The sequence below is a fragment of the Mesorhizobium sp. WSM4842 genome, from assembly GCF_055901575.1.
Genome location: NZ_CM148372.1, coordinates 1885001 through 1941778, shown reverse-complemented (window position 1 = coordinate 1941778; position 56778 = coordinate 1885001). Strand labels below are relative to the sequence as shown.

Annotated in this window: 51 protein-coding genes, 1 tRNA gene, 2 rRNA genes and 1 pseudogene (2 of these 55 only partly in view); 32 read left to right on the top strand and 23 right to left on the bottom strand. The window is 62.6% G+C overall.

Translation table 11 applies throughout. The features are described 5' to 3' along the window. The 8 genes and pseudogenes from phnK to phnE (AC0NIE_RS09275) form a co-directional block, all read left to right on the top strand. Positions 1 to 478, top strand: partial view of a phosphonate C-P lyase system protein PhnK gene (gene phnK, locus AC0NIE_RS09310; RefSeq protein WP_065009749.1) — the 3' portion only. Its footprint begins 299 nt before the window's first position; the window shows 478 of its 777 coding nt (coding positions 300–777); its start codon lies beyond the left edge, outside the window; the stop codon is at positions 476 to 478. 212 nt (positions 479 to 690) lie between these two features. Beyond that, entirely contained in the window at positions 691 to 1398 is a 708-nt protein-coding gene (gene phnL / locus AC0NIE_RS09305; protein WP_473487834.1) for a phosphonate C-P lyase system protein PhnL, read from the top strand. Beyond that, positions 1395 to 2012 carry a DapH/DapD/GlmU-related protein gene (locus AC0NIE_RS09300; protein ID WP_473487833.1) on the top strand — a complete coding sequence of 206 codons (618 nt, stop codon included), beginning with the start codon at positions 1395 to 1397 and terminating at the stop codon, positions 2010 to 2012. Before phnL ends, AC0NIE_RS09300 begins: the two co-directional genes overlap by 4 nt. A 79-nt stretch (positions 2013 to 2091) precedes the next feature. Continuing rightward, positions 2092 to 2532, top strand: coding sequence for a hypothetical protein (locus AC0NIE_RS09295; RefSeq protein ID WP_473487832.1), 441 nt, complete (start codon positions 2092 to 2094; stop codon positions 2530 to 2532). 352 nt (positions 2533 to 2884) lie between these two features. Continuing rightward, positions 2885 to 3742: a phosphonate ABC transporter ATP-binding protein gene (gene phnC / locus AC0NIE_RS09290; RefSeq protein ID WP_473487831.1), complete on the top strand. Its 858-nt coding sequence runs from the start codon at positions 2885 to 2887 to the stop codon at positions 3740 to 3742. Between the two features lie 143 nt (positions 3743 to 3885). Beyond that, positions 3886 to 4794, top strand: a complete 909-nt coding sequence (gene phnD, locus AC0NIE_RS09285) for a phosphonate ABC transporter substrate-binding protein (protein ID WP_473487830.1) — start codon at positions 3886 to 3888, stop codon at positions 4792 to 4794. A gap of 74 nt (positions 4795 to 4868) precedes the next feature. Then, positions 4869 to 5843 carry a phosphonate ABC transporter, permease protein PhnE gene (gene phnE, locus AC0NIE_RS09280; protein WP_473487829.1) on the top strand — a complete coding sequence of 325 codons (975 nt, stop codon included), beginning with the start codon at positions 4869 to 4871 and terminating at the stop codon, positions 5841 to 5843. Positions 5844 to 5847: 4 nt separating this feature from the next. Further along, positions 5848 to 7396 (top strand): annotated as a pseudogene (phnE, locus tag AC0NIE_RS09275) (phosphonate ABC transporter, permease protein PhnE). 15 nt (positions 7397 to 7411) lie between these two features. Here phnE (AC0NIE_RS09275) and AC0NIE_RS09270 read toward each other — a convergent pair. The 3 genes from AC0NIE_RS09270 to AC0NIE_RS09260 all read right to left on the bottom strand — a co-directional run bounded on the left by AC0NIE_RS09270 (position 7412) and on the right by AC0NIE_RS09260 (position 10894). Next, positions 7412 to 8266, bottom strand: a complete 855-nt coding sequence (locus AC0NIE_RS09270) for a sugar phosphate isomerase/epimerase family protein (RefSeq protein ID WP_473487828.1) — start codon at positions 8264 to 8266, stop codon at positions 7412 to 7414. A 228-nt stretch (positions 8267 to 8494) separates the two neighbouring features. After that, a complete protein-coding gene (locus AC0NIE_RS09265) occupies positions 8495 to 9682 on the bottom strand; it encodes a Gfo/Idh/MocA family protein (protein WP_473487827.1) in 1188 nt (395 codons plus the stop codon). 156 nt (positions 9683 to 9838) lie between these two features. Next, positions 9839 to 10894 carry a sugar phosphate isomerase/epimerase family protein gene (locus AC0NIE_RS09260; protein ID WP_473487826.1) on the bottom strand — a complete coding sequence of 352 codons (1056 nt, stop codon included), beginning with the start codon at positions 10892 to 10894 and terminating at the stop codon, positions 9839 to 9841. A 399-nt stretch (positions 10895 to 11293) separates the two neighbouring features. On the opposite strand from AC0NIE_RS09260, the gene AC0NIE_RS09255 reads away from it, so the two are divergent. The 5 genes from AC0NIE_RS09255 to AC0NIE_RS09235 all read left to right on the top strand — a co-directional run bounded on the left by AC0NIE_RS09255 (position 11294) and on the right by AC0NIE_RS09235 (position 15539). Further along, positions 11294 to 12181, top strand: coding sequence for a sugar phosphate isomerase/epimerase family protein (locus tag AC0NIE_RS09255; protein ID WP_473487825.1), 888 nt, complete (start codon positions 11294 to 11296; stop codon positions 12179 to 12181). Positions 12182 to 12248: 67 nt separating this feature from the next. Further along, positions 12249 to 13418, top strand: coding sequence for a mandelate racemase/muconate lactonizing enzyme family protein (locus AC0NIE_RS09250; RefSeq protein WP_473487824.1), 1170 nt, complete (start codon positions 12249 to 12251; stop codon positions 13416 to 13418). A 2-nt stretch (positions 13419 to 13420) separates the two neighbouring features. Continuing rightward, complete coding sequence (locus tag AC0NIE_RS09245) at positions 13421 to 14137, top strand: FadR/GntR family transcriptional regulator (protein ID WP_123151663.1); 717 nt, start codon at positions 13421 to 13423, stop codon at positions 14135 to 14137. Position 14138: 1 nt separating this feature from the next. Beyond that, positions 14139 to 15119 carry an NAD(P)-dependent oxidoreductase gene (locus tag AC0NIE_RS09240; protein ID WP_473487823.1) on the top strand — a complete coding sequence of 327 codons (981 nt, stop codon included), beginning with the start codon at positions 14139 to 14141 and terminating at the stop codon, positions 15117 to 15119. 42 nt (positions 15120 to 15161) lie between these two features. Then, positions 15162 to 15539 carry a hypothetical protein gene (locus AC0NIE_RS09235; RefSeq protein WP_473487822.1) on the top strand — a complete coding sequence of 126 codons (378 nt, stop codon included), beginning with the start codon at positions 15162 to 15164 and terminating at the stop codon, positions 15537 to 15539. 8 nt (positions 15540 to 15547) lie between these two features. On the opposite strand, the gene AC0NIE_RS09230 is transcribed toward AC0NIE_RS09235, so the two are convergent. Then, positions 15548 to 16846, bottom strand: coding sequence for an amidase (locus tag AC0NIE_RS09230; RefSeq protein WP_473487821.1), 1299 nt, complete (start codon positions 16844 to 16846; stop codon positions 15548 to 15550). Positions 16847 to 16967: 121 nt separating this feature from the next. Between AC0NIE_RS09230 and AC0NIE_RS09225 the strand changes: the two genes are divergently transcribed. Beyond that, a complete protein-coding gene (locus AC0NIE_RS09225) occupies positions 16968 to 17315 on the top strand; it encodes a GFA family protein (RefSeq protein WP_473487820.1) in 348 nt (115 codons plus the stop codon). A gap of 37 nt (positions 17316 to 17352) precedes the next feature. On the opposite strand, the gene AC0NIE_RS09220 is transcribed toward AC0NIE_RS09225, so the two are convergent. Beyond that, positions 17353 to 18261: an SDR family oxidoreductase gene (locus tag AC0NIE_RS09220; protein ID WP_473487819.1), complete on the bottom strand. Its 909-nt coding sequence runs from the start codon at positions 18259 to 18261 to the stop codon at positions 17353 to 17355. 105 nt (positions 18262 to 18366) lie between these two features. Here AC0NIE_RS09220 and AC0NIE_RS09215 point away from each other — a divergent pair, with 105 nt between their 5' ends. Next, the gene (locus tag AC0NIE_RS09215) at positions 18367 to 18939 is read left to right on the top strand and encodes a TetR/AcrR family transcriptional regulator (RefSeq protein WP_473487818.1); all 573 of its coding nucleotides are present in this window, start codon (positions 18367 to 18369) and stop codon (positions 18937 to 18939) included. 64 nt (positions 18940 to 19003) lie between these two features. Here the strand turns inward: AC0NIE_RS09215 and AC0NIE_RS09210 are convergent, their stop codons facing one another. Further along, positions 19004 to 20215 (bottom strand): MFS transporter, encoded by a 1212-nt coding sequence (locus AC0NIE_RS09210; RefSeq protein ID WP_473487817.1) that lies wholly within the window; start codon positions 20213 to 20215, stop codon positions 19004 to 19006. A 92-nt stretch (positions 20216 to 20307) separates the two neighbouring features. On the opposite strand from AC0NIE_RS09210, the gene AC0NIE_RS09205 reads away from it, so the two are divergent. Continuing rightward, positions 20308 to 21279 carry an AraC family transcriptional regulator gene (locus AC0NIE_RS09205; protein WP_473487816.1) on the top strand — a complete coding sequence of 324 codons (972 nt, stop codon included), beginning with the start codon at positions 20308 to 20310 and terminating at the stop codon, positions 21277 to 21279. A 301-nt stretch (positions 21280 to 21580) separates the two neighbouring features. Here the strand turns inward: AC0NIE_RS09205 and AC0NIE_RS09200 are convergent, their stop codons facing one another. The 7 genes from AC0NIE_RS09200 to AC0NIE_RS09170 form a co-directional block, all read right to left on the bottom strand. Then, positions 21581 to 22666: an ABC transporter ATP-binding protein gene (locus tag AC0NIE_RS09200; protein ID WP_473487815.1), complete on the bottom strand. Its 1086-nt coding sequence runs from the start codon at positions 22664 to 22666 to the stop codon at positions 21581 to 21583. Further along, positions 22666 to 23775 carry an ABC transporter ATP-binding protein gene (locus AC0NIE_RS09195; protein WP_473487814.1) on the bottom strand — a complete coding sequence of 370 codons (1110 nt, stop codon included), beginning with the start codon at positions 23773 to 23775 and terminating at the stop codon, positions 22666 to 22668. Before AC0NIE_RS09195 ends, AC0NIE_RS09200 begins: the two co-directional genes overlap by 1 nt. Beyond that, a complete protein-coding gene (locus AC0NIE_RS09190) occupies positions 23772 to 23981 on the bottom strand; it encodes a hypothetical protein (RefSeq protein WP_192355369.1) in 210 nt (69 codons plus the stop codon). The genes AC0NIE_RS09195 and AC0NIE_RS09190 overlap by 4 nt, the downstream gene beginning before the upstream one ends. Then, entirely contained in the window at positions 23978 to 24937 is a 960-nt protein-coding gene (locus tag AC0NIE_RS09185; protein ID WP_292192860.1) for a carbohydrate ABC transporter permease, read from the bottom strand. Before AC0NIE_RS09185 ends, AC0NIE_RS09190 begins: the two co-directional genes overlap by 4 nt. A 1-nt stretch (position 24938) precedes the next feature. Beyond that, the gene (locus AC0NIE_RS09180) at positions 24939 to 25844 is read right to left on the bottom strand and encodes a carbohydrate ABC transporter permease (protein WP_029348308.1); all 906 of its coding nucleotides are present in this window, start codon (positions 25842 to 25844) and stop codon (positions 24939 to 24941) included. A 73-nt stretch (positions 25845 to 25917) separates the two neighbouring features. Further along, complete coding sequence (locus tag AC0NIE_RS09175) at positions 25918 to 27234, bottom strand: ABC transporter substrate-binding protein (protein ID WP_473487813.1); 1317 nt, start codon at positions 27232 to 27234, stop codon at positions 25918 to 25920. 359 nt (positions 27235 to 27593) lie between these two features. Next, on the bottom strand, positions 27594 to 28277 hold the full coding sequence (locus tag AC0NIE_RS09170; protein WP_473487812.1) for a TetR/AcrR family transcriptional regulator: 684 nt from the start codon (positions 28275 to 28277) through the stop codon (positions 27594 to 27596). A 112-nt stretch (positions 28278 to 28389) separates the two neighbouring features. Here AC0NIE_RS09170 and AC0NIE_RS09165 point away from each other — a divergent pair, with 112 nt between their 5' ends. From AC0NIE_RS09165 to AC0NIE_RS09155, 3 genes are read left to right on the top strand one after another with little or no spacing between them, the layout of a single operon-like run. Next, positions 28390 to 29586, top strand: a complete 1197-nt coding sequence (locus tag AC0NIE_RS09165; protein WP_473487811.1) for a Tm-1-like ATP-binding domain-containing protein — start codon at positions 28390 to 28392, stop codon at positions 29584 to 29586. A gap of 11 nt (positions 29587 to 29597) precedes the next feature. Continuing rightward, positions 29598 to 30527, top strand: a complete 930-nt coding sequence (locus tag AC0NIE_RS09160) for a phosphoenolpyruvate hydrolase family protein (RefSeq protein WP_473487810.1) — start codon at positions 29598 to 29600, stop codon at positions 30525 to 30527. Between the two features lie 4 nt (positions 30528 to 30531). Continuing rightward, positions 30532 to 30951, top strand: a complete 420-nt coding sequence (locus tag AC0NIE_RS09155; protein ID WP_473487809.1) for a cupin domain-containing protein — start codon at positions 30532 to 30534, stop codon at positions 30949 to 30951. A 231-nt stretch (positions 30952 to 31182) separates the two neighbouring features. On the opposite strand, the gene AC0NIE_RS09150 is transcribed toward AC0NIE_RS09155, so the two are convergent. Then, positions 31183 to 32370, bottom strand: a complete 1188-nt coding sequence (locus AC0NIE_RS09150) for a M24 family metallopeptidase (protein ID WP_473487808.1) — start codon at positions 32368 to 32370, stop codon at positions 31183 to 31185. A 278-nt stretch (positions 32371 to 32648) separates the two neighbouring features. On the opposite strand from AC0NIE_RS09150, the gene AC0NIE_RS09145 reads away from it, so the two are divergent. From AC0NIE_RS09145 to AC0NIE_RS09125, 5 genes are all read left to right on the top strand, one after another. Continuing rightward, positions 32649 to 34259, top strand: coding sequence for an ABC transporter substrate-binding protein (locus AC0NIE_RS09145; RefSeq protein WP_473487807.1), 1611 nt, complete (start codon positions 32649 to 32651; stop codon positions 34257 to 34259). A gap of 90 nt (positions 34260 to 34349) precedes the next feature. Continuing rightward, complete coding sequence (locus AC0NIE_RS09140) at positions 34350 to 35336, top strand: ABC transporter permease (RefSeq protein ID WP_473487806.1); 987 nt, start codon at positions 34350 to 34352, stop codon at positions 35334 to 35336. After that, positions 35333 to 36163, top strand: coding sequence for an ABC transporter permease (locus AC0NIE_RS09135; protein ID WP_473487805.1), 831 nt, complete (start codon positions 35333 to 35335; stop codon positions 36161 to 36163). The genes AC0NIE_RS09140 and AC0NIE_RS09135 overlap by 4 nt, the downstream gene beginning before the upstream one ends. Continuing rightward, on the top strand, positions 36160 to 36987 hold the full coding sequence (locus AC0NIE_RS09130; protein ID WP_473487804.1) for an ABC transporter ATP-binding protein: 828 nt from the start codon (positions 36160 to 36162) through the stop codon (positions 36985 to 36987). The genes AC0NIE_RS09135 and AC0NIE_RS09130 overlap by 4 nt, the downstream gene beginning before the upstream one ends. Further along, entirely contained in the window at positions 36984 to 37787 is an 804-nt protein-coding gene (locus AC0NIE_RS09125; protein ID WP_473487803.1) for an ABC transporter ATP-binding protein, read from the top strand. The genes AC0NIE_RS09130 and AC0NIE_RS09125 overlap by 4 nt, the downstream gene beginning before the upstream one ends. Here AC0NIE_RS09125 and ggt read toward each other — a convergent pair. The 4 genes from ggt to AC0NIE_RS09105 form a co-directional block, all read right to left on the bottom strand. Next, the gene (ggt, locus tag AC0NIE_RS09120; RefSeq protein ID WP_473487802.1) at positions 37781 to 39367 is read right to left on the bottom strand and encodes a gamma-glutamyltransferase; all 1587 of its coding nucleotides are present in this window, start codon (positions 39365 to 39367) and stop codon (positions 37781 to 37783) included. The genes AC0NIE_RS09125 and ggt overlap by 7 nt on opposite strands. A 128-nt stretch (positions 39368 to 39495) precedes the next feature. Continuing rightward, entirely contained in the window at positions 39496 to 40350 is an 855-nt protein-coding gene (locus AC0NIE_RS09115) for a TIGR01459 family HAD-type hydrolase (RefSeq protein WP_473487801.1), read from the bottom strand. After that, entirely contained in the window at positions 40347 to 41633 is a 1287-nt protein-coding gene (locus tag AC0NIE_RS09110) for an FGGY-family carbohydrate kinase (RefSeq protein ID WP_473487800.1), read from the bottom strand. The genes AC0NIE_RS09115 and AC0NIE_RS09110 overlap by 4 nt, the downstream gene beginning before the upstream one ends. A gap of 1 nt (position 41634) precedes the next feature. Further along, a complete protein-coding gene (locus AC0NIE_RS09105) occupies positions 41635 to 42678 on the bottom strand; it encodes a class II aldolase/adducin family protein (RefSeq protein ID WP_473487799.1) in 1044 nt (347 codons plus the stop codon). Positions 42679 to 42879: 201 nt separating this feature from the next. Between AC0NIE_RS09105 and AC0NIE_RS09100 the strand changes: the two genes are divergently transcribed. The 6 genes from AC0NIE_RS09100 (at position 42880) to AC0NIE_RS09075 (ending at position 49612) form a co-directional block, all read left to right on the top strand. Continuing rightward, complete coding sequence (locus AC0NIE_RS09100) at positions 42880 to 43662, top strand: DeoR/GlpR family DNA-binding transcription regulator (protein ID WP_473487798.1); 783 nt, start codon at positions 42880 to 42882, stop codon at positions 43660 to 43662. Further along, on the top strand, positions 43659 to 45038 hold the full coding sequence (locus AC0NIE_RS09095) for an FGGY-family carbohydrate kinase (RefSeq protein WP_473487797.1): 1380 nt from the start codon (positions 43659 to 43661) through the stop codon (positions 45036 to 45038). Before AC0NIE_RS09100 ends, AC0NIE_RS09095 begins: the two co-directional genes overlap by 4 nt. Next, complete coding sequence (locus AC0NIE_RS09090; protein ID WP_473487796.1) at positions 45035 to 46579, top strand: sugar ABC transporter ATP-binding protein; 1545 nt, start codon at positions 45035 to 45037, stop codon at positions 46577 to 46579. The genes AC0NIE_RS09095 and AC0NIE_RS09090 overlap by 4 nt, the downstream gene beginning before the upstream one ends. Then, positions 46576 to 47574, top strand: a complete 999-nt coding sequence (locus AC0NIE_RS09085) for an ABC transporter permease subunit (protein ID WP_095493261.1) — start codon at positions 46576 to 46578, stop codon at positions 47572 to 47574. Before AC0NIE_RS09090 ends, AC0NIE_RS09085 begins: the two co-directional genes overlap by 4 nt. A gap of 78 nt (positions 47575 to 47652) precedes the next feature. Beyond that, a complete protein-coding gene (locus tag AC0NIE_RS09080; protein WP_123151633.1) occupies positions 47653 to 48591 on the top strand; it encodes an ABC transporter substrate-binding protein in 939 nt (312 codons plus the stop codon). 127 nt (positions 48592 to 48718) lie between these two features. Further along, positions 48719 to 49612 (top strand): sugar phosphate isomerase/epimerase family protein, encoded by an 894-nt coding sequence (locus AC0NIE_RS09075; protein WP_473487795.1) that lies wholly within the window; start codon positions 48719 to 48721, stop codon positions 49610 to 49612. A 43-nt stretch (positions 49613 to 49655) separates the two neighbouring features. Here the strand turns inward: AC0NIE_RS09075 and uxuA are convergent, their stop codons facing one another. Beyond that, positions 49656 to 50840 (bottom strand): mannonate dehydratase, encoded by a 1185-nt coding sequence (gene uxuA / locus AC0NIE_RS09070; protein ID WP_473487794.1) that lies wholly within the window; start codon positions 50838 to 50840, stop codon positions 49656 to 49658. A 76-nt stretch (positions 50841 to 50916) separates the two neighbouring features. On the opposite strand from uxuA, the gene AC0NIE_RS09065 reads away from it, so the two are divergent. Together AC0NIE_RS09065 and ftsZ are read left to right on the top strand one after the other, a co-directional pair. Continuing rightward, entirely contained in the window at positions 50917 to 51702 is a 786-nt protein-coding gene (locus AC0NIE_RS09065; RefSeq protein WP_473487793.1) for an SDR family NAD(P)-dependent oxidoreductase, read from the top strand. A 263-nt stretch (positions 51703 to 51965) separates the two neighbouring features. Then, positions 51966 to 52973: a cell division protein FtsZ gene (ftsZ, locus tag AC0NIE_RS09060; RefSeq protein WP_123151630.1), complete on the top strand. Its 1008-nt coding sequence runs from the start codon at positions 51966 to 51968 to the stop codon at positions 52971 to 52973. Positions 52974 to 53156: 183 nt separating this feature from the next. On the opposite strand, the gene AC0NIE_RS09055 is transcribed toward ftsZ, so the two are convergent. From AC0NIE_RS09055 to AC0NIE_RS09040, 4 genes are all read right to left on the bottom strand, one after another. Further along, entirely contained in the window at positions 53157 to 53390 is a 234-nt protein-coding gene (locus AC0NIE_RS09055) for a DUF6429 family protein (RefSeq protein WP_473487792.1), read from the bottom strand. 135 nt (positions 53391 to 53525) lie between these two features. After that, a tRNA-Met gene (locus AC0NIE_RS09050) sits at positions 53526 to 53602 on the bottom strand. Between the two features lie 243 nt (positions 53603 to 53845). Then, positions 53846 to 53960: ribosomal RNA gene (gene rrf / locus AC0NIE_RS09045) — 5S ribosomal RNA — on the bottom strand. Between the two features lie 295 nt (positions 53961 to 54255). Next, positions 54256 to 56778: ribosomal RNA gene (locus tag AC0NIE_RS09040) — 23S ribosomal RNA — on the bottom strand; it runs 297 nt beyond the window's last position.

Below are 56778 nucleotides of genomic sequence, written 5' to 3'. Positions count from 1 at the left end.
CGGACTGCGCATGACGGTGTCGGCCGGCGCCAATGTCGGCGAGCGGCTGATGGCGGTGGGTGACCGCCACTATGGAAAAATCCGCGCTACCGCCGTCGACTGGCTATCGCGCGTCGAGATCGACGAGGACCGCATCGACGACGAACCACGCGCCTTTTCCGGCGGCATGCGCCAGCGCCTGCAGATCGCCCGCAACCTCGTCACCGGGCCGCGGCTGGTGTTCATGGACGAGCCGACCGGCGGCCTCGACGTCTCCGTGCAGGCGCGCCTGCTCGATTTGTTGCGCGGCCTGGTCACCGATCTCGGCCTGGCGGCGATCGTCGTCACCCACGATCTTGCGGTGGCGCGTCTGCTGTCGCAACGCATGATGGTGATGAAGGACGGCCGCGTCGTCGAAAGCGGCCTCACCGACCGCGTGCTTGACGATCCACGCGCGCCCTACACCCAACTCCTTGTTTCTTCGATATTGCAGGTGTGAAGATGATTGCTCCGGCGTACCCCCCTCTGGCCTGCCGGCCATCTCCCCCTCAAGGGGGGAGATCGGCTGTCTCTCCGTCTCGCTTGTTCTGCAACCTTGAAGAGTGGCGAAACCGTGCGCGACATCCAATCTCCCCCCCTTGAGGGGGAGATGGCCGGCAGGCCAGAGGGGGATGTTGGCCCGCAAACGAATGGCGAATGGAGCACCTTCTGATGGCAACCCCGCTCGTCGTCTCCGATGTCGCCAAGAGCTTCACCATGCATCTACGCGACGGCATCAAACTGCCTGTCGTCGCCGGCGTGTCGTTCTCGATCAGGAGCGGCGAATGTGCCGTGCTCGGCGGCCCGTCCGGTGCCGGCAAGAGCTCGATCCTGAAGATGCTCTACGGCAACTACGCCGTCGACGTAGGCCAGATCATCGTCCAGCACGAGGACGGGCTCATCGATCTCGCGACGGCCAGCCCGCGCACCGTGCTTGCCGTGCGCCGGCTCACGATCGGCTATGTCAGCCAGTTCCTGCGCACCGTGCCGCGCGTCTCCGCCCTCGACGTCGTTGCCGAACCGCTGGTCGAACGCGGCGAGGACCGTGAGGTCGCGCGCGGCAAGGCGTGCGCCTTGCTGGCGCAGCTCAACCTGCCGGAGAAACTCTGGGCGCTGCCCCCGGCGACCTTTTCCGGCGGCGAGCAGCAGCGCGTCAACATCGCGCGCGGCTTCATCACCGAGCACCCGATCCTGCTGCTCGACGAGCCGACCGCTTCGCTCGATGCCAGGAACCGCGACGTGGTGATTGCGCTGATCGCCGCCAAGAAGGCGGCCGGCGTCGCCCTGCTCGGCATCTTCCACGACCACGACGTGCGCGAGGCAGTGGCCGACCGCGTCATCGACGTGACCGCTTTTGCCGCCGGAAAAATCGCCGCGTGACCCGAAAACTGTCGGAAACGCCGCTGGTCCACGAAACGGCGGAAGTCGAGAACTCGACGCTCGGTCGCTGGACCGAGATCGCCGAACGCTGCCGGGTTTCGGAGAGCACGATCGGCGACTATTCCTACATGATGCAGGACTGCAGCGCCTGGTGCGCGACGATCGGCAAATTCGCCAACATCGCCGCCAGCGTGCGCATCAACGCCACCAACCATCCGACCTGGCGGCCAACGCTGCACCATTTCACCTATCGTGCCTCGGACTATTGGGACGACGCCGAGCACGAGAGCAAATTCTTTGCCCAGCGCCGTGCCAGGCGCGTCACCATCGGCCACGACACCTGGCTTGGCCACGGCTCGACCATCCTGCCCAGCGTCACCATAGGCGATGGCGCGGCGGTCGGCGCCGGCGCCGTGGTGTCGAAGGACGTCGCGCCCTACACCATCGTCGGCGGCGTGCCGGCCAAACCGATCCGCGAACGTTTCGACCGCCGCACGGTGGAACGCTATCAGGCACTCGCCTGGTGGGATTGGGACCACGCCCAACTACGCGCCGCGCTCGACGATTTCCGCGCGCTTGCGGCGGAAGCGTTTCTGGAAAAATATGGCGGCTAACGTCCCTTGCTCAACGCTGTCGCCTTTTAATTGACGATTGCCGGGCAAAAAGTCGTAAGAAAAAAACGTAAGGATTGGCATGATCAGACGATGGGTAGGATTTTGCCTGGTTGCGCTGGTGACTCTCTTGCCTCAACAAGCGCCTGCCAACCAGGTGCCGAAGATGGATCCTCGCGGCGCGGTCCTTTGCATCTGGATGATCTATGCATCAATCCACGCGATCGGTGAAAACTGCGCTCCGAAGCAAGATCGTGATTTTCTCGACTTCCTTCAGTCAGGGATCGACCGCATGAACGCCTTCATCATCAGGAACTCGGACACCACGCAAGCTGCGCTGGACGAACGGCAGAACCAGATCCGTGCGCGCCAAGCTCAACGCGGCACCGCCTCTTGTGAGCTGGAGGGCGAGAGCATGGCACTCTACAATTCGCTCAAGTCTGTCGATCCCAGCCAGAGCACCGCCAACATGGACAAGTTGCTCGAAGTCGATCGCGAGCCCTTGTTAAACCCCTGTCTTTGAAGGTTCCTTTCATATGCATGACACATGACTCGGACAGGAGGCGGTCTTCCCTGGAGATCGCCATGCTTCACTCCGTGAAACCTTCGCTAGCCGGATTTTTGCCGGCTCTAACCCGAACCCTCCCGTGCATCTCGGCAAGCGCTCCAACAGCGCATACAATTTGCTCGTCGAGCCCGGCAAACTGTCGTCTGCCATACATTCTCGAGGACCCCCTGGTCCTGGGTTGACAGCGCGTCGCCTCTGCACCTGTGGACGGTAACAAAACTGACATCAATCCGACACCGCGGTTTCATGCGGCTGCGCTAGCGAAGGTTAACGGACCTTCGAAACGCGACTGGACTGGAACTTGCCTATGTCAGCAACCTCAGCCACGCTCGAGATCCGCGGTGTCACCCGCCGGTTTGGCAGGAACACCGCCGTCAGCAATGTCGACATCTTGATCCCGCACGGGCAGATGGTCGGCATCATCGGCCGCTCGGGCGCCGGCAAGTCGACGCTTTTGCGGATGATCAACCGCCTTATCGATCCGAGCCAGGGCTCGATTTTCTTTGACGGCGCCGAAGTTTCCAACCTGCGCGGTTCGCTGCTCAGGCGGTGGCAGCGCGATTGCGCCATGATCTTTCAGCAATTCAACCTGGTGCCGCGTCTCGACGTGCTGACCAATGTCCTGCTCGGCCGGCTCAATCACCGCTCGACCCTTGTCAATCTGCTCGGTGTCTTCTCCCGCGAGGAACGGGCCGAGGCGATCGCGGCGCTCGAGCGTCTCGACATCGCCCGCACGGCGCTGCAACCGGCCGGCACGTTGTCCGGCGGCCAGCAGCAGCGCGTTGCGATTGCCCGCGCCATGATGCAGCAGCCGAAAGTCATCCTCGCCGACGAGCCGATCGCCTCGCTCGACCCGCTCAACGCCAAAGTGGTGATGGATTCGCTGCAGGACATCAATCTGCGCGAGGGCCTCACCGTCGTCACCAATCTGCACACGCTGGATACCGCGCGCACCTATTGCAACCGCATCATCGGCATGGCCGCCGGCAAGGTCGTGTTCGACGGCCCACCCGAAGAGCTCAACCGCGAGGCTGTGCGCATGGTCTACGGCGCCGACAGCAATGGCGGCGAAATCTCCGAGGCCATCACCTCGACCAGCGTCACCATCAAGCAAAAAATCGCCGCATCCACCGGACCGCTCGAGCCCGCATTTCCAGGCTACTAGTTCCATGATCCCGGAAAGTGGATACCGGTATACGAAAGGTCATGGACAACCGAAGAGCACCTGGATCGCCAGCCCGCGTCAAGGGCGCTGTCAAAATTCGAACGCTGCCGGCGCGATGCCGGAACCAACAGGAGAGACGCGAAATGTTTAGAAAGATAATCTTCGGTGCCGTTTCCATCCTCGCCATGGCGGTGGGCACGGTCCAGGCACAGGACCTGAAGGAGTTCCGCGTCGGCATTCTGGGCGGCGAGAACGAAGCCGACCGTCTGCGCAATTACCAGTGCTTCGCCGACCACATCAAAGAAGTCCTCGGCGTCGAGAAAGTTTCGCTGTTCCCGGCCGCCGATTACGACGGCGTCATCCAGGGCCTGCTCGGCGGCACGCTTGACTTTGCCGAACTGGGCGCTTCCGGCTACGCCAAGATCTATCTCGAAAACAAGGACGCGGTTCAGCCGATCCTGACGACGGTCCAGACCGACGGTTCGACCGGCTACCATTCGGTCATGGTTGCCCGTGCTGATTCCGGCATCAAGACGCTCGCCGACATGAAGGGCAAGAAACTCGGTTTCGCCGATCCCGATTCGACTTCTGGTTACCTGATCCCGGTCACTTCACTGCCCAAGGACATCGGCATGGACGTGAAGAGCTATTTCGCGTCGACCGGTTTCGGCGGCGGCCATGAACAGCTTGTCCTTGAAGTCCTGAAGGGTACGTTCGATGCCGGCACCACCTGGGCCTCCGGCGTCGGCGACTTCAAGGACGGCTACAGCTCGGGCAATCTGCGCAAGATGGTAGACAAGGGCGTCCTCAAGATGGATGACCTCGTCGAATTGTGGCAGTCGCCGCTGATCCCGAACGGCCCGCTGGTATTGCGCACGTCGATCGACGCCGGCGCCAAGCAGAAGATCACCGACTTCCTGACCAAGCTTCCGGAAACCGATCCGGCCTGTTTCTCGGCGATACAAGGCGGCGATTACAAGGGCTATTCGCCGGTTACCCCGGAATTCTATCAGGCAATCATCGACGCCCGTAAGGCGAAGATCGGCTCGTAAAGCAAGCTGCCAAAACGCCGCCGGGGCCATGAGCCGCCGGCGGCGTTGCCGCATCAGGGGCCGGGGATCTATCGATGAGTGCGACCGACGTTTACCGCGCGCCTGCCCTTTCCCCGGAGGGAGCCACCGTCGAGCGGCACTGGCGCGACCTCGCCGCTCGCCGGCGCCTTTACACGATCGGAGGCCTGGTTTTCCTATTTCTTGCACTCTCTGGCTCGCTCTGGTTCGCCAACGAAACCAACGCCGGAAAGTTCTTCGACCGCCTTCCCTACGTCGCCGACTTTTTCGCCGAGTTGAAGCCACGCGACTGGTTCGACCCGGTGCGCGCGCTGTTCGACCTGCCGTCCCCCTATGACGATGGCAGCCTCAAGTTCGACTACCCAGAAGGCCGGGTCTATCTGACCCAAAGCATCTACATTCCGGAGTATTTCCACCGGATGATCGAGACGCTGAACATCGCCCTGTTTTCGACGCTCGTAGGCGCCACATTCGGTTTCCTGCTCTGCTTCCTAGCTGCAGGCAATATCACGGCCAGCCGCTGGCTCCGTTTCGCCACGCGCCGCTTCCTTGAAATTGTCCGCGCCTTTCCGGAAATTGTCATTGCCGGTTTTTTTCTGGCGATCTTCTCGCTAGGACCCATTCCGGCGATCATTGCGGTCAGCATCCATACCGTCGGCGCGCTCGGAAAAATGTTCTTCGAAGTGGTCGAGAATGCCGACATGAAGCCTGAAGAAGGTCTGCGCGCCGTTGGCGCCAACTGGGTGGAGCGGGTGTGGTTCGGCATCGTGCCCCAGGTCCTGCCCAATCTCATGAGCTATTTCCTGCTCCGCTTCGAGATCAATGTGCGCGCTTCGACCATTCTCGGCGCCGTCGGCGCCGGCGGCATCGGTGAATCGCTGCGTCTTTCGATCGGCCGAGGCCATGAGGCCAAGACCATCGCCATCGTCTTCCTGCTGTTCTGCACGATTGTCGCCGTCGACCAGTTTTCGGCATGGCTGAGACATCGTCTTGTCGGCCGGCAGGCGTTCGCATACGGGCGCGGAGAGTAAGCGAATGAACGCCGATGCCATCAACGACATCGCCATTCGCCATCCGGATGCGTTCCGGCGCTCCCTATGGAAGCGCTACGCCGCCCCGATCGGCATCCTTCTTTGCATTCTCTACACCTTCTATTGCGCGTGGTTCTTCTCGATCGCCAGCGTTCTTGAAAAGGCGAACTGGAACCTTGCCGGCGCGTATCTCGCCGACTGGGTGTCTTACGAAATCCGGCCCGACATCGAATTCAAGGACAATTATCTGACGATCGATTACTCCCGCTTTTCCAAACTGGGATCCAATCCAGATCCCGACTGGGTGGCCAAGCAGATGGGTGTGATCGAGCGCCGGGTCGACGCAGCACCAGCACCGGCAATCGCGACCAACAAGTCGTCGCAGGATTCGTTTATGGCGCCTGGCGCGCCAACCGCCGAGAGCCCAACCGCCCCGTCAAACCAACCCGCTCCGGCTGTGCCTGAAACGGTGCGCGAAAACGCCGTCGTGGCGGCGACCGTCGTTCTTGGCAATGGCCGGATCGCCATCACGCCAAACCTCGTCACAGTGACGCGCGGCGCCGAAAGCGTCATCTTCGACATCGCCAAGGACAGTTCCGTCACGCCGCGCACACCGCTGCCTGACTGGATCGAGCAACGCAGGCCAGGCTCGACAGCCTATGTCTCGTTCGGATTTCTCGGCCGCGCTGAGGTGCAAAGTGACGAAGTGGTCGCCTGGAGACGTTTCTTCGGCTGGGCCAATTTCGTGTTCGACACGAATTCGCCATTCTGGGGAAAGCCGTTCGGCGAGGTCGCTTCACTGGTCGTTTCCGGGGCACGCATCGACCCGTCGCGGTCAAACGCAGCGCTCGCCTGGGATAACCCTCAACAACGCCGAATGGCAGCACGGTGACGTCTGGCTGAAACTTTTGCAAACCATCGTCATGGCTTTTGTCGGCACTGTGCTGGCCTCGATCGTCGCCTTTCCGCTCGCCTTCCTGGCTGCGCGCAACGTCACGCCGAGCCGGATAGCCAACCAGCTAACAAAGCGCTTTTTCGATTTCCAGCGCTCGGTCGACATGCTGATCTGGGCGCTGTTCTTCACGCGCGGCTTCGGTCCGGGGCCGCTGGCCGGCATGTCGGCGATCTTCTTCACCGACACCGGAACCCTGGGCAAACTCTATTCCGAGGCGCTGGAAAACATCGACGACAAGCAGCGCGAGGGCATCCGCTCGGTTGGCGCCACGCCGGCAATGGTGCAGCGCTACGGCGTGCTGCCCCAGGTTCTGCCGGTGTTCCTCAGCCAATCCCTCTATTTCTGGGAATCGAACACCCGGTCAGCGACGATCATCGGTGCTGTCGGCGCCGGCGGCATCGGCCTGAAATTGTGGGAGGCCATGCGCACCAACACCAACTGGGCCAATGTTTTCTACATGGTTCTGCTGATTCTGCTCGTCGTCTTCATCTTCGACAACATCTCCAGCTATCTCCGCCGCAAGCTGATGGGGACCGTCGCAAACAGCAACGATGAGCGGCGCGTTTCCGCCCGTCCGGCGGCAGCTCAGATCGCCTGAGAGGAAGGCTGCGTCCTAGGCTCCGGCCCTCTTCCAGCCGCTCTTGATGTGCTTGTAGCCGTCGCGGTAGACGGCTTCCGGGCTTTCCGAAAAATCGCGCCACATCTTGGTAGCCGCCGCCAAATCTTTCAGCGAGCGGCCGAAGGCCTCGATCGTCAGCCAGTCGTCATAGCCGCTCTTGCGGATCGCCGAAAACGTCTCTTGCCACGGAATGTGACCGCGCCCAGGCACGCCGCGATTATTCTCCGAAATATGGATATGGACGATATTTTTGCGGTGGCGCGTATAGGCGCCGATCGGGTCGGCCTCCTCGATATTGGCGTGGAAAGTGTCGTACATCGCCTTGATATGCGGCCGGTCGATCGCGTCGACATGCTCCGACAGATCGTCCATCGTGTTGAGCAGATAGCATTCGAAGCGGTTGAGCGCCTCCAGCCCGATGGTGACGTTTTTCTTGCCGGCATGGTCGCCGATGGCGCGTTGCGAGGCAACGGAGCGCTTCTTCTCCGCCGCCGTCGGCCCACTGCCGGAGAAGGCGCCGAGCGTCGAATGCAGCGGGCCGCTCAGCGTTTTGGCGCCAAGCGCTTGTGTGCAGTCGATCGCCCATTTCATATAGTCGATGCCGGCCTTGCGCGTTGAGGCATCGGCCGAGATCAAATTCATCGCCGGATCGCCCATCGCCGAAACGGCGGTGCGCTCCAGTCCGATGCGGTCGAGCAGTTCACCGAGCTTCTTGTAGTCGTCCGGCGTGCCGGAGAAGATCGGTATCTCGACGCCATCGAAGCCGGTCGCCTTGATATCCCTAAGCAGTGGCTCGTGTCTCTTCGACACGGCCGTCGTCCACAAGAACATGCACATGCCGATTTTCATCGACGCCCCTCCCCATTTGACGGACGGCTGGCTCCTCCGCCGACTTCGCCATAAGCCCCCTCATCCGGCCGCTTCGCGGCCACCTTCTCCCCGCTGGGGAGAAGAGGCAGACGCCAGCGCCGGCGATCTCCTCTCCCCTCGGGGAGAGGTCGGATTGCCCCCGAATTGCCCTTGCAATTCGGTTGGCAATCCGGGTGAGGGGGCTCCCCCGTTAACCGGGCGCAGCGATTAAAGTTTCGTCCAGGCTCCATTCTTCTTCGACGACTTCACGCAGGCTTCGATGAAGGCCATGCCCTCAACACCGTCCTGGATGGTCGGGAAGATGACATCCTTAGCCGGCTTGCCGCCTTTGCGGCGCGCTGCGCGGATGGCGCGGGCCGCCTCCTGGTAGATGTTGGCGAAGCCTTCGAGATAGCCTTCCGGATGGCCTGACGGAACGCGGCTGACACGCCCGGCGATAGGCAGCGCGCCGGCGCCGTTTCGGGTGATCAACTGCTTCGGCTGGCCGAACGGCGTGTACCAGAGATAGTTCGGGTCGGCCTGCACCCATTCAAGCCCGCCCTTCGAGCCGTAGATACGCAGCTTCAGCCCATTCTCGTGGCCGGGCGCCACCTGGCTCGCCCACAACATGCCCTTGGCCGGGTGCGACTTGCCGATCGGCTTGAAGCGCAGCATCACATTGACATTGTCGTCGAGCTGCCGCCCCGGCACGAAGGCGTCGAGATCGGCGGAAAGCTCATCGAGCTCGAGCCCGCAGACGAAGCGCGCGAGATTATAGGCATGCGTGCCGATGTCGCCCAGCGCCCCGCCGGCGCCGGCCTGTTTGGGATCCGAGCGCCACGCTGCCTGCTTCTGGCCGGTGGCGGCAAGGTCCTCGGTCAACCAGTCCTGCGGATATTCCGACTGCACGATGCGAATGTCGCCGAGCTGCCCCTTGGTCACCATCTCGCGCGCCTGCCGCACCATCGGATAGGCGGTGTAGTTATGGGTGAGGACGAAGACCTTGCCGGACTTTTCGACCAATGCCGCCAGCTTTTTCGCTTCCGCCAGCGTCGTCGCCAGTGGCTTGTCGCAAATAACGTGGATGCCGGCTTCGAGAAACGCCTTCGCCGCCGGCACATGGACATTGTTGGGCGTGACGATGGCCACCGCCTCGATGCCATCGGGCCGCTTGGCCTCGGCCTTGGCCATCTCGGCGAAGGAGCCGTAGCTGCGCGCCGGATCGAGCCCGAGCTCCGCGGCCGAAGCCTTGGCACGCGCCGGGTCGGATGACAGGGCACCGGCGACCAGCACGAACTCATTGTCCATGCGCGCCGCAATCCGGTGCACGGCGCCGATGAAGGCGCCTTGCCCGCCGCCGACCATGCCGTAGCGGATCGGGCCGCCTCCCGTTTCCGACTTCGATGCGCCGACCATGATTTTTCTCCCTCGTCTGAAATACCCCTCCCCCTTGCGGGGAGGGTGGCCCGAAGGGCCGGGAGGGGTCGGTTGATGCCGAGCTCTACGCCCTGCGACCCCACCCCGATCCGCTGCGCGGATCGACCCTCCCCTCGAGGGGGAGGGAAAATCGCGCTAGATTCCCATCATGGCGCGCAGCACCTTTTTATCGGTCGCGCCGCCGGCGAAATCGTCGAATGCCTTGTCCGTCACCCTGATGATGTGATGCTGGATGAAGGGCGCGCCTTCGGCCGCGCCATCCTCGGGGTGCTTCAGGCAGCACTCCCATTCCAGAACCGCCCATGAATCGTAGTCATACTGGGCGAGCTTGGAGAAGATGCCGCCGAAATCCACCTGGCCATCGCCGAGCGAGCGGAAACGCCCGGCCCGGTTCGTCCAGCTCTGATAACCGGAATAGACGCCTTGCCGGCCGGTCGGATTGAACTCGGCATCCTTGGCGTGGAAGGCCTTGATCCGCTCGTGATAGATGTCGATGAATTCGAGATAATCGAGCTGCTGCAGCAGGAAATGCGACGGGTCGTAATTGATGTTGCAGCGCTTGTGGCCGCCGACCGCGTCGAGGAACATCTCGAAGGTCGCGCCATCGAACACGTCCTCGCCCGGATGGATCTCGTAACCAACATCGACGCCATTGTCCTCATAGACGTCGAGGATCGGCTTCCAGCGCTTTCCCAGTTCGGAAAACGCCTCCTCGATCAACCCCGCCGGCCGTTGCGGCCAAGGATAAAGGTAGGGGAAGGCCAACGCCCCGCAAAACGACACCGACGCCTTGAGCCCGAGATTTTTCGAAGCCTTGGCGCCGAACTTCATCTGTTCGACGGCCCATTGCTGCCTGGCTTTAGGATTGTTGTGCACCGCAGGCGGCGCGAAGCCGTCGAACTGCGCGTCATAGGCCGGATGCACCGCCACCAACTGCCCCTGCAGGTGCGTCGACAGCTCGGTGATCTCAACGCCCGCCTCAGTGCAGATGCCCTTCACTTCGTCGCAATAGGCCTGGGAGGACGCCGCCTTCTCGAGGTCGAACAGCCGGCTGTCCCAGGTCGGGATCTGCACGCCCTTATAGCCCAGCCCGGCCGCCCATCTGGTGATCGACGGCAGCGAGTTGAACGGTGCGGCATCGCCCGCGAATTGCGCCAGAAACAGCCCAGGACCCTTCATTGTCGACGGCATCGGCATCCTCCCTAATTTATCCACGACCAAGCATAGCGCCGATTGAAAGCAGGGCCAGCCTCTTTGGTCTTTTCTCGACAGGCGCTAGTGCGCACCGCCATTCTGGTATTACCAAATATGGTCGTTTGGTCAAGCGCCGCCGCTCGCAACCAGCGCTGCGAAAATTACCGGGCTGCGGGCAAATACGCCAGTTTAATCAAAGAAATAATCATGGGCCGGGGCTGCCGTGCAGGATTTCTTGCCGTCCAGATGAAATTGCTGTAGACCCTCTTTTCACGCCCAATTGGTCGAACCAGTTACGACAAATGCTGGAGTGCCTTGGGGAGGAACCATGCAACGCAATCTGGTGGAGTGCGTCGCAGGCGAATTGTTACAGGCGAATTCTGGGAAGGACAGACCATGCATCTTTCGACGCACAACTGGATGCGGGCGGAACCGTTGGAGACGACGCTCAAACGCATCAAGAAATTCGGCTATGAGTCGATCGAGATTTCCGGCGAGCCCGCGCAATACAAGATCAATGAGACACGTGCCCTCCTGAAGGAGCACGGCATCCGCTGCTGGGGGGCGGTGACGCTGATGCTGGGCGAGCGCAACCTCGCCGCCAAGGACCAGGGCCAGCGCGAGCGCTCGGTGCAGTACGTCAAGGACGTGCTGACGATGGTGAGCGAACTCGACGGCGAGATCATCACGCTGGTTCCCGCCACCGTCGGCAAGGTGGTGCCGGACGGCACCGAGGAAGAAGAATGGAAATGGGTGGTCGACGCCACCAGGGAATGCTTTACCCATGCCAAGAAAGTGGGCGTCAAGATCGCGGTAGAGCCCCTCAACCGCTTCGAGACCTATCTGTTCAACCGCGGCGCCCAGGCAATGGCGCTGGCCGATGCGGTCAGCCCCGAATGCGGTGTCTGCCTTGACGCCTATCACCTCCATATGGAGGAGTTTAACGTCTACGATGCCATCCGGCAGGTCGGAAAGCGCCTGTTCGATTTCCACGTCGCCGACAACAACCGCTTCGCCGCCGGTCTCGGACAGATCGACTGGCCGAAGATCGTCGGCACCCTGAAGGAAGTCGGCTACGACGGCGCGCTGACCAACGAGTTCGTCGCCCCTGTCGACCGCACGCCGGCTGCTCCCTATCCCGACATGGTCGAACGCAACCCGGTCGACATCTCGCCGGAGCAGCTCAAATTCATCCAGGACCACGGTTCCAGCGTGCTCACGGAAAAGTTCTACACCGACCAGATGCGCATCACCGCCGAAACGCTGCTGCCGCTGATCAAGTAGTCGATCTCTGGAAACGAGCCTTTCCGCCCGACGGCGGCCCCTAACGGCGGCAAGGCAGAGGATGAACATGCGCATCAAGACGGTCCAAGCCTGGTGGGTCCGCATACCGATCGAAGCGGCACGGCAGCACCGCAGCGACTTCGGTCAGGTGACGACGTTCGACGCCGCCATCCTGCGCATCGAGACTGACGATGGGTTGGTCGGCTGGGGCGAAGGCAAGAATGCCGCCGGCAGCACCGGCAGCTATGGCGCCCTCGTCCACATGCTGAACCATGAGGTCGGCCCGCAGCTGATCGGCTGCGATCCGGCCGACCTCGGGGTGATCTGGGAGATGCTTTACAATGGCGTGCGCCACGACAGCGCCGCGCAAAACGGCCACGCCATGCCGCAACTGGCGCGGCGCGGCATCAGCGTCGCCGCAATCAGCGCCGTCGACATCGCATTGTGGGATATTCTGGGCAAGTCGCTGGGGGTTCCGGTCTGGCGGCTGCTCGGCGGCCGCAAGCTCGATCGCATGCCGGCCTACGCTTCCGGTGGCTGGGCCCCCACCGAAGCGATCGGCGACCAGTTGAAATCCTATATCGCCAAGGGTGGCTTCAAGGCGCTGAAGATGCGGATCGGCGCGATGGACGGCACCCCGCACAATTCGGCCGCCCGCGTCCGCGCCGCAAGACAGGCGCTCGGCCCTGAACTCGATCTTATGGTCGATGCGCACGGCACCTATACGGTGGCGGAAGCCAAACGCTTCATCCATCTCGCCGGCGATCTCGATCTGGCCTGGTTCGAGGAGCCGGTCATCGCCGACGACAAGCCTGGGATGGCCGAAGTGCGGGCGTCCGGCTCCATCCCGATCGCCACCGGTGAGAGCGAGGCGACGCGCTATGCCTTCCGCGACCTCGCCACGCTCAAAGCGGCCGACATCTTCCAGCCGGATCCTGCCTTCTGCGGCGGCATCAGCGAGGCGATGAAGATCGGCACCATCGCCAGCGCCTTCAATCTGCGCTTCGCGCCGCATCTGTGGGCCGGCGCCCCTTGCTTCTTTGCCGGGCTGCATGTCTGCGCTGCTTCGCCGGCTAGCTTTACCGTCGAATATTCGCTTGGCGCCAACCCGATGATCCACGATCTGATCGAGGAGACTGTCGAAGCAAAGGACGGTATGATAGCGATCCCCGAGAAGCCCGGACTGGGATTCACCCTTTCGGAACGGTTCCTGGAGGCGCACGCGCTACGCGGCTGATCATGAAAGAAAAGAACCTTCTCGCGGAACTCGCCGCCTATCTGTTCTCCCACTCCGACAAGGCGACGGGCCGAACGCCGTCGGAGCGAGAACTGGCGGAGCATTTCGTCGTCAGCCGCGGCCAGATCCGCGAGGCGCTGGCTATCCTCGAAGCCATGCGCATCGTCGAGCGCCGGGCCAAGTCCGGCATCTACATCGACACCAAGCAGGCCAGCGTCGAGGCGATGGCGCTTTTTGCCAGGGCCGGCCTGCCGCTCGATCCGATCCAGATCTACGAGACGGTCGAGTTGCGCAAGATCCACGAGATCAAGGCCGCCGAGCTTGCCTGTTCGCGTGCCACCGAGGAAAATTTCGAGCGGCTGCGCGAAATCCTGAAGGCTTCGGAAGACCGCATTGCGGCGGGCGAGGGTCTCGCCAAGGAAGACCGCGAATTTCACCTTGAAATCGTGCGGGCGACCAAGAACAGCGTTTTTCACAACATATGCAGCGTCTACTACATGATGGGCGAACAACGCCTGCCGATCTATTTCAACGATCCCGAACGCAGCGTGCGCTCGCATGCCGAGCACATCCAGATCTACGAGGCGCTGCTGCGCCGCGACGGCAACCTCGCCCAGGCGCTGATGAGCGCCCATCTGCAAGGTGCGGAAAGCTACTGGAAAGGCCTGATCGAGGGTGGCGGGGCAGAACCTCACAGTCCAGCGCTCGAACAGGTCTGACATGCCTAAAATCTTGACGACACACACGCTTCACCCGCGCGCCTCCGCCATGCTGACTGGGGCCGGTGAACTCGTCGTCGCCTCCGCCCTCGATGCGGACACGCTGGCGACTGAGGCGAGGAATGCCGACATCATCATCGTTCGTGCGCCACTGCCATCGGCGCTTTTCGAACGTGCGACGAAGCTCCGGGCCGCAATCCGCCACGGCGCCGGGCTCGACATGGTTCCCATGGAAGCCGCCACGGCAGCCGGCGTCCTGGTGGCAAACGTGCCGGCGGTCAATGCCCGGTCGGTCGCCGAATACGTGATGTTCGCGGCCCTGGCGCTGCTTCGGCGTTTCCGCGTAGTAGACCGCGACTTGCGGGCGAAGGGCTGGCTGGCCGGTCGCGACCACACCATTCTCGCCAGCGAGCTCGCCGGCAAGACGATCGGCATTATCGGCTTCGGCGCCATCGGACAGGCAGTCGGCCACATTGCGGCGCATGGTTTCGACCTGAACGTGGTGGCGACGACGCGCAGCATGAGGCCTGCGCCGGACAGGGTCGGCTTTCTGTCGATCGACGCACTGGTCGAGCAGAGCGATATCATCGTTCTGTGCTGCCCGCTGACACCGGAGACACGCGGCCTGATCAACCACGAGCGCATCGGTCGAATGAAGCCGCACGTGCTGCTGATCAATATTTCGCGCGGGCCGGTGATCGACGACGACGCGCTGATCGAAGCGCTGCGGAAGGACCGTATCGACGGTGCCGCGCTCGATGTCTTTGCGACGCAGCCGCTGCCGCCCAATCACGCCTATTTCGGCTTCGACAATGTCATTGTCACGCCGCACATGGCCGGCATCACCGAGCAGTCGATGATGCGCATGGGCGTTGGTTCGGCTGATGAAACCTTGCTGGTGCTGGCCAACAAATTGCCGGTCAATCTGCGCAATCCCGAAGTGGTCGAGCACTACCGGCGACGGTTCCCGGCCGACGTGTAACGCCGTCGCCGTATCGCCCAATTTCTGCACGACGCTGCACCCATGCTCGTTTTTCGCCGCACGCCGCTGCTTGTTTCGATCTGCGTCCTGCCCTCGGTCGCTGCGGCCGAGAGCAGTTATGTCTATTGCGACAACGGCCTGCGGTGCGTGATGGCGCCCTGTCCGTCGAACAGCGCGCTCGATCTTGCGACGGGCAAGATCATCAAGGGCGTGTCGATCGACATCGATGGATTGCCGCAGGAGGACAAGGCGCTCGATCTCTCTGACAAGCTCTACGCCGGCAAGGTCGTCGTTGTCGGCTCCATCGAGACCCGGATCCAGACCCTCAACGGCAAGCGATACACTTTGCCATGGCTGGTCGCGACCGGTGTCGAACGCGCGTCCAGGGACAGCGAACGCGGCCACTGTTCGTCGCATTGACGTTCACATCATCCACGGCCAAGCAGTGCCTCGACTTCCGCCGCGATACGCAAGAGACGGTGGTCGTGGCCGTTGCGCGCCACCAGCATCAGCCCGGCAGGGCGCGCCATTCCCGGCATCGGCAGCGAGATCGCACAGAGGTCGAACTGGTTGGCGACCTGCGTGTTGCGCAGCAGAAGGCCTTCCATACGCTCACATAGAACTTCGTCGCTGGTCATCGACACGATTGTCGGTGCGGTGACCGGTGTGGTCGGCAGGGCCAGCACATCGACAGACGCCAGCCGCTCGTCCATTGCCGCGACAAGCGCCGTGCGGCGGCGGATTGCCCTTATATAGGCCGTGGCCGGAACGGCGGCAGCGCGTGACAACGGCTCGCTCACCCGCGGATCCACCGGTGTCGTCGCGCCAGTCGCCAGCCAATCTGCATGGACCTCGGCACCCTCCATTGCCGCGATCGAGGCCCGCCTGGTTACCGCGCGCAAATCGGCAAGGAGGTCATCGATGGACAGATCAGCGAGGCGTGCACCCGCGAGTTCCACCTTGTGAACACATCGGTCGAACGCTACCGCGACCTCTTCTTCCGTATCCTCGAAGAGCACGCCGCGCGGAACACCGATGCGCAGCCCGGCAAGCGAGAGCGGAACAAGTGCCGCGAACTCTTCGCCGGCCATTACCGCGTCGGCTGCGGCACATTCGGCAACGGTGCGCGCGAGCGGGCCAATGGAGTCCAGCGTGGCCGATAGCGGGAAGACGCCATCGCGCGGCACGCGCCGCGCCGTCGGCTTGAAGCCGACGACACCGTTCAGCGATGCCGGAATGCGCACCGAACCGCCGGTGTCGGAACCGATTGAGATCTCGCTCGTGCCTTCGGCAACGGAAACACCGGCGCCGGAGGATGAGCCGCCCGCAATCCGGCTGGCGTCGGTCGCATTGCCGGGCGTGCCGTAATGCGGGTTGACGCCGATCGCGGTGAAGGCGAATTCAGTCATGTTGGTCTTGCCGAAGATGACGGCGCCCGCCTGCCGCAATCGTTGCACGATGACGGCATCCCGCAGCGCCGGCGCCGCGGTGCTGAGCAGCAACGAACCGGCCGTGGTCGGCTCGCCGGCGACATCGAACAGGTCTTTGATCGACAGAATTGTTCCGTCGAGCGGCCCGAGCGTCACGCCGGCTCTGCGCCGACCATCGGCGGCATCGGCTGCTGCCCGTGCGGCCTCCGGATAGAGCTTTACGAATACGCTTTCATTGTCCGCGCGGACGGCGAGACGCGAAAGGACGACTTCGAGGCGGTCGCGGACGGATTGCATTTTCGGTGTCGGACTCCGGACGCCTGCAACGTCTTACAGGCAACGACTGGTGCATGGCCTGCAGAGACATAACCCGGCAAAAGCACATTTGCACCCCTGTCGAACGGAAGGAGGAGACCTGATGCTCTACAAAGGCAGCTGCCACTGCGGCAAGATCGCCTTCGAGGTCGAAGGCGATCTGACCGGAGCCGTGCGGTGCAATTGCTCGATCTGCTCGCGCAAGGGCGCGCTGCTATGGGCGGTGCCGCACGAGGCATTGCAGGTGCTTGCCTGGGGCGACGATCTTGGCAGGTACACTTTCGGCAACCATGTCATCGCCCACCGGTTCTGCCGGACCTGCGGCATTCACCCCTTGGCCGAGGATGTCAGCGAAGGGAGCGAACGAAGCGCCTACGTCAATATCCATTGCATCGACGGATTGGACCTTGCCGCTGTGCCGGTTCTCGACTTCGACGGCCGCGCGGCCTGAAACCGAAACTATTGCCGGCTCCCAGCGTTCGAGCGGTCTAACGGTACCCCGTCACATCGGCTGGTTTGCCGGCGTCCTGAACCTCGGGAACGTAGCGCCACGCGTCGGGCCGCGAGCCGTCGAGATCGGTAAAACCGTAGAGCTGCGCCAGCCCGCCACTCGACAGCGACTGTCCGTTCCAGCGCGAACGATCCGGGTCCGCCGCAAGCGCCGCCACCGCGCGCCCGACAAAGCGCGGCGTCTCCGAGATGACAAAATGCGGCACTTTCGCTGTCGCATCATGCCAGTTGTCCTCCGTGACGCCGAATGCCTCGAGCATCATTTCCGAACGCAACCAGCCGGGTGTCAGCGAAATCGAGGTGGCACCGTGCGGGGCAAGGTCCTGAGCATGGGCCCAGGCCATGCGGGTCACCGACACTTTGGCGAGGTCGTAGAACGGGGAAAGCCGATAGTGGTCTCCATTATACTCGGCTGTGCCGTCGGTGACTTCGACAAGCAGCCCGCCCGGGCGCTCAATCAGAAGCGGCAGCGCGTAATGCGCGGTGATCAGATGCGTGTCGATGCCCAGCCGCAACATGCGCAAACCATTCGTGAGATCATGCTCCCAAACCGGCTTGTTCCATTCAAACAGTTTCTCCCCGCCCCAGATGTCGTTGACCAGCACATCGAGGCGGCCCTGCTCGGTACGTATCCGGTCGACCAGCTTGCGCACGTCTTCCACAACCAGATGATCGACTTGCACAGCGATGCCATGGCCGCCTTGCGCTGAAACAAGCTCCGCCGTTTCCTCGATGGTTTCCGGGCGGGCGTATTCGGACTGATGCATGCGTGTCGTCCGCCCTGTGACATAAACCGTCGCGCCCGCGGCGCCCAGTTCGACCGCAATACCTCTCCCCGCACCGCGCGTTGCACCCGCGACCAAGGCGACTTTTCCCTCAAGCGTCATTGAACTCCCCACGGCTCTGACCAACCAGACTCTGACCAACCAAACGCTGGCTTTCTTCAATGCCATAATATATAAATGATCATTCGGTTATAAATGGATGTCAAGATGCCGCGGCAAAAAACGCAATCCGACGAGTACGTGCTGGAAGCGGCGCACCGGCTGATCCACAAGCATGGCCCGGAGAGCCTCACATTCGAACGGCTGTCCAAGGCTTGCGGACTTTCCGGCTCGACCCTGGTGCAGCGTTTTAAGAACAAGGCCACGCTCAGGCAAAGAACCTTGCTGCAGGCATGGGATAGGCTGGATGAGAATACGATAAAGCTCGCCGATGCGATACAGAGAACCCCTGCTGGCGCGATCGGGTTGTTGGTGGCGCTTTCGCGTGACTATGGCGGCATCGAATCCTATGCCGAGGGCCTGCTCGTCCTGCGTGAAGATCTGCGCGATCCGGTGCTTCGCGCGCGCGGGGCATCGTGGAAGGCATCCCTGTGCAACATCCTCGACTCTTGCTTTGCTTCGGTGGCCAACACGCCGTTGGATATCGGCCTGCTGATGGCATCGCACTGGCAAGGTTCGCTGCTTTGGTGGAGTTTCGACCCGAAAGTCGAAGTTGCATCCTACGTCGAAGACAGTCTGGGCCGTTTCGTCGCGGCAATCGCCACGGCCCGAAAACCATAACCGATTTTCGGGCCATTTCTTGGAGGCAACAGGCGTCCTACGTTGGGCGCACGTGCGGAATGGCTTAGGTCGCGCTTCTCGGGCCGAGCAAGAACGCCGCCAAGGCCGCCAGCAACGTCGCGATTCCGCAATAGGCGAAAGCACTGGCAACGCCGGCATTGTCGACGAGCAGGCCGCCGAAAACCGCGCCCAGCGCAATGGCCACCTGGAACGTCGCGACCATCAGCCCGCCGGCGCTTTCAGCCTGGTCGGGAGCGGCTCGCACCAGCCAGGTTTGCAGCCCGACGGGCACCGCGCCGAAGGCAAAGCCCCAGGCGGCAACCGCTATCGCCGCAACGACTGGCGAGGCTCCGAGAGTAAGCAGCAACGCGGCTGCCACAGCAATCAGCAGAGGCGCCATGCCGACGGCGGTTTTGAGACTGCGTTCGGCCATGAAGCCACCGGCAAAGTTGCCGAAGAATCCACCGATGCCAAAGGCGAGCAGCACCAGAGAGATCGTCTCGATGTCCAGCGCAGGCACCTTCTCAAGAAACGGGCGGACATAGGTGAAGCCGGCAAAGTGTCCCGAAGCGACCAATAGGACCACCAGAAGCGCAACCCTGATCATCGGGCGCTTCATCACTTCCAGCAAGGTCCGAACACTTGCCACGCCCGCCGGCGGCAGCTTCGGAAGGGTGGCGATCTGCACGAGCAGCGCCGGGGCGCCGACAACCGCCGCGATCATGAAGGCCGTTCGCCATCCCCAGATGTCGCCGACATAGGCGCCGACTGGGGCGGCACAGACCGTCGCCACCGAAACGCCGGTGAGAATGATCGACATGGCGCGCGGCATCAGTCGCATTGGAACAAGCCGCATCGCCATGGCCGCCGACATCGACCAGAAGCCGCCGAGGCTTACTCCGAGCATGATGCGAGCGATCAGAAGAACGGGAAGCGAAGAGGCAAACGCCGCTACCAGGTTCGACAGGATCAGGAGCACTGTCAGTCCCCACATGACCAGCCTGCGGTCCAGCCGTTTGGTGACGATAGCCATGGTCGGAGCGGCTATCGCGCCGACAACGGCCGTCGCTGTCACCGCTTGGCCGGCAGTCCCTTCCGTGACACCGAGGTCCTGCGCCAGCGGCGTCAGCAGACTGGCAGGCAGGAATTCTGCGGTCACCAGCCCAAACACACCGAGCGCAAGGGATACGACCGCCCCCCACGCCGGCTCGGCTCGTTCGTCGGTTTCCGCGGGATCGAGAACGGCGTCCATGACGCCTGTCGCGGGTTCGGTCATGATGGAATCTCCGATCTGGTTGCAGCGCAACATTTGGCTGCAGTGCAACATAGGGAGTGACCGCCTGGAGTTTCCATGCTAGAAACACCATCATGCTTGACTATTCGTCCAAAGTTCCGATCACCGGTGATCCGCTGACAGACATATTGCGCGGGTTACGGCTCGACGGCGTCGAATACGGCCGCTGTGAAATGCAGGAGCCCTGGGGCCTCCAGTTTCCGGCCCAGACGGCGGCGCGGTTCCATTTCATCGGCCGCAAGGGATGCTGGCTGCTGCAGCCCTCTGGCGAATGGGTGGAGCTCAAGGCGGGCGACGCGGTGCTGTTGCCGCGCGGTGCAGCACACGTCCTGGCGAGCGAGCCGGGCATTGAGGCTTCGCCGATCCAGGGCTACAAAGTCGCCGAGGTCTGCAAGGACGTTTACTGCATGTCCAATGAAGGTCGCCGGCCGGGAACGCTGCTGTTTTTCGGCAGCATGTATTTCAATCTCGACGGTTTGCACCCATTGCTCGGCATGATGCCGGACGTGATGCGCGCGCACGAGTTGGAAGCCTATGAACCCGGCATCCCGCATCTGCTGGAGGCGATGGCGCGCGAAGTGACGATGGAGCGCGTCGGATCCGGCGGCATTCTGGCCCGGCTCGCCGATGTGCTGGCGGCCACCGTGATCCGGTCATGGGTCGAGCGCGGCTGCGGCGACTCGTCCGGATGGATCGCGGCGGTGAGAGACCGCGAGATCGGCCGCGTGCTGGCCGCGATCCACCTCGAACCGGACCGCGATTGGACCGTGGAAACGCTCGCCAGGATGATGGGCGCCTCGCGATCGGGTTTCGCCGAGCGCTTCGCAACGATCGTCGGCGAAACCCCGGCAAAATATGTCACCCAGGTGAGAATGCACCAGGCACGGCAATGGCTGGTCCGCGACCGGCTGAAGATTTCCGTCGTCGCCGCGCGCCTCGGTTATGAATCCGACGCGTCCTTCAGCCGGGCGTTCAAGCGCGTCATCGGATCGGCTCCCAGCCATTTCCGCGCCGAGGAACAGGCTGAGACCCGTCAAGCCGGCTAAACCTGGCCAAAGGCTTCAAGCCGCGAGAGCATTTTGCACCCAAGTGGAATCACTTGGCGTCGCAGAAATGCGGCTAAAACAAATAGATAGAGCGGGATGCCTCGTTCAGTTTGAACGCATCCCGCTCTAGCATCCTTCCCGCCCAGCAGGCGCGCTTAGAGACTGTTTCGAAAGTCGCTCCGGCGAGTCATATGGTGGTGGTTTCGAGAACCGGAGCGGAGCGGACATTTGGGTCCGTGAGCACCGGAAGCACAGAAAACGCCATCAGATGGCCGCCGGAGTAGAGTTTCCAAGCAGTCTGTTAGCCTGCGTGACGAAGGCTTATCCCGCTCCCCTTGTCGAACAGCACCACCTTGTCCGGATCCCAGGCAAAGCGCACCGGCTGCTCGATCTCGACATCGGTTCTGGCCGGCACCGTGGCGCGCAGCATGGCGTCGCCGACCCGCAGCGTCAGGATCTTTTCGACGCCATGGTTCTCGACATCGTGGACGCGCGCTTCCACCGGCGCCCCGCCCTCGAGATAGACATCCTCGGGACGAATACCGAAGACGAGCGGGCGACCGTCGGTCGCACCGCTCGTCTTGGCACCCCCCGTAAAAGGCAGCTCGAAATTCAGCGGTGCCATCACCGCGCGGCCGTCGACGAGCTTGCCGTCGATGAGGTTCATCGGCGGCGAGCCGACGAAGCTCGCCACATAGGTGTCGCGCGGATTGTTATAGATCTCATACGGTGTGCCGGTCTGGACGATGCGGCCATGGTTGAGCACGCCAACCTTGTCGCCCATCGACATCGCCTCGATCTGGTCGTGCGTGACGAACAGGAAGGTCTGACCAAGGTTCATTTGGATGTTCTTCAGCTCGGTACGCAGCGCCTCCCGCAGCTTGGCATCGAGCGCCGACAGCGGCTCATCCATCAGGAATACGCGGGGCTTCCTGACGATGGCGCGACCAATCGAGACGCGCTGCATCTCGCCGCCAGAGAGGCGATCCGTCTTGCGGTCGAGCAGATGCTCGATACGCAAGGTCCTGGCAACGCGATCGACGCGCGTCTTGATCTCGTCGGGCTCGATGCGGCGGATTTTCGGCTTCAGCGGGAATTCGAGATTCTCGCGCACCGTGTAGCGCGGGTAGAGCGAGTATTGCTGCAGAACCAGCGCCACGTCGCGCTCGGCCGCACCCCAGTCAGCGACATCAGCGCCGTCGATGAGTATCTGCCCCTCATCCGGCTTTTCCAGGCCGGCAATCATGCGCAGCGTCGTCGTCTTGCCGGCGCCGGTCTCGCCGAGCAGCACGAAGAACTCGCCGTCGGCAATGTCGAGATTGAGCCCGGTCAATGCGGTGTGATTGCCGAATGTCTTCGAGATATTCTTGAGCTGGATATGGGCCATCAGAGTCTCACCCCCAGCGAATTGCCGCTTGTCGTGTCGAAGAAGTGCGCCTGCGCCGGGTCGAGCCTGGCGAAAACCTGAACCCCCGGCTTGCCGACGAAACCGGAACGGGTGCGGGCGCGCAACATCTGTGCCCCGACCTTGAGGTCGACGATATCGTAGGAGCCAAGCGGTTCGATGATGTGCGCCTCGACCGGCAGGTAACCGTCCGCCGGCTCGCGCGAGACCATCACGCCTTCGGGGCGGATGCCGAGTGCAAGGCGGTCCTGCCCGACGTTCGCGGCGTCGAGCTGGCCGCCCAGTTCGGCCGGGAAAAGGAACCCTTCCGCGGCCCCGTCGAGGGTGACCCTGGCGCCGGAGCCGTTCATCGTCACCGCCGCGTTGGCGACGTTCATCACCGGCGAGCCAACGAATTGCGCGACGAACAAATTGGCCGGGTGCGTATACACTTCCGATGGGCTGCCTACCTGCTGCAGAACGCCCTCATGCATAATGACGATGCGGTCGGCAAGGCTCATCGCCTCGATCTGATCGTGGGTGACGTAGATGGTGGTCGAGCCCTGCTTGATGTGCAGCCGCTTGATCTCCGCGCGCATCTCCTCGCGCAGCTTGGCGTCGAGTGCGCCGATCGGCTCGTCCATCAGCATCGCCTTCGGCCGCCGCACCAGCGCCCGGCCGATCGCCACGCGCTGCATGTCGCCGCCCGACAGCGCCGACGGCTTCTTGCCGAGCAGGTCGGTGATCTGCAGCACTTTGGCGACCGAGCGCACCTCGCCGTCGATCTCCGCCTTGCTCTTGCGCATGGCGCGCAACGGAAAAGCGATGTTCTCGTAGACGCTCATATGCGGATAGAGCGAGAACGATTGGAAGACCATGGCGATGTCGCGGTCGGCAGCCTTGAGATGCTGGACCGGTTTGCCGTCGATGAGGACATCGCCGCCGTCGATCGTCTCCAGCCCGGCGATGGCGCGAAGCGTCGTCGTCTTGCCGCAGCCCGACTGGCCGAGCAGCACGATGAACTCGTTGTCGTCGACCTTGAGATTGAGGTCCTTGATGACCTGAACGGCGCCGAAGAATTTCTGGACGCCACGAAGCTCGATCTGGGTCATGCGTGACCTTCTTTTTCCGGCCGGCCGGTCGCTTGCGGCTTCTGCCTTGGACCGACCCAGCCGGTGATCATGAACGTCAGCAGCCCGACGATGATGATCGTCAGGCCGTAGCGGTGCAGGAAGAGATTCCACGGCTGGCAGAGCGCGATGATGCCGCACACCATCACGATCTCGGCCGTGCGCTGGATTGTAGCATGGCGGATCATTTGCGAATCGCTCCGAAGGACATGCCGCGCAGGAGGTGGTTGCGCAACAGGAAGGTGAAGATGGCGACAGGCAGCAGGAACAGGAAGGTGCCGGCCGCGATGACCGTCCAGTCGGGCAACCCGGAACCGACCTGGCTTGGAATGAACGGCGGCGCGGTCTGGGCGCGTCGGTTGGTCATGATCAGCGCGAACGCATATTCGTTCCACGCCGTGATGAAGCAGAACACGGCGGTGGCGGCGATGCCGGTGGCCGCCTCCGGCAGCACGATCTTGAAGAAGGCCTCCATGCGCGTATAGCCGTCGACGAGGGCCGCCTCCTCGTACTCCTTCGGAATTTCGTCCATGAACCCCTTCATCAGCCATACCGAGAAGCTGAGGTTGAACGCGGTGTAGAGGATGATCAGGCCCCAATGCGTGTCGTTGAGGCCAACCGCCCGGTACATCAGGAACATCGGGATCGCCACCACCACCGGGGGCAGCATGCGCGTCGACAGGATGAAGAAGAGCAGGTCCTGTTCCCCCTTTATCTTGAAGCGCGAGAACCCGTAAGCCGTGAAGGTGCCCATGCCGACGGCGAGGATCGTCGAGGTGATGGCGACGATCAGCGAATTCATGAAGCGGCTCGGATAGCCGGACCACTGCACCTCGCCCCTGCCCGAGCGCACCACCTTCTCGCCGCCGTCAAACACCAGCCGCTCCCACCACGGGGCGGCGGCGTATTGTTCCGGCGTCGGCGCAGTGCGCAACTGCGACCGCTTGGTGAACAGCTTTACGAAGGGCGATATCTCCGGCTGGAAGACCACCGTCGGCGGGATGGTGGTGGCGAGATTGCGCGGCTTGAACGCCGTCGAGGCTATCCAGTAGATCGGCGCCAGGAAGATCATCGTGACGATCAGCACGCCGACGATGGCGAGCTTGTTGAGCGAACGCTCGGCAGAGGTGGTGACAGCGGCCATGCTAGCGCTCCTTCACCTTGTTCAGGTATTTGACGTAGATGTTGGTGATCGCCAGGATCATGATCAGCACGATGTAGGCGAGCGCGCAGGAGCGCCCAGTCTGCCATTCCTGGAACGCCATCTTGTAGAGCCGGATCGAGATCACCTCGGTGGTTGGCTGGCTGGTCAGGATGTAGGCAAGATCGAAGGTCTTGAAGGCCTCCATGGTGCGAAAGATGATCGCGATCATCAGGATCGGCGCGACCAAGGGCAGCGTAATGCGAAAGAAGGTATAGAACGAGCCGGCGCGGTCGATCGCGGCTGCTTCGTAGAGGTGCTTCGGCACCGCCGACAGGCCGGCGAGCGACAGCAGCATCACGAAGGGTGACCACATCCAGATGTCGGTGATGGCAACCGCGTAGAGCGCCATGTCGGGGTTGGACAGCCACTCGAAGGAGCCAAGGCCGAGCGTATAGTTGATGATGCCGAAGGACGGATCGTAGAGCAGTTTCCAGAACAGGCCGACGACGGCCATCGACAGCATCATCGGCAACAGCAGCAGTGTCGTCAGCAGGCCCTTCAACGGGATATCGCGGTTGAGCAGCAACGCCACGCCGAAGCCGACGATGACCTGGCCGACTACGGAGACGATGACATATTTGGCGGTGATGGCGAAATTCGACCAGATGAACGGGTCGTTGAGCAACTCGCGGTAATTCTGCAGTCCGACGAAATTGGCCGCCGCGGGGCTCGACGCGCGGAAGTCGGTGAACGAATAGCCGAGCGAATAGATCAGTGGAAAGATGTTGAAGACGATCAGGAAAACGATCGTCGGAATGATGAAGAGATTGCGGATCGTGAGGTCGCTCATGCCGCGGGCGGCGGAGCGCGAGTTGGGATCCAGCGTGGTCATGACTGCAGTGGCCAAGGCCCGTTCCTTCCTTGTCCGGAAAAGAAAACGGAAGGGGCGGGCTCCCGCCCCCTCCGAGCGTTAATGCCGTTTACTTCACGCGGTTGTATTTCTTGAACGTTGCGTTCCAATCCGCGGCGAGCGAATCGAGCACTTCCTTGGCCGTGCCCTGATTGCCGGTGATGTACGGATAGACGCGTTGGTTCATCTGGATGAGCAACTCGGCATATTCCGGCGTCGCCCAGAAGTCCTTCACCTTGAACATGGTTTCGTAGAAGGCCTTGTTGTAAGGCGTGGCGTTCTGGAATTCAGGCGACTCGAGCACCTTGGCGCTTGCCGTGTAACCGCCGAGTTCCGCCCATTTCTTCTGCGTCTCGTCCTTGATGAACCATTCCAGGAACTTCATCGCCTCTTCCTGATTCTGGGAATAGGAGACGACGGAGATGCCCTGGCCGCCGAGCGCGGCGAACTGATCGCCGTTCGGTCCAGGAGGATTGGCGAAGAAGCCGGTGACCTTGGCATTCGGGTTGGAGGCTTCGTTGATAAGCGCCGGGAAGAAAGCGAAGTAGTTCATGCTCATCGCCGCCAGGTTCTCGGTGATCGCCTGGTTGTCCTCGATGAAGAAGCTCTTGGCCCAACCAGGAGGGGTGAAGGAATAGAGCTCCTTGTAGGCCTCGAGCGCCTTGACGTTCTGCTCGGAGTTGATGATCCCGTCGACCTTGTAAGTGGCATAGTCGCCAAGTTCGCCGCCGAAGGAGAAGATGGCGTTCTCGACGCCCATCACCAGAGCGTCATACGAGTTATCGGTATAAATGGCGACGCCGTAGCGCTTCTCGTCGGGACGGTGGAAGAATTCGGCGATGTCGCGCAGCGCCTTGAAATCCTTCGGCACGTCGAGATCGTAGCCGTACTTGGCCTTGAAGGCTTCCTTTTCCTTGGGGTCTTCGAACCAGTCCTTGCGGTAGGACCAGCCGACTGCGTCACCCTCGGCCGGGATCGACCAGTACTTGCCGGAGTTGGCCGGATATTCGGCGTAGTATTTCACCGTCGCCGGCGCCATCACTTCCTTCAGATTGTGCTTGTTGAAGAAGTCGGTGAGGTCGACGTAGTGACCGGCCTCGGATGCGGCGCCGATCCACTGGGAATCGCCGACCACCATGTCGTAGGCGCTGCCCTTGGCGTTGAACTCGGTGAATGCCTTGGTCTGGAAGTCGCCCCAAGGCGTGGTTTCGACCGTGACCTTCACGCCGCTCTCGGCCTCGTAAAGGTTGACGAGTTCCTGCAAATAGTTCGCCGGATCCCATTCAGCCCAGAATATGGTGAGTTCCTTATCCTGCGCGTAGACGGACGTTCCGCAGGCGAGCACTAAGCCGATACCAGCAAGCATGCTGGTCATTGTCTTGCGCATAATGATTTCCTCCCTTGTGCGCATTCTACCGTGTCATGCGAGCCGGCGGCGAGGCCGGCCCTGGTAGTTCCTCCCGTGATGGCGCCGTTCCGGTTTTTGAGCCTCCTTCGCCAGCCGGAAATGGATCGCAGCCCTCACTTTTAATCCGCTATATTGTCCTGATCTGGTATTACCAATTTCGGACGCACGTCAAGCTCTTTCTTGGACGGTAGCAGGCCCTCAGACAAGCGGAATCCACCAACATCTGTCTGTTTTTCTTAAATTTTCCTACTCCTTGATACGCAAGAGCCTTGTTCGCGCTACGGCGCACCGACTATTGTCAGTAATCGGCATCCCCATCTGGTCGAACCAGATCGATATTATTCCGCAGCTGTCGCCGGCGCGCTTCTGCCTCCGCCGGTCATCGATTCCATCACTGCAGCCCGTACCAGGGCGCCGGCTGCCCATTGCGCTACCGACATCATCTTGCGGCTGTCCAGCCCCCATATATCCTTCAGTATGATGAGCACTTCGACGCCGAAGATCAACGACAGGGCCTGTGCCAGGCGCTTGAATTCGCGTGGCGGCAGCCGGTTCTTGAGCGGTGCGATCGCGTCCTTGAGCAGATCGACGCGATGGCCGCGCGTGAAGGCCGGCTCGCTGCCCAGCGTGCCTGCCTGCCGCCGCGCCCACTGGTCGAGCGACAGCTTCAGCGCCGCCTTGAAGGTCGCCTCGAAGGCCTCAATGCGCGGCATGGCGGTATCGAACAGTTCGACGACGCGGCGCTCGGGATCGGTCGAGGCCGATTTCCAGGTGAGGATCGGCCCGAGCCCTTCGTCGACCACCGCCTGGACCAGCGCCGTCTGGCTTGGAAAATACCGATAGGCGGTGGCGCGGGAGACTTCCGCCGCTTCGGCGACCTCGCTGACCGAAGGCGTGGCGCCCGCCTGCATCAGCCTTGTCGCCGTATCCAGCATCAACCGTCTTGTGCGCGCGCGCGGTCCACGTGCGGCCCCAGAACCGGCATCGTCGGAAACCGCCGCTTGTTGACGTGAGACATTCATGTCAATACGATACGCGCGTCTCAAAAAATTGCAATGGTCTTCGCGATGCCGAACGGCCGGGCAAAGAGCGGCAGGCGGCAACGCCGAGCGCGCCTAGAACCGGGGAAACGCAATGAAGCGCGTCTATGTGGTGGGCACCGCCGACACCAAGGGTGAAGAACTCGCCTTTCTTGCCGATGCGGTCGCCGCCACCGGTGCTGCTGTCGTCCGCGTCGATGTTGGAACGCGCAACGCGACCGTGCCGGTCGATATCTCGGCCGAAGAGGTCGCCGGCCATCATCCCGATGGCAGCAGTGCCGTGCTGGGCAGCGACGATCGCGGCACCGCGGTGGCGGCAATGGCCATCGCCTTCACCCGGTTTGTCCAATCGCGCGCCGATATATCAGCTGTGATCGGCATCGGCGGTGGTGGCGGCACTTCGATCATCACATCAGGCATGCGCGCGCTGCCGCTCGGTCTGCCCAAGATCATGGTTTCGACGCTCGCCTCGGGCGACACCGCACCTTACGTCGATGTCTCCGACATCGTCATGATGCCGTCGGTGACCGATATGGCCGGCCTGAACCGGCTGTCTCGTGTCGTGCTGCACAATGCCGCCCAGGCGATAGCAGGCATGGCTGCAAAACCGCCGCCGCCACCCGACGGCAGACCGTCGATCGGCCTCACCATGTTCGGCGTCACAACGCCATGCGTGACTTCCATCGCCGAGCAGCTTCGTTCGACCTATGACTGCATGGTCTTCCACGCCACCGGGACCGGCGGCCGCAGCATGGAGAAGCTGGCCGACAGCGGCTTGCTGTCCGGCGTCATCGACATCACGACGACAGAAGTCTGCGACCTCCTGTTTGGCGGCGTTCTGCCGGCGACCGAAGACCGCTTCGGAGCGATCGCCCGCACGAAACTGCCCTATGTCGGCTCGGTCGGCGCGCTCGATATGGTGAATTTCTGGGCGCCACCGACCGTTCCACAACGCTATAGCGGGCGGCTGTTTTACGAGCACAATCCGAATGTGACGCTGATGCGCACGACCCCCGACGAAAGCCGCAAGATCGGCGAATGGATCGGTGCAAGACTGAGCCTTTGCGAGGGACCGGTCCGGTTCCTCATTCCCGAAAAGGGCGTCTCGGCGCTTGACATCGAAGGCGGCGCCTTCTTCGACCCTGAAGCCGATGCAGCACTCTTCGAGGCTATCGAACGTACGATCATGCCGGATAACACGCGCCGAGTGACGCGCCTGCCGCTGCACATCAACGACCCCGAATTCGCCAAGGCTGCGGTTGCGGCTTTCCTCGACATCGCCAGACAGTGAGAGCCGAAGCCATGGCCGCGATACCACGCAAGAAGATTCTGGAAAAGTTCCGCAAGATGATTGCCGGCGGCGTACCGATCGTTGGCGGCGGCGCCGGCACCGGCCTTTCGGCCAAGGCCGAGGAGGCCGGCGGCATCGACCTGATCATCATCTACAATTCCGGCCGCTACCGCATGGCCGGGCGCGGCTCGGCCGCCGGCCTGCTCGCCTATGGTAACGCCAACGAGATCGTCAAGGAAATGGCCTATGAGGTGCTGCCGGTGGTGAAGAAGACGCCGGTGCTGGCCGGCGTCAACGGCACCGATCCCTTCGTCATCATGCCGCTGCTGCTAGCCGAGCTGAAGACGATGGGTTTTTCCGGCGTGCAGAACTTTCCGACCATCGGCCTGTTCGACGGCCAGATGCGGCAAAGTTTCGAGGAAACCGGCATGGGCTTTGGGCTCGAGGTCGACATGATCGCCGCAGCACACGAACTCGATCTCCTGACCACGCCCTATGTGTTCAACCCCGATGAAGCGCGCGCCATGACCAAGGCCGGCGCCGACATCGTCGTCGCCCATATGGGGGTGACCACCGGCGGTTCGATTGGCGCGACGTCGGCCAAATCGCTCGACGACTGCGTGACGGAGATCGACGCGATCGCTGAAGCGGCGCGTGTCGTGCGCAAGGATGTCATCCTACTTTGCCATGGCGGGCCGATCTCGATGCCGGACGATGCCCGCTACATCCTCGAACGCTGCAAGGGCCTGCACGGTTTCTACGGCGCCAGTTCGATGGAGCGGCTGCCGGCAGAAACGGCGATCGCCAGGCAGACTGCGGATTTCAAGGCCGTCATGCTGGAGCATCGGACCCAAAAGTGGGAACCGGCTTTGGGAAAATCCGACGCTAAAACAAAAAGACAAAGCGGCACAAAAACTGTCGCCAAGAAAAGGAAGGGATGAGACGATGACCGACCAGAGCAAGGTATTCGTGTATCCGAAGGATGTCAGCGCCTTCGGCTTCAACTGGGGCAGACTGTCGCTGACGGTGGCTCCCGAAGTGAACGGCGCGACGCGTTTTTCCGGCGGCGTCGTCGACCTGCCGTCCGGCAAGGGCCACACGCGCCACAATCATCCAGGTGCTGAAGAGATCATCTTTGTCATATCAGGCAATGGCGAGCAGATGGTCGAAGACGAGAACGGCAATCCGGTCGTTGAGAAGGTCGGCCCGGGTTGCACCATTTATGTGCCGGAAAGCCGCTTCCATTCGACGCTGAACACCGGCGATGCGCCCATGCAGCTGTTCGTCGTCTATTCGCCGGCCGGGCCGGAACTGGCGCTGCGCGACTTGCCGGATTTCACGCTGCTGCCGCCGGGTGGGAAGTGATCTCTACACTAATCGCATTTGGAGTTGCCCCCTCATCCGGCCGCGGGGCCTGTCCTCGGGCTTGCCGGAGGCAAGACCCGTGGGCGGCCACCTTCTCCCCGACGGGAGAAGAGGTAGGCGCCGTCGCTGGCGATCTCCTCTCCCTTCGGGGAGAGGTCGGATTGTCCCGAATTGCCCTTGCAATTCGGTTGGCAATCCGGGTGAGGGGGCAGCGCCTTCATTGCAGGGCTGTCAAACTCCACCCCGGTTCCAGCCCCTGCCCCGGTCGCCGAACATGACGTAGCCAGCGTCGGTGACCGCCACCGTGTCCTCCAGCTTGATGAAGCCGCGCGTCGGGTGAAGCATCGTCGTCTCGACCGAGAGCACCATGTTTTTCTCCAGCGGCTTTTCGGCATAGGTGCCTTCATAGGTCACCGGATGGTTGGTCATCAGGAACGGCGCTTCATGCGTGATCAGCCCCATGCCGTGCGCAAAGAAATCGGTATAGGGCGCGACCTTGGATTTCTTCAGCACGCCTTGCGCGTAGGAAATCATGTCACCACCCAGCGTGCCGGCGCGTACCTTGGAAAAGGCCGCCTGCTGCACCGCCTCGACTTCGGCCAACAGATCCTCGAGTTCGGCATCCGGCTCGCCCAGAATGCCCATGCGACAGAGGTCGCCGATATAGCCGTGATAATTGCCGCCGGAATCGATCGACATCACCTCGCCCTTCTTCCATACCTGCGGCGAGGCGGCGCGGTTGTGACTGGCGCCGAGCGTCAGCAGGCAATATTCGAAATGCGCGCCGCGATTGGTCTCCTCGCGCCGTAACTGCTCGATGATCTCGGTCTTGGTCGTGCCTTCGCGTGCCCAGGCAATGGTTGCCAGCATGGAATCGGTGATCAGTTCAGAGGCGGTGCGCAGCTTCTCCAGCTCAGCTTCCGTCTTGATCGCCCGCATCCGCTCCAGCATATCAGTCCCGTCGATCAGCTTGGCGTCCGGCAACGCCTTGCGGATCAGCGTGTAGGCATCCGACGGCAGGAAAGCCGGCTCGATGCCGATGCGGGCGTTGCCCTTGCCGATTTTCGTCAGGTGCTCAACCGCGAGATTGGCGGCGTCGAGCGTGCCCCAGCAGGCGGCGTGCAAGGTCGGCGTCCAGAATGGGTTGTTCTGGTGCTCGGCGCCCTCCATGCGGTTGCCGATATAGGCGGCGTGGTCCGGCCCACCCTTCTCGTAGACCACGATAGGCAGATAGCGGCTGTGGCCGATCGCATCCATGGCGGCGAAGAAGATGAACTTGTAGCCGCCAAGCAGATATTGCGTGTTGTGCTTGGAGGTGGCGAGCAGAACATCGATACCGGCCTCCTCCATCAGCCGATCGACCCTGGCCTGGTCGAACGGGATGGTGCTGACGGCATTCTTACCCGGAGCGACGTTCATCTTTCTCTCCCTGAATTCCCTGGCCGGCCGGTCGGATCGCCGGCGGTGCCCAGTCTGGTTCTACTAGATAAGTCTGGTCCTACCAGATAAGGTCGGATTGAACCGCTTCCCTGTAACTGGTCCAGCGGACGAAATTTTCAAAGCCACATGAGGATGCGCCAAATCCGTCTCTGGCGAAACCCTCGGCAAGGCTCATAATCATCCTTGCAAGGATGCCGTCCGGCGTCCGAGGGTACTGGGCCACCCGGCCGGGTGGCTGAGAGGGACGGAGTTCGATCATGTCAGATGTCACGATTTCCAGGCGCACCATGCTTGCCGGTTCGGCATTCCTGCTGGCCTCGACGGCGCTGCCGACCATCGGTCTGGCACAGACGCCGAAGAAAGGCGGGCGGCTGGTTGTCGCCGCCGATTCCGAGCCGCGTAATCTCAACCCGGCGATCGTCGCTTCCAACGGTGTGTTCTTTATCTCGAGCAAAATCGTGGAAACGCTGGCCGAGGCGTCCTTCGACGGCAAGGACGGGCTCGACCCGCGCCTGGCGATAGGCTGGGAGGGCGCCGCCGATGGCCTGTCGGTGACGTTCAAATTGCGCGAGGGCGTCAAATGGCACGACGGCAAACCCTTCACCTCCGCCGACGTCGCGTTCTCGGCGCTGCAAATCTGGAAGCCGCTGCAGAATCTCGGCCGCACCGTGTTCAAGGATCTGGAGGCGGTCGACACGCCGGACGAACTGACGGCGGTTTTCAAATTCGCCAAACCGACACCGTTCCAGCTGATCCGCAACGCCTTGCCGGCGCTGAGCAGCGTGGTGCCGAAGCACATCTACGAGACCGGAAAGATCGAAGAGAACCCGGCCAACAACGCACCGATCGGCACTGGCCCGTTCAAATTCGTCGAACACAAGCCAGGCGAATATTACCGGCTGGAGAAGAATGCCGACTATTGGGGCAAGGACAAGCCCTATCTCGATGAAATCATCTACCAGGTGCTGCCCGACCGCACTTCGGCGGCAAGCGCGCTTGAGGCCGAAGAAATCCAGCTCGCCGCCTTTTCCGCTGTGCCGCTGGCCGATCTCGACCGCATATCCAAAGTACCTGGCCTCAAGGTGATCACCAAGGGTTATGAGGGGCTGACCTATCAACTCGTCGTCGAGATCAACCATCGCCGCAAGGAGCTTGCCGACCTGAAGGTGCGCCAGGCGATCGCCCACGCCATCGACAAGGATTTCATCGTCAAGACGGTGTTCCTCGGCTACGCCGCGACAGCCACCGGCCCGGTGCCGAAGAACGATCCGCAATTCTATACGGCCGATGTGCCGACCTACGCCTTCGACGTGGCCAAGGCCAACGCCTTGCTCGACGAAGCCGGCTACAGCAAGCGAGACGACGGCAAGCGCTTTTCGCTGAAGCTGCTGCCGGCGCCCTATTTCAACGAAACCAAGCAGTTCGGCGACTATCTGCGCCAGGCGCTGGCCGCCATCGGTATCGACGCCCAGCTGGTCAACAACGACTCGGCCGCGCATATCAAGGCGGTCTACACCGACCACGCCTTCGACCTTGCGGTCGGGCCGCCGGTGTTCCGCGGCGATCCGGCGATCTCGACTACCATCCTGGTGCAGAGCGGCATTCCGGACGGCGTGCCTTTCTCCAACCAGGGCGGCTACAAGAACGACGAACTCGACGCCCTCATCGCCAAGGCGTCCGAGACGCTCGACCCCACCGTGCGGACGGAACTTTACAAGGAGTTTCAAAAAAAGGTCGCAGCCGACCTGCCGCTGATCAATGTCGCCGAATGGAGCTTCATCAGCGTTGTCAGAGACACGGTGGGGAATGTCGCCAACAACCCGCGCTGGGCGGTGTCGAACTGGGCGGACACTTATTTGGAATCGTGACACTATCGCGCGGATGAAAATTCGCAGCGAAATCTGTGTGGGGCGCAGCGCATCTCACGATCGGCACACCGCCAAGCAGCCGGCGCCACCATGACCCGCGCGGTTCTCCTCCTTCGCCGTCGCCTCGTCGGCAGCGTCTTCGTGCTGCTGATTGTCGTGATCGGCACTTTCCTTTTGCTGGAAGCCGCCCCCGGCGACGCGGTCGACGCCTATATCGTCTCGACCGGCGGTGACGCCGGCATGATCGAATTGCTGCGCCATCGTTGGGGCCTCGACCAGTCGGCGTTGACGCGGCTGGCGAACTACCTCTGGGCGCTGCTGCATCTCGACCTCGGCCAGTCGGTCACCTTCTCGCGGCCGATCCGCGACGTCATCCTCGAACGCCTGCCCAATACGTTGCTGTTGATGGGCAGCGCCACCGCGCTCTCCTTCGGGCTCGGCTCGGCACTCGGCATCTATGCCGGCGCCAGGCCCGGCAGTTTTCGCGACCGTTTCCTGTCGATCGGTTCGCTGGCGCTGTATGCGGTACCGGGCTTCTGGCTCGGGTTGGTGCTGATCATCATCTTTGCCGTCGACCTGCGCTGGTTTCCGATCGGCGGCATCGAGAGCATCGCGTCGGGCAAGACCGGCCTCGACCGCGCGGCCGATATCGCCCGCCATCTCATCCTGCCGGTGTCCGCACTCGGCTTCATCTATCTGGCACTCTATCTGCGCATGATGCGCGCCGGCGTGGCCGAAGTCTGGCGGCAGGATTTTGTGCTCGCCGCTCGCGCCAAGGGGCTTTCCCGCCGCCGCATCGTGCTCGCTCACGTCGCCCGCAACGCGCTGTTGCCGTTGGTCACCATGCTCGGCCTGCAATCGGCGCAGATGCTCGGCGGCAGCGTCGTCATCGAAAGCGTCTTTTCGGTGCCCGGCCTTGGCCGGCTGGCGCAGGAGGCGGTGGCGGCGCGCGACACGCCGCTGCTGCTCGGCATCATTCTCGTCAGCGCCGTTCTCGTTATCATCATCAACCTTCTCGTCGATATCGCCTACGCTTTCCTCGATCCGCGCGTCGGCGCCAGCGAGACCAGCGCGTGAGCCCGTTTCGCCGCTTTCTTCGCACGCCGGAAGCGATCGCCGGCGCGATCATTCTGGTAGCGCTGTTCGCCATGGCGCTATCGGCGTCGCTATTCTTTCCCGGCGATCCGCAGGCTATTGCCGGGCCGGCGCTGCTGCCGCCCTTTCAGGACTGGTCGCTGCCGCTCGGCACCGACCGGCTCGGCCGTGATGTGCTGGCCGAGCTTCTCCACGGCGCCCGTACCTCCTTGGCGGTCGGGCTGGCGGCGGCAGCCGCAGCCCTTGCCGTCGGCGCAATAGTGGGCACGCTGGCGGGCTTTGCCGGCGGCCTCGTCGACGAGGTGCTGATGCGCATCACCGACGCCTTCCAGACCGTGCCGAGCTTCCTGCTGGCGCTGGCTTTCGTCAGTGTCGTCGGGCCGTCGCTCGGCGTCGTTGTCGCAGCGATCGCGCTTGGCGCCTGGACGGGGCCGGCGCGTGTTGCCCGCGCCGAAGTGCTGTCGATCCGCGAGCGCGATTTTGTCGCCGGCGCCCGTGTCATCGGCATGCATCCGCTGGAGATCGCCTTTCGCGAAGTGCTGCCCAACGCATTGCCGCTGGTGCTGGCGCTGTCGTCGGTGATCGTCGCCGCCGCGATCCTCACCGAAGCGGCCCTCTCGTTTCTCGGCCTCGGCGACCCCAACCGCGTGACCTGGGGCGGCATGATCGCCGAAGGTCGCGCCGTGCTGCGCACCGCGCCTTTCCTGTCGATCATTCCGGGCGTAGCGCTCGTGCTGACCGTGCTCGGCGTCTATCTCGCCGGTGAAGGCTTCGTCGAGACGGCGGCGGTGAGAAGGAGCCTGTCGTGACGGCGCTGCTTTCGATCCGCGATCTGACGGTGATCTATCGCCGTGACGGCAGCGAGGTGGCGGCGCTGAAACATGTCGGCTTCGATGTCGCCGCCGGCGAACGCTTCGCCATCATCGGCGAGAGCGGTTCGGGCAAGAGCACGCTGGCGCTGGCCATTGCCGGGCTGCTGCCGCAATCCACCAGGATTGAAGGCCGTATCGACTGGTTTTTGCAGTCGCCGCCATCCGAATTCATTACCCGGTCCACCCACACCCCACTCGGTGGCCGCGATATCGGCTTCGTCTTTCAGGACCCGTCGGCCAGCCTCGATCCGGTGATGGCGGTCGGCGAGCAGGTCGCGGAAGTCGCGAATACGCATCTCGGCCTTACTTGGTCGCAATCCTATGCCAAGGCAAAAACCCTGCTTGGACGCGTCCGCCTGCCCGACCCGGAGGCCGCTCTGCGCGCCTATCCCCACCAGCTTTCCGGCGGCCAGAAGCAGCGCGTGGCGATCGCCGCAGCGATCGCGGCCGGTCCGAAACTGCTGATCGCCGACGAGGCGACCAGCGCGCTCGACACAATCGTGCAGGCCGAGATCGTCGCGCTGATCCGGCAATTGGTGGCCGAGGACGGCATGACGCTGCTGTTCGTCAGCCATGACATCGCGCTGGCCGCCGAGCTGGCCGAGCGCATCGCCGTGTTCCGGCACGGCGAGCTGGTCGAGCTCGGTGCGACGGCGCAGATCATCGCTAGCCCGCGCCACGCCTACACAAGAGCGCTGCTCGACGCCCATCTCGGCCTCGATGCCGAACCGCTGCTGCGGCAGGCAGGAGCGACGAGGTGAGCAGTCCATTGCTGGCCGTTTCCGGCTTGACCAAACGATATCGTCGTGGCGACAAGACGATCGCCGCCGTCGATGACATTTCCTTCCACATCGAGCCCGGCGAGACGCTGGCGCTGGCCGGGCCGTCCGGCAGCGGCAAGTCGACGATCGCCAGGCTGGTGCTGCGGCTGATCGAACCGGACGCCGGCCATATCGAGTTCGAGGGCGGCGATTTCCTGTCCCTGAACGGCGCTGCCTTGCGCGCACGGCGCGCGCGTTTGCAAATGGTGTTCCAGGACCCGCTCGCCGCCTTCAACCCGCGCGCCATGGTAGCGCGCGTGCTTGACGATCCTTTGCGCATCCATGGCGTCGCCTCTCGACCGGAGCGCCCGCACCGCATCGCTGCTCTGCTCGAGCGTGTCGGCTTGAGCGCTGATCTCGCCGGCCGCGCCATCCACGAGATCTCGGGCGGCCAGCGCCAGCGCATAGCGATTGCTCGCGCCATCGCCACAATGCCGTCGCTGATCGTGCTCGACGAAGCGGTGTCTGCGCTCGACGTATCGGTGCGCCGACAGATCCTGCAATTGCTGCTCGATCTGCAACGCGAGCAACGGATCGCCTATCTGTTCATTTCGCATGATCTTGGCGTTATTAGCGCCATCGCTCATCGTGTCGTCATTCTCGATGGCGGCCGCGTCGCCGAGAGCGGCAATGCCCGTGCGGTCATCGGTGCCCCGCAGTCGGCGATCGGCAAGGCGCTGGTGGCGGCAGCGCCAAAGCTGAACAGGACCAGCACGCAGGACGCGGCCGATTGTCAGTAACCCAGCGCGCAACCGTCCTTGCGTGGATCGGAGGCGCCGGTAAGCGTACCCTTGTCCCAGTCGATCAGCACCAGCTGGCCGCCGCCATGCGGCTCGGTCGCGATGGACACTTGGTGGCCTCGCTCGCGCAGGCCGGCGATTGCATCGGCCGGAACGCCACGCTCCGCCTCCACCGTATCCTGTCTGTAGAACACGCGTGGCGCATCCAGCGCCTCCTGCGGGTCCATGCCGAAATCGATCATGTTGGTGAGCAGGTGGACATGGCCGAACGGCTGGTAGCCGCCGCCCATCACGCCGAACGGCATGATCGCCCGGCCCTTGGCTGTCACCATGCCTGGCATGATGGTGTGCATCGGGCGTTTTCCCGGGGCGATTCGGTTTGGGTGGTCCGCCGCCAGGCGGAAGCTGCTGCCGCGATTCTGCAGGACGACCCCGCTCCTGGGGCCGACCACCCCGCTGCCGAACGAATAAAAGGTCGAGTTGATGAAGCTGACTGCATTACGATCGCGGTCGACCACCGAGATGTAGACCGTATCGCTCGGCTGAAGCTCCAGGCGTGGCAGATGCGTCATCGCGCGCGCCGGATCGATCTCGGCGCGAAGCTGGTCCGCATGGGATCTGGACAACAACTGCTCTACGGGGACATGGACTTGGTTCTGGTCGCCGATGAAATTGTCGCGGTCCTGATAGGCAAGCCGCCCCGCCTCGATCTCGAGGTGAAAGCGCTCGGCGCCGTTCGGCTCCAGAGAGCCGAGCGAAAAGCCCGACAGCACATTCAGCATGATCAGTGCCGTCAGCCCCTGGTTGTTCGGCGGCATCTGATGGATGTCGTAGCCCCGGTAGGATGTGCCGACCGGCCTGACATAGTCGCCCTTCGTAGCCGCAAAATCCTCGAGCGCATGCAGCCCACCGAGAGCACGCAGACGCGACACCATGTCATCGGCGACCTCGCCTTCATAGAAGCCGGCACGACCGCGGCGCGAGACGATGCGCAAGGTGTCGGCCAGTTGCGGCTGCCGGTGCAGTTCGCCGGCCAGTGGCGCCTTTCCATCCGGCAGAAAAATCCGCGCGGCATGTTCGTCGGCGGCCAGCAAGGCAGCACTTTCAGCCCAGTCGAAGGCCACACGGTCTTGGACGACGTAGCCCTGTTCGGCGTAACGTATGGCGGGTGCGAGCGCGGCGTCGATGCCCTTTCTGCCGTGATCCTCGAGCAGCCGGCACCAGGCGTCGACGGCGCCCGGCACGGTGACTGCGTGCGGACCGGACTCAGGCAGTTCGTCATGCCCCCTGTCCAGATACCACTGCGCCTCTGCTGCTGCAGGTGCGCGGCCGGAGCCGTTGAAGGCCAGAACCTCGCCTTGGCCGTTGGGACAGTAGAGGACGAAACAGTCGCCGCCGATACCGGTCGATTGCGGCTCGACGACCGCCTGCACCGCCGCCGCGCACACGGCTGCATCCATTGCATTGCCGCCAGACCGCAGCATCTCGACCGCCGCCAGCGTCGCCAGAGGGTGCGATGTCGCGGCCATCGCTTCCGTCGCACGAACCGGCGAGCGCCCGGGGAGTTGGAAATCACGCATGCAGTTCAATAGCCTCTGACCAACCAGATGTGAACTGGCAACAGGAGCCAAAGGGCTGCGCCACGAAAAGCAGCACGAACGACGAAACGATCACCATGGCAGCGCTCAACCCTCGGAAGCAGCCCATCTCAATCTGCGAATTTGAAAATCTCCGTAGTGTAATCGGGGTAGGCGTCCAGACTGTCGAAAAGGTCGGCCAGGTCAGGGGTATCCGCCAATATTCCGGACAAGACCAGCGCAGTCGCCACGCCGGCACCAATTCCACCAGCGATATCGTGTTCGACGCTGTCGCCGACACAGACCACGCTGCTGCGGTCCGGGTTGCCCGCCAGCGCCAGCGCGGCGTCGAAGATCGGGGCGTAGGGCTTGCCGATGCGGGTGACGCTGCCGCCGAAGCTCTCGTAGAGATCCGCAAGCTGACCGGCGCCAAAGCGAGGCCCCACTGCCGTCAGCATGATCTTGTCGGGATTGGTGCAGAAGCACGGCACCTGCCGCATCGCTGCCGGTGCAAATAGTCTGCGATAATGGTCGATGTCGTAGCGATCGCCCTCGCTGGCGGCGATCAGCACCAGCTCGGCATCGTCGCCGTCCCCGGTCAACGTGAAAGGCAGGCCTTCAATCGCCGAGCGGTCGCCTTCGCGGCTGATCAGCAGGCACTTTGTGTTTGGGCGCAGCGTTCCGGATACCGCCATTTCGTGAAAGGACCGCCACGCGATCTCGCCGGAAGAGACAAATTGATCCCAGCTTCCTGGTTGGAAGCCGAGCTTCAGCAACCGGGCCTCATTGGGCCGCGCCCGCCTGCCGGAGTTCGAGACCAGCACGATCGTCCTGCCTGCTCGCTTCAGCGCCGACAATGCCTCCACAGCGCCCGGATAGGGGTTCGTACCATCGTGCAGCACGCCGAACTGATCGAGCAGGAACACCTGATAGCGCTCAACCAGCGCCGCGATGCCGTCGAGATGTTCAACCGTTTTCGTGCTCACAAAAGCCCCGCTTCGATTGCGCCCATCAGCGCCAGCCGCGCCGTGCCGGCGGCCGCCTCATCCGAACGCGCCGGCAGAAAACCGACCCCCAGCTTGCGCTGCCGGATCGCGGTCCAGGCGGGATTTGCCGCACCGCCGCCGACACTTCTCACCGAGAGCAGGCGAGGCGCGCCGAGCTCGGCAAGCCGGCGATAGCCGAGCGCCTCGATCTCGGCAATGCCCTCCAACATCGCTTTCAGATAGTCTGCGTCGTCAGCAGGCCGCGGCGTCAGACGTGGCGGCAGAGCAGGGTCGGCGATCGGAAAGCGTTCGCCGACCGCGGGAAGCGGATAATAGTCGAGGCCGGTCTCCGTCATGGGGTCTATGGCCGCACTCAGCTCGATGATACGCCCGAGCGAGAAATGCTGCGCCAGCACCTTGCCCCCCGAATTCGACGCACCACCCGCCAGATAGGCATCTCCCAACCGATGGCTGTAGATGCCGAACTGCGGCGCCGAGATCGGCCGGTCGGAGAGGATTTTGAGGGTCAGCGAGGACCCCAGCGCGGTGACGCCGTCGCCAACTGCCGCAGCGCCCGTCGCCAGGAACGACGCGCAGCCATCGGTCGTGCCGGCGGCCACGGCGACGTCGTGCGCCAGGCCGAACAGGTCCGCTGTGCTCGAGGTGAGCGTTCCCGTGACATCGCCCGGCCTGACGACATCAGGCAGGAGTTCCATGCGCATGCCGGTCGCCGCGATCCAGTCCGGCCAGCGGCGCGCCTCGACGTCGTAGCCGGTTTTCAGGGCATTGTTCTCGTCGCTGGTGTCGAAGCGGCCAGAGAACTGTGCCGCGATCCAGTCGGCCTGATGCAGCACCGCGGCAACGCCAGACAGGCGCTGGTATGACAGCGCCTTGGCGAGACCTGACGTCGCCCCACGTGCTGCGCTCGCGGCCGGCGCCTCGCGCGCGATCACCGCCAGAATGGCGTCGTCGTCGACCTTGTCGTTGTACATCAACGGCTCGGCCAGCGGCCGCCCGGCGCCGTCGACCGGCAGCAGCGTGCCCGAAGTGCCGTCGACGGCGATCGACCGGACCGCCGCACGATCGATGCCCGAAAGCAGTTCCGCCAGCGCCGCGCCCACCGCTGACCACCACACCGAGGGGTCGCGGGCGTTCTGGCCAAATCTGTCGAGTGGAACGGCGGAACGCGCGGCAATCGAAAAATCCGGGCGCATGGCGACGGCGCGGGCGCCTGATGTGCCGATGTCGATGCCGATCGAAAGGGGGCCAATTGGACGCGCCATGTCAGCCGCCAGCTGCATTGAGTTTCTGGCGATACTGCTCGGCGTCCCAGTTGATCAGTTCGTCGTTCTCGGCGGCGGTCAGATAATTCAGCTTCGCCGCGACGTCGACCCGCGCCGTCACGTCGGCAAGGCAGCGTTGCATGGCATCGGCGCCGGGACTGGCGTCGCCGCGCATCAGCACGCCAAGCCCGGGAAACAGGATCGCCACCGGTGCCGTGCCGCACCGTTCGATGACGCGCAGAACGTCCTCGCCAGGCCGCGCCACGACCGAACCCTTGCCGAGAAAGATGACGTGATCGGGATAGAGGCTGCCCCCCGACGCCATGCGGCAGCTTTCAGGATCGATCGCGACGGCATGCGCTTCGACATCCGCCGGCAACCTGTAACCGGTGCGTCCGATGAGCGCCGTCAATGCCGCGATGTCTGGCTCCGCCACCTCGCGTGGCGGCCGCGCCAGCAGCCCCGTGACGCGGCGCAGCAGCGCCTCGGCGCCGGCCACGGTCTCGGCTGCGACCACCAGGCCGTGATTGGCAAGGATCAGCACATCGACCCCAGGCCGAAGGCGCTCGGCAATGCCCTGGGCGAGCGGCAGGCCCGGCCGGAGATAACGGACATACGCCCATTCGAGGCCATCCAGGCGCTTGGCGATTTGAGCCTCGCAGTCGGCCTGCACGGCAAGCGAAATGGTGTCGACGCAGTGGACATGCAGAACGACGCGCTGCGGCATCAGCGCGTGAACCGTGGTCTCGATCGAGGGTCGCAGCTTGCGGATGTTGAGCGCCTGGATGGCGAACGCCTGTGGCTGATCGGCGGCCGGGTCGCGCTGTTCGACAGCCCTGAGCAGCGGGGGGATCGCCACGGGAACCATGATGTCTTCGGCGAGCGCATTCTTCAGCCAGGTACCCGAAGCCTTGATCCAGAGCGTGTCTCCGGCTTTCAGCGAAGTGTTGCCGCCCGCGGCCTGGGTCAAATGCGGGTCGCGCCCGATGCTGGCCGAAAGCGACCGCAAAGCGGCCAGTTCCTGCGCATCCGCATTGATTGCCATCGAAACTCCTTTCAACAAACCGGCCGCGTAGCCACGGCTTTGGATCCCCGTAGCTGGGATAACGAATGACGTTGGTATCGCAGATGCGAGTAAGTTACGTCAATGGTGATCTTATCCCATCAAATCTAGCTTGCAATCTGATCCGCGTTGAGTAAGTTTCACCAATTGCCGTGGCAAAATGGCATTTCGGGAGGGTATCCGTTGAGCGACTCCGGCCGCCAGCGTCAGATCGTAGACTTGTTGCGGGATCGCCCCTTCGCCTCGGTGCGCGAGCTGCAGGAGCGGCTCGGCGTGTCGGCTGCGACGGTGCGGCGCGACATCGACAAGATCGACGAGGCCGGCGAAGCACGGAAGGTCTACGGCGGCATCTCGGCGCTCGATGGCGCTTCGCAGGCGGGTGTCGCCTTTGCCAGGCCTTACGACGAGAACCGCGATCTCGCGGTCGAAGCCAAGCGGCAGATCGCCGCTCTCGCTGCGACCATGGTGCGCGATGGCGACGCCGTCATCGTGCATGGCGGTTCGACCTGTTTCCATCTCGGCGCCAAACTCGCCGACCGCAACATCCGGCTCTACACCAATTCGATGCCGCTCATCGCCTATTTGAGCGACCACGGCCATTGTAGCCTAACCGTTGCCGGGGGTGAACTTCATCGCGAGCCTGGCATCATTCATTCGCTCACCCAGACGGTGCCTTTCTACGCATCGAAGTTCTTTCTTGGCGCGCAAGGCATCAGCCCGGAGGGCGTGCTGGAATCGCATCCGCTGCTGGTCCGCTCCATCGTCGAACTCAGCCTATGCGCCGACCAGATCGTGGTGCTGGCCGACAGCCGCAAACTGTCGATCCACGCGCGCAACGTCGCGCTGCCCTTGTCGCGCATCGGCACGCTGGTGACCGACGACGGTCTTTCCGATGCCGACGCACGCATGCTCGAAAACGCCGGCGTCATGGTGCGGATCGCCTCTGCCTCGGGAGCCGTCCAGTGAAGGTGGCCGTCCTCGACTTCGGCAAGACCAACTCGAAGCTGTTCGTCTTCGGTCAGGACGGGCAGATTCTGGGTGAGCGCCGGACCCAGCCGAACTGGACGCGCGAAGGCGGCTTCAGCGTGCTCGACGAAGCAGCGCTTCACGATTGGGCGGCTCGCGCCGTCGGCGAAGCGGTCGACAATCATGGTGTGGAAGGATTGATGGTTTCGGGCCATGGCTGCACCTTTGCCTTGGTCGACGATGCGGCGCTGACGCATCCGATCCTCGACTACGAGCAGGAGCCACCGGCCGAGATTGCCGCGCAGATCGATCGCCGCATTCCGGATTTCGCCGAGACCTTCTCGCCGCGCCTGCCGCTCGGCTTCAACTATGGTCGCCACATGCTGTGGCTGAAGACGGTGCAACCAGGCGTGTTCGCCGCCGCCAAATCGATCCTCGGTTATCCCCAATACTGGAGCTGGCGCTTTGGTGGCCGGGCGGTGTCGGAGGTGTCCTATCTCGGCTGCCACTCGCATCTGTGGGCGCCGCGCAAGCGCGATTTCTCCTCGCTGGTTGACGCCGAAGGATGGCGCGGCCAGATGCCCGCCTTCGAACGTGCCGGCGCGGTGATCGGCGAGCATCGCTTTGGCGGGGCGACACGGCCGATCGCCATTCACAACGGTGTCCATGACAGCAATGCGGCGCTCCATGCCTATCGCCGGCAGGAGCTTGGCCCGGTCACCGTCGTCTCGACCGGCACCTGGGTCGTCGTGCTCAATCCGGACTGCCCGCTCGACGCGCTCGATCGCGATCGCGACATGCTGGTCAATGTCGATGTCGACGGTGGCCCGGTGCCGACCATCCGCTTCATGGGCGGCCGTGAATTCGCGACGATCAGCGCCGGCTGGCAGGGGGCAATCGACCGCTCCACAGTACAGCAGGTGATCGACGCCGGCATCATGGCGCTACCGAGCTTCGCGCCAGGTGGGCCGATGCCTGGCCATCCCGGCGAACTGGTCGGGCGCACACCCACAGCGGAGGAACGCGCGGCCGTGGCGCTGCTCTACGTCGCGCTGATGGTCGATCTGTGTCTCGACCTGATCCATTCGAACAACACCATAATCGTCGATGGCGGGCTGAACAGCGGCGGCCTGCTCGCCAGCCTGCTGGCGCAGCTGCGTCCCGGCCAAGCGTTCATGCAAGGCGCCACGCTGGAGGGCAGCGCCACTGGAGCGGCGGCTCTCGCCTTCGAGAGTGTTGGACGCGAATTTGCCGCCGAGGCGCCGGAGCCTGTTCGTGCTTCAAGCCTCACCGGGCTTGCCTTCTATCGCGACAGCTGGCGCGGCCTTTCCGCCGACCGAGGCATCGTTGGTGCAGCAGCGGGAGGCACGCGATGACCGCCGCCGCCCGAATCGAAACAGTGCGCCAGTCGGTGCTGGAGATGCGGCACATCTCCAAGACGTTCGGCCCGATCCGCGCCTTGCAGGATGTGTCACTGACCGTCCACGCCGGCGAACTGCACGCGCTGATGGGCGAAAACGGCGCCGGCAAGTCGACGCTGATGAAGGTGCTGTCCGGCGCCTATCGGCCAGATCCCGGCGGCGAGATTCTGATCGATGGCATACCAGTCGCCACCGGCGACCCGATCAAGGCACGCGCCAACGGCATTGCCGTCATTTATCAGGAGCTGTCGCTGGCGCCCAACCTGACGGTCGCCCAGAACATCTTCCTCGGCAACGAGCCGAGACGGTTCGGCATCGTCGACCGCGACCAGCGCAACCGGCGCGCCAAGGAAATCGTCGCGCGGCTCGGCGTTTCCTTCCCGGCGCGCGCCTCGGTCTCCAGCCTGTCGCTTGGCGAACGCCAGATGGTCGAAATCGCCCGCGCGCTGTCGACCAGCGCGCGCATCATCGTCATGGACGAACCGACGACCTCGCTGACCTCGCGCGAGACTGACAGGCTGTTCGAGGTGATTGCGACGCTGAAGTCGCAGGGCATCGCCATCATCTACATCAGCCACCGCATGGAAGAGGTCTACCAGCTTGCCGACCGCGTCAGCGTGCTCCGCGACAGCGGCTATGTCGGCACGCTCGATCGCGCCGATCTGAACGCCTCGCGCCTCGTTTCGATGATGGTCGGCCGCGACCTGTCCGCCTTCTACAGAAAGGATCACCGCCCGCCGGACAGCAACCGAGCGATCGCATTGTCGGTGCGCGACATGTCGGATGGCAATCTCCTGAAGGACTGTTCCTTCGACCTGCACAAGGGCGAAGTGCTGGCGCTGGCCGGCCTTGTCGGTTCGGGCCGCACCGAGCTCGTACGGCTGATCTTCGGCGCCGACAGGCACACGTCAGGCACGTTGGAACTCGACGGCAAGCCGATAGCCATCGGCTCGCCGCGCGAGGCGCTGGACGCCGGCATTGCCTATCTTACCGAAGACCGGAAGGAACTCGGCCTGTTCCTCGACATGTCGATTTCCGACAATATCAGCATGGGCGTGCTCGCCAGGGATGCGCAGGCCGGAGGCTTGCGCGACTTCGCGACGGCCGAAAAGCGCGCCGCCAAGGCCGTTTCCGACCTCTCCATCCGCACCAGGTCGGTGCAGGCCAATGCCGGCTCGCTGTCGGGCGGCAACCAGCAGAAGGTGCTGCTCGCCCGCCTGCTCGAAACCGAACCGCGGGTCCTCATCCTCGACGAACCGACCCGCGGCGTCGATGTCGGGGCGAAGTCGGAAATCTACCGGCTGATCGACGATCTCGCCAAGAAGGGCATCGCCATCCTGATGATCTCCAGCGAACTGCCGGAGGTGATCGGCGTCGCCGACCGCGTGCTGGTGATGCGCGACGGCACTATCGCTGGCGAGGTGACGGCATCCGAAGGCCAGCCGCTCAGTCAGGAGGCAATCATGGAACTTGCAACGGGAGCGGCCAAGGGATGACCGACAAGGCAACCGAGATGAGCGCGGGCGACCAGGCCGTCGGCAGAAGCCGGCGGCTGCGCACCGCCTTCGCCGCCCTTGGCATGCTGCCGGTTCTGATCCTTTTGGCGGCCGGCTTCCAGATCATGAACCCGCGCTTCCTCACCGAGACCAACCTGTTGATCGTCACGCAGCAGTCGTCGATCAACATCGTCCTTGCGGCCGGCATGACCTTCGTCATCCTGACCGGAGGCATCGACCTGTCCGTCGGCTCCATCCTTGCCGCATCGGCGATGGTGGCGGTGATGGTGTCGCTGGTGCCGGAGTGGGGCATGCTCGGCGTGCCGGCGGCCATTCTGGTCGGCCTCGGCTTCGGCGTCATCAACGGGCTGCTCGTCGCCTATATCAAGCTGCCGCCCTTCATCGTTACGCTGGGTTCGCTGACCGCCGTGCGCGGCGTCGCCCGCCTGCTCGGCCAGGACACCACGGTGTTCAACTCGGACCTGCCGTTCGACTTCATCGGCAACGGTTCGCTGTTCGGCATTCCCTGGCTGGTCATCATTGCTCTGTCGGTCGTGGTGCTGTCCTGGCTGGTGCTCAAACGCACCGTGCTCGGCACCTGGATCTATGCCGTCGGCGGCAATGCCGAGGCCGCCCGCCTCACCGGCATCAAGGTGCCGCTGGTGCTGCTCTTCGTCTATGGCGTTTCAGGCCTTCTGGCCGGTCTTGGCGGCGCCATGTCGGCGGCCCGGCTCTATGCCGCCAACGGGCTGCAGCTTGGGCAGTCCTACGAACTCGACGCCATTGCCGCGGTCATTCTCGGCGGCACCAGCTTCGTCGGCGGCGTCGGCTCGATCTGGGGCACGCTGATCGGCGGCCTGATCATAGCGGTGCTCTCCAACGGGCTCATCCTGGCCGGTGTTTCCGACATCTGGCAGTACATCATCAAGGGATTGGTCATCATCGTGGCGGTCGCCCTCGACCGCTACAGGCTCCAGGCAGGAGCAAGAACGTGATTGACCTTAGTCGCCGGCGTCAACGACCCGGTTTCATGTAACGCACCGTGAGAGGCGCGGGGCATCAGGAGGAAAACAATGAAGACCATCGCTAAACTGCTCTGCGGCGTTGCCCTCGCGGCCGTCGCCATCGCACCGGCTTCGGCCAAGGATCTGAACAAGGTCGGCATATCGGTCGGCCTGCTCGGCAACCCGTTCTTCGTCGCCACCATCAAGGGCATCGAAGACGCGGCCAGAAAGATCAATCCCAATGTCGAGGTGACGTCGGTGTCGGCCGACTACGACCTCAACAAGCAGGTCTCGCAGGTCGACTCCTTCATCGCGGCCGGCGTCGACGTGATCATGCTCAACGCCGTCGATGCTAAGGCCATCGCACCAGCGGTTAAGAAGGCGCAAGCGGCGGGCATCGTTGTTGCCGCGTTCGACGTCTCGGCGCCAGGCGCCGACGTCACCGTGATGACCAACAACGTCAAGGCCGGCGAAGCGGCCTGCCAGTACCTCGTCGACCAAACCGGTGGCAAAGGTGACTATGTCATCCTGAACGGCCCTGCATCGTCGTCGATCCTGGAGCGGGTGAAGGGCTGCAAGGACGTGCTTGCGAAGCACCCGGATATCAAGATCCTCTCCGACGACCAGAATGCCGAAGGCTCGCGCGACGGCGGCCTAAAAGTGTTCCAGTCGCTGCTGACCCGTTTCGACAAGATCGATGCGGTATTCGCCATCAATGATCCGACGGCGATCGGCGCCCAACTTGCGGCCAAGCAGCTCAACCGCTCGGAGTTCATCTTCACCGCGGTCGACGGCGCGCCCGATATCGAGAAGGAACTCTCTTCCGGCACGTCGATGATCAAGGCCTCGGCCTCGCAGGATCCTTACGTCATGGCTGGCCAGTCGCTGCAGATGGCAGCCGAAGTGCTTGCCGGCAAAAAGCCGGCCGAGGCGACGGTGCTGCTCGACCCGCAGCTGATCACGGCAGAGAATCTGAAGGACTACAAGGGCTGGACCGCGGCCCGCTAGCTTAGAGCCTCCCAAGGCTGGTGCGGCCGGGACGACCGGTCGCACCGTTTTTTTGTTTGAGCATCGGATTTTCCCAAAACCGGTTTCCACTTTTGGGTCCGATGCTCTCGACCAGCAGGAGACGATCATGTCGCGCATTGGAATCCATTCTTTTGTCTGGTCGGCGAGCTCGGTGCAAGGCGACCTCGAGCGGACGCTGGCCAACACCAAAGAGGCCGGCTTCGACCTGATCGAATTCTCCTATCTCGACCCTGCCAATGTCGATATTGGCGGACTGGCCAGGCGCATCGCCGAGCTCGATCTCGGCGTGGCGATCAGCATCGGACTACCGGCCGACGGCGACATTTCAAGCGCCGACAAGGCGATTGCCGCGCATGGCGTCGAAATCCTGAAACGCACGATCGCGCTCACCCGCGATCTCGGCGGCCAGAAGGTCGCCGGCATCCTCAGCACCAGCCATGGATTGCAGGCGCAGGCGCCGACACGCGATCAATGGAACCGCAGCGCCGGAACGCTTGCCAAGGTCGCGGAGACCGCCAAAGCCGCCGGCGTTACGCTCAACCTCGAGATCGTCAACCGCTTCGAGAGCAATCTGCTCAACACCGCCGCGCAAGGGCTGGCGTTCATCGAGGACACCGGTTCCGACAACATCTTCCTGCATCTCGACACTTTCCACATGAACATCGAGGAGGCCGATATCGGGCTGGCCATCCGCCATGCGGCTGACAAGATCGGCTATGTCCATATCGGCGAGAGCCATCGCGGCTTCCTCGGCACCGGCAACATCGACTTTGCCGCGATCTTCGATGCGTTGACCGCAATCGGCTATAGCGACGACCTCAGTTTCGAATCCTTCTCGTCCGAGATCGTCGACGAGAACCTGTCGAAGAAAACCGCCATCTGGCGCAATCTGTGGACCGACAATATGGAACTGGCCCGGCATGCGCGCCGCTTCATCGCCATCGGGTTGGAGACGGCACGGCGCAAGGCCGAGCTTGTTTCATCAAGCCATCGACCTTAGCACCAGCCGATGTTGATCGCCCGGGCCTTCCTGTTTGCGATCCTCAGGCCAGCTCAAAACGTTCCACAGCGCGCATGATGCCACGCAGTTCGGCGAGGCCTTTCAGGCGGCCGATCAACGAGTAGCCGGGGTTGATCCTGGTCTTGCCGATATCGTCGGCAAGCAGATGGCCATGATCGGGTCGCATGGGAATCCGCCAATCGGCGCGACCTTCCCTACGGCGACGTGTCTCTTCCTGCATCAAAGCGAGGATGACATGCGCCATGTCGGTGCCGCCCTCCAGGTGCTCGGCTTCATAGAAGGAGCCGTCATCCTCGATGGTTACATTGCGCAGATGGACGAAATGGATCCGGTCGGCGAATTCCTTGACCATGCCGACAATGTCGTTGTCGGCGCGCGTACCATAGGAGCCGGTGCAGAATGTCAGGCCGTTCGCCGGGCTGTCGACGGCGTTGAGGATGAAACGCGCGTCCTCGGCAGTCGAAACGATCCGTGGCAAGCCATAGAGCGAGAATGGCGGGTCGTCGGGATGGATGCACATGCGCACTCCCTCCTGCTCGACCACCGGAATGATCTCGCGCAAAAACCAGGCAAGATTGTCGCGCAACTCCTTCGGCCCGATCGAGTCATATTCCGCCAATGCCTCGCGAAAACTATCACGGTCGTAGCTGCGCTCGGTCGCCGGCAGGCCGGCAATGAGATTGCGCTCGATCCTGTCGATCTGCTCGTCGCTCAGTTCCTTCAGTCGCGATTCCGCTTCGGCGACACGTGCCGCGCTGTAGCTGGCTTCGGCATTCCTGCGCTTCAGGACGAAAATGTCGTATGCGGCAAAATCGATCGCATCGAAACGCAGGGCGTAGCCCGTCGTTGGAAGCCGATATGCAAGGTCGGTGCGGGTCCAGTCGACCACCGGCATGAAATTATAGCAGATCGTCGCAATGCCAGCCTTGGCGAGCGCACGGATCGTGTCCTTGTACCAGCCGACATAGCGAAGCCTTTCCGCCGAGCCGATCTTGATCGAATTGTGGACGGGAATGCTCTCCACGACCGACCAGGTCAGCCCTTCGGCCTCGATGATCCGCTGGCGCTCCAGGATGTCCGTCAAAGGCCAGGCGCGGCCGTCGTAGATATTATGCAGGGCGGACACGACGCCCGTGGCTCCGGCCTGCTTGACATGATCGAGCGTCACCGGGTCGTTCGGGCCATACCAGCGCCAACACTGTTCCATCGAGGCTTTCCCTTTGCGATAAAACAGAACCGTATTGTTGGGCCACAATGGAAGTCAAATTAAAGGAGTTTGCGCAATGAAGGATTTCGACGGCAAGATCGCTCTGGTGACGGGGACGACCGGGATCGGCCTGGCGACCGCCAGACGTCTTGCTGCGGGCGGCGCGGCGATCATCGCCTGCGGCATCGATCGCGCGGCCAACGCGGCGATGACAGCGGAACTGGACAGCTCCGGCGCTGGGGCGCTGGTCATGACCGTCGACGTCTCCGTGCCGGATCAGGTCCGCGACGCGGTCGCAGCCGGTGTCGAGCGGTTCGGCGGCCTCGATATTATCGTCAATTCCGCGGCAGTCCATCCGTACGGCACCGCTGTGAGCACCGATTTCGACATCTGGAACCGGGCGATGTCCGTCAATGTCGGCTCGATCTACCTGACCGCGCATTTCGGTATTCCGGAAATGCTCAGGCGAGGCGGCGGCGCCATCGTCAACGTGGCTTCGGTGCAAGGTTTCGCCTGCCAGCAGAACGTCGCCGCCTATGCCACGACCAAGGGCGCCATCCACACATTGACGCGCGCTCTGGCGCTCGACCACGCGCGCTCTGGCATTCGCGTCAATTCCGTCAGCCCGGGCTCGATCCGCACCCCGATCCTGGAAAAGGCGGCGCGCGGCGAAAACGGCACCGACGCCGATGTCGAGGCCGCCTACAAGCGCTTCGGCGAAGCGCACCCCATCGGGCGCATCGGCGAGCCGGAGGAAGTGGCGGAACTCATCGCCTTTCTGTGTTCGTCGAAAGCCGGGTTCTGCACCGGCGCGGACTACAGGATCGATGGCGGCCTGACTGCCGGCATCGGCGTGAAGTAGAACGGGAAAATCGGTCTCGGCTTTACGGGAGACGTTGTCATCGGACGATATTCGGGCAGCCGCCACACGTAGCACCGACGGCGAACCAACAGCGCATAACATGCGCGAGCGCGAATAGTGCACTTGCAGCCGGTTCAACCGTCTGATTCCCTTGGTCACGCTCGGCTGTCCTGATTCGCGCACTGTCCAAAGTCTTTGCAGTGCGCCGGGAACAAGCCTTCCACCGACCGCTGCGCTTGCGCATTCAAGGGGAGAGACGGCAAATGAACACTGCAACGAGGCCGGCAATCTCGGAGATGAGGCCCAAAATATCCGTCATCGGGGTTGGCGGCGGTGGCGGCAACGCCATCAACAACATGATCGCCGAAGGCTTGCAGGGCACCGAATTTATCGTTGCCAACACCGATGCCCAGGCGCTCACCATGTCGAAGGCAACGCGGCTGATCCAATTGGGAGCGCACGTCACGGAAGGCTTGGGTGCAGGCTCCCTACCCGATGTCGGCCATGCCGCGGCCGTCGAATCGATCGACGAAATCATGGATCATCTCGCGGGAACGCATATGTGCTTCGTGACCGCGGGCATGGGAGGCGGAACTGGAACCGGTGCAGCACCGGTCATAGCGCAGGCCGCGCGCAACGCGGGAATACTGACCGTGGCCGTCGTCACCAAGCCGTTCGTCTTCGAAGGAAACCGCCGAATGCATGCCGCCAATGAGGGCATCGAGCGGCTGCGCGAAAGCGCCGATACCGTCATCGTCATACCGAACCAGAACCTTTTCAGGATCGCCGATGCCAGGACGACCTTCGCGGACGCTTTCGCGATGGCGGACCGCGTTCTCTACGCTGGCGTCGGCTGCATCACCGATCTCATCGTCAAGGAAGGCCTGATCAATCTCGACTTTGCCGATGTGAAGTCGGTGATGCGCGATATGGGTCGCGCGATGATGGGGACCGGCGAAGCCACCGGGGAGGACCGCGCCAGGAAGGCAGCCGAAGCGGCGATCGCAAACCCGCTTCTCGACGAAGCCTCCATGATGGGCGCCAAGGGCGTCCTCGTCTCGATATCGGGCGGCACTGACATGACGCTGTTCGAGGTCGACGAAGCCGCCACCCGTATACGCGAGGAGGTCGACGCCGATGCCGACATCATCGTCGGCGCCATTTTCGACAAGGCGCTCGCAGGAAAATTCAGGGTGTCGGTCGTTGCGACGGGATTGCGGCGGGGGCTTGAGATTCCGCTGACGGTGGGGTTGGAAAACCGTATCAACTGAACCAGGCGCCATGGCAGCGCCGGCGGTAGCAATTCGACTTGAAAGTCCGCCGCTCCGGACACCGCCGCCAGACGGTGGTCGGGCGGAACGCCCAACCGCAATTGTTGCGGGATGAGCCTGCGGAGCAAGTTGTCGGTTTTGCCTGCGCGACTCTTGCTGTCGAATTGGAACGCCAGCCAGCGCTCACGGCGCCGGCCGCGTGAACAGGGTGCGGAACAGCTCCTCGGCACGTCGCAGGACTTCATCTGTCAGAACTACCGACTTCGCCTTGATCGCTGGGTTGGCGATCAGCCCCTTCTGGTGCAAGCGATCCAGAGCATCCCAATCCAATCCCTTCCAGGCGCGCCTCTCTTCATGCAGCGTTGGCCAAAGCAGCCCCAGAACGGCATTGTCGATCTTGTCGGTGTCCATCTCCATGCCAGGCAGTTTAACACGGGAAGACGGCGCCTGCCGAGACCCACACCATCGGGTAACTTGACGAGCATCAAAAACTGGCCGCGCCAGGCCGCAAACGCAAAACGGCCCGCACTGAGGCGGGCCGTTTTGTGTATTTGGTTGCGGGGACAGGATTTGAACCTGTGACCTTCAGGTTATGAGCCTGACGAGCTACCGGGCTGCTCCACCCCGCGTCAACTTGACGGCGAATGCCGGCCGGGCAGCCCGGACTTTTTGGTTTGTCCGTCCTCGAGGCCTTCGGCCTTTGCGGGCGGACGGGGCGCTGCTCCACCCCGCGTCAACTTTTCAAGCAAGTCAGCGCTTTACTTAGGTACAAGTTTCGCCAAATGAAAGGGCCGCTTGCGCGGCCCGAGCTCCCGTTTGGCGGGCCTTTTGGTAGAGAGAAGATTTGGATTTTTGCGACGTGCGTTTTGCAGACCTGGCAGCGACCTACTCTCCCGCGTCTTGAGACGAAGTACCATCAGCGCTGGAGCGTTTCACGGCCGAGTTCGGAATGGGATCGGGTGCAGCCGCTCCGCCATAACCACCAGGTCGGCAAAGCGCACGTTGCTCGAGAAGCTTTTTGAGCGAATAGCCAATAGTGAGTAGCGAATAGGGAACCCTATTTTCTGCTCTCTCTGAGCTGTTCGCTGGTCTTATGTGTGCCTTTACCGTTCTTTTGGTCTTGGCGCCTTTCGAAGCGAAGCTTCGCAAGGTCGACCGACCGTCGGCGCCGATGCGCCGCACCCACGTAGCGCCGCCCGCAGGGCGGAACAAGCGTGAGTGAGAACAGACCATCTCGGCGCAATCCGAAGGATTGCGCTGGCGATGGGCATAAGGAATGAGAACGATCAAGCCGATCGAACTATTAGTACCGGTAAGCTTCAAGCGTTGCCGCTCTTCCACACCCGGCCTATCAACGTGGTCGTCTTCCACGGTTCTCAGGGAATACTCGTTTTAAGGTGGGTTTCCCGCTTAGATGCCTTCAGCGGTTATCCCGTCCGGATATAGCTACCCTGCTATGCGGCTGGCGCCACAACAGGTCCACCAGAGATCCGTCCATCCCGGTCCTCTCGTACTAGGGACAGATCCTTTCAATATTCCTACACCCACGGCAGATAGGGACCGAACTGTCTCACGACGTTCTGAACCCAACTCACGTACCGCTTTAAATGGCGAACAGCCATACCCTTGGGACCTGCTCCAGCCCCAGGATGCGATGAGTCGACATCGAGGTGCCAAACAACCCCGTCGATATGGACTCTTGGGGGTCATCAGCCTGTTATCCCCGGCGTACCTTTTATCCGTTGAGCGATGGCCCTTCCACGCGGGACCACCGGATCACTATGACCGACTTTCGTCTCTGCTCGACTTGTCAGTCTCGCAGTCAGGCAGGCTTATGCCATTGCACTCAGCGAACGATTTCCGACCGTTCTGAGCCCACCATCGCGCGCCTCCGTTACTCTTTAGGAGGCGACCGCCCCAGTCAAACTACCCACCATACATTGTCCCGGACCCGGATAACGGGCCGCGGTTAGACATCCATAGTGATAAGGGTGGTATTTCAAGGGTGGCTCCACCTGAGCTGGCGCCCAGGTTTCAAAGCCTACCACCTATCCTACACATGCCACTACGAATGCCAATGTAAAGCTATAGTAAAGGTGCACGGGGTCTTTCCGTCTAACCGCAGGAACCCCGCATCTTCACGGGGAATTCAATTTCACTGAGTCTATGCTGGAGACAGCGGGGAAGTCGTTACGCCATTCGTGCAGGTCGGAACTTACCCGACAAGGAATTTCGCTACCTTAGGACCGTTATAGTTACGGCCGCCGTTTACTGGGGCTTCGATTCAGAGCTTGCACCCCTCCTCTTAACCTTCCAGCACCGGGCAGGCGTCAGACCCTATACGTCGTCTTGCGACTTCGCAGAGCCCTGTGTTTTTGATAAACAGTCGCTACCCCCTGGTCTGTGCCACCCTCCTCCACTTGCGTGGAAAAGGGTCACGCTTCTTCCGAAGTTACGCGTGCAATTTGCCGAGTTCCTTCAGCATAGTTCTCTCAAGCGCCTTGGTATACTCTACCAGTCCACCAGTGTCGGTTTCGGGTACGGTCTATAAGGAGGAGCTATTTCCTGGAACCACGCAGCAGCCCGTTCAATCCGATAAGATTGGACTACCTCAATGATCCGTCACTTCCTCCAGGCCCACGAATATTAACGTGGTTCCCATCGTCTACGCATTTCTGCCTCGACTTAGGGGCCGGCTAACCCTGCTCAGATTAGCTTTAAGCAGGAACCCTTGGACTTTCGGCGGGGGAGTCTCTCACTCCCCTTACGTTACTCATGTCAGCATTCGCACTTCTGATACCTCCACCACCCCTCACGGGTATGGCTTCATCAGCTTACAGAACGCTCCGCTACCGCTCGTGATTGCTCACGAACCCTAAGCTTCGGTGTATGGCTTGAGCCCCGTTACATTTTCGGCGCAAAGACCCTTATTTAGACCAGTGAGCTGTTACGCTTTCTTTAAATGATGGCTGCTTCTAAGCCAACATCCTGGTTGTTTTGGGATCCTCACATCCTTTCCCACTTAGCCATAACTTGGGGACCTTAGCTGTAGGTCAGGGTTGTTTCCCTTTTCACGACGGACGTTAGCACCCGCCGTGTGTCTGCCGACTAGTACTCCCAGGTATTCGGAGTTTGGTTAGGTTTGGTAATCCGGTGAGGACCCCTAGCCCATCCAGTGCTCTACCCCCTGGGGTATTCGGTCGACGCTCTACCTAAATAGATTTCGCGGAGAACCAGCTATTTCCGAGTTTGATTGGCCTTTCACCCCTAGCCACAAGTCATCCCGAACTATTGCAACAGTTATGGGTTCGGTCCTCCAGTAAGTGTTACCTTACCTTCAACCTGCTCATGGCTAGATCACTCGGTTTCGGGTCTAATGCGACGAACTGAACGCCCTGTTCAGACTCGCTTTCGCTGCGCCTACACCTAGCGGTTTAAGCTTGCTCGTCACACTAAGTCGCTGACCCATTATACAAAAGGTACGTGGTCACCCAGGACGAACCTTGGACTCCCACTGTTTGTAGGCAATCGGTTTCAGGTACTCTTTCACTCCCCTTGTCGGGGTGCTTTTCACCTTTCCCTCACGGTACTAGTTCGCTATCGGTCATGCACGAGTACTTAGGCTTGGAGGGTGGTCCCCCCAATTTCAGACAGGATTTCACGTGTCCCGCCTTACTCGAGGACGATGATTTGCATTACGCGTACGGGGCTGTCACCCACTATGGCCCTACTTTCCAGAAGGTTCCGCTTGTCTCATCATCGCCACTGGCCTGGTCCGGGTTCGCTCGCCACTACTGCCGGAGTC

Bases quoted from the DNA above. Each gene is read 5' to 3' on its own strand.
- uxuA (WP_473487794.1), bottom strand. From the start codon at position 50,840: ATGGAACAGTGTTGGCGCTGGTATGGCCCGAACGACCCGGTGACGCTC.
- AC0NIE_RS09145 (WP_473487807.1), top strand. From the start codon at position 32,649: ATGTCAGATGTCACGATTTCCAGGCGCACCATGCTTGCCGGTTCGGCA.
- ggt (WP_473487802.1), bottom strand. From the start codon at position 39,367: ATGCGTGATTTCCAACTCCCCGGGCGCTCGCCGGTTCGTGCGACGGAA.
- AC0NIE_RS09175 (WP_473487813.1), bottom strand. From the start codon at position 27,234: ATGCGCAAGACAATGACCAGCATGCTTGCTGGTATCGGCTTAGTGCTC.
- AC0NIE_RS09150 (WP_473487808.1), bottom strand. From the start codon at position 32,370: ATGAACGTCGCTCCGGGTAAGAATGCCGTCAGCACCATCCCGTTCGAC.
- AC0NIE_RS09245 (WP_123151663.1), top strand. From the start codon at position 13,421: ATGAAAGAAAAGAACCTTCTCGCGGAACTCGCCGCCTATCTGTTCTCC.
- AC0NIE_RS09210 (WP_473487817.1), bottom strand. From the start codon at position 20,215: ATGACCGAACCCGCGACAGGCGTCATGGACGCCGTTCTCGATCCCGCG.
- AC0NIE_RS09055 (WP_473487792.1), bottom strand. From the start codon at position 53,390: ATGGAGATGGACACCGACAAGATCGACAATGCCGTTCTGGGGCTGCTT.
- phnL (WP_473487834.1), top strand. From the start codon at position 691: ATGGCAACCCCGCTCGTCGTCTCCGATGTCGCCAAGAGCTTCACCATG.
- AC0NIE_RS09105 (WP_473487799.1), bottom strand. From the start codon at position 42,678: ATGGCAATCAATGCGGATGCGCAGGAACTGGCCGCTTTGCGGTCGCTT.
- AC0NIE_RS09235 (WP_473487822.1), top strand. From the start codon at position 15,162: ATGCTCGTTTTTCGCCGCACGCCGCTGCTTGTTTCGATCTGCGTCCTG.
- AC0NIE_RS09265 (WP_473487827.1), bottom strand. From the start codon at position 9,682: ATGGTCGGCGCATCGAAGTCGGAAACGGGAGGCGGCCCGATCCGCTAC.
- AC0NIE_RS09250 (WP_473487824.1), top strand. From the start codon at position 12,249: ATGCGCATCAAGACGGTCCAAGCCTGGTGGGTCCGCATACCGATCGAA.
- AC0NIE_RS09075 (WP_473487795.1), top strand. From the start codon at position 48,719: ATGTCGCGCATTGGAATCCATTCTTTTGTCTGGTCGGCGAGCTCGGTG.
- AC0NIE_RS09110 (WP_473487800.1), bottom strand. From the start codon at position 41,633: ATGGCGCGTCCAATTGGCCCCCTTTCGATCGGCATCGACATCGGCACA.
- AC0NIE_RS09140 (WP_473487806.1), top strand. From the start codon at position 34,350: ATGACCCGCGCGGTTCTCCTCCTTCGCCGTCGCCTCGTCGGCAGCGTC.
- AC0NIE_RS09225 (WP_473487820.1), top strand. From the start codon at position 16,968: ATGCTCTACAAAGGCAGCTGCCACTGCGGCAAGATCGCCTTCGAGGTC.
- AC0NIE_RS09270 (WP_473487828.1), bottom strand. From the start codon at position 8,266: ATGAAAATCGGCATGTGCATGTTCTTGTGGACGACGGCCGTGTCGAAG.
- AC0NIE_RS09240 (WP_473487823.1), top strand. From the start codon at position 14,139: ATGCCTAAAATCTTGACGACACACACGCTTCACCCGCGCGCCTCCGCC.
- AC0NIE_RS09160 (WP_473487810.1), top strand. From the start codon at position 29,598: ATGGCCGCGATACCACGCAAGAAGATTCTGGAAAAGTTCCGCAAGATG.
- AC0NIE_RS09215 (WP_473487818.1), top strand. From the start codon at position 18,367: ATGCCGCGGCAAAAAACGCAATCCGACGAGTACGTGCTGGAAGCGGCG.
- AC0NIE_RS09155 (WP_473487809.1), top strand. From the start codon at position 30,532: ATGACCGACCAGAGCAAGGTATTCGTGTATCCGAAGGATGTCAGCGCC.
- AC0NIE_RS09220 (WP_473487819.1), bottom strand. From the start codon at position 18,261: ATGACGCTTGAGGGAAAAGTCGCCTTGGTCGCGGGTGCAACGCGCGGT.
- AC0NIE_RS09195 (WP_473487814.1), bottom strand. From the start codon at position 23,775: ATGACCCAGATCGAGCTTCGTGGCGTCCAGAAATTCTTCGGCGCCGTT.
- AC0NIE_RS09085 (WP_095493261.1), top strand. From the start codon at position 46,576: ATGACCGACAAGGCAACCGAGATGAGCGCGGGCGACCAGGCCGTCGGC.
- AC0NIE_RS09190 (WP_192355369.1), bottom strand. From the start codon at position 23,981: ATGATCCGCCATGCTACAATCCAGCGCACGGCCGAGATCGTGATGGTG.
- phnE (WP_473487829.1), top strand. From the start codon at position 4,869: ATGAGTGCGACCGACGTTTACCGCGCGCCTGCCCTTTCCCCGGAGGGA.
- AC0NIE_RS09080 (WP_123151633.1), top strand. From the start codon at position 47,653: ATGAAGACCATCGCTAAACTGCTCTGCGGCGTTGCCCTCGCGGCCGTC.
- AC0NIE_RS09065 (WP_473487793.1), top strand. From the start codon at position 50,917: ATGAAGGATTTCGACGGCAAGATCGCTCTGGTGACGGGGACGACCGGG.
- phnD (WP_473487830.1), top strand. From the start codon at position 3,886: ATGTTTAGAAAGATAATCTTCGGTGCCGTTTCCATCCTCGCCATGGCG.
- AC0NIE_RS09170 (WP_473487812.1), bottom strand. From the start codon at position 28,277: ATGAATGTCTCACGTCAACAAGCGGCGGTTTCCGACGATGCCGGTTCT.
- AC0NIE_RS09185 (WP_292192860.1), bottom strand. From the start codon at position 24,937: ATGGCCGCTGTCACCACCTCTGCCGAGCGTTCGCTCAACAAGCTCGCC.
- phnC (WP_473487831.1), top strand. From the start codon at position 2,885: ATGTCAGCAACCTCAGCCACGCTCGAGATCCGCGGTGTCACCCGCCGG.
- AC0NIE_RS09295 (WP_473487832.1), top strand. From the start codon at position 2,092: ATGATCAGACGATGGGTAGGATTTTGCCTGGTTGCGCTGGTGACTCTC.
- AC0NIE_RS09255 (WP_473487825.1), top strand. From the start codon at position 11,294: ATGCATCTTTCGACGCACAACTGGATGCGGGCGGAACCGTTGGAGACG.
- ftsZ (WP_123151630.1), top strand. From the start codon at position 51,966: ATGAACACTGCAACGAGGCCGGCAATCTCGGAGATGAGGCCCAAAATA.
- AC0NIE_RS09260 (WP_473487826.1), bottom strand. From the start codon at position 10,894: ATGCCGTCGACAATGAAGGGTCCTGGGCTGTTTCTGGCGCAATTCGCG.
- AC0NIE_RS09205 (WP_473487816.1), top strand. From the start codon at position 20,308: ATGCTTGACTATTCGTCCAAAGTTCCGATCACCGGTGATCCGCTGACA.
- AC0NIE_RS09200 (WP_473487815.1), bottom strand. From the start codon at position 22,666: ATGGCCCATATCCAGCTCAAGAATATCTCGAAGACATTCGGCAATCAC.
- AC0NIE_RS09090 (WP_473487796.1), top strand. From the start codon at position 45,035: ATGACCGCCGCCGCCCGAATCGAAACAGTGCGCCAGTCGGTGCTGGAG.
- AC0NIE_RS09230 (WP_473487821.1), bottom strand. From the start codon at position 16,846: ATGCAATCCGTCCGCGACCGCCTCGAAGTCGTCCTTTCGCGTCTCGCC.
- AC0NIE_RS09165 (WP_473487811.1), top strand. From the start codon at position 28,390: ATGAAGCGCGTCTATGTGGTGGGCACCGCCGACACCAAGGGTGAAGAA.